This is a genomic window from Streptomyces sp. NPDC001868 (assembly GCF_040297125.1).
GTDB lineage: Bacteria > Actinomycetota > Actinomycetes > Streptomycetales > Streptomycetaceae > Streptomyces.
In genome coordinates, this window is sequence record NZ_JBEOYO010000008.1 from 1 (window position 1) to 55,715 (window position 55,715).

The 55,715-nt window shown below is 68.2% G+C and carries 54 protein-coding genes and 6 pseudogenes (1 of these 60 running past the window's edge); 31 read left to right on the plus strand and 29 right to left on the minus strand.

All coding sequences use genetic code 11. The annotated features are described in order from the left end of the window. Positions 1–144: 144 nt before the first annotated feature. Positions 145–507, minus strand: a complete 363-nt coding sequence (locus tag ABT147_RS11980; protein WP_351404642.1) for a DUF6479 family protein — start codon at positions 505–507, stop codon at positions 145–147. 179 nt (positions 508–686) lie between these two features. On the opposite strand from ABT147_RS11980, the gene ABT147_RS11985 reads away from it, so the two are divergent. Both ABT147_RS11985 and ABT147_RS11990 read left to right on the plus strand, forming a co-directional pair. Beyond that, positions 687–1,055, plus strand: a complete 369-nt coding sequence (locus ABT147_RS11985; RefSeq protein ID WP_351404645.1) for a four-helix bundle copper-binding protein — start codon at positions 687–689, stop codon at positions 1,053–1,055. Between the two features lie 104 nt (positions 1,056–1,159). Continuing rightward, complete coding sequence (locus ABT147_RS11990) at positions 1,160–2,350, plus strand: acyl-CoA dehydrogenase family protein (protein WP_351404647.1); 1,191 nt, start codon at positions 1,160–1,162, stop codon at positions 2,348–2,350. Positions 2,351–2,512: 162 nt separating this feature from the next. Here the strand turns inward: ABT147_RS11990 and ABT147_RS11995 are convergent, their stop codons facing one another. Beyond that, positions 2,513–2,902: a hypothetical protein gene (locus tag ABT147_RS11995; RefSeq protein WP_351404649.1), complete on the minus strand. Its 390-nt coding sequence runs from the start codon at positions 2,900–2,902 to the stop codon at positions 2,513–2,515. Positions 2,903–3,268: 366 nt separating this feature from the next. Here ABT147_RS11995 and ABT147_RS12000 point away from each other — a divergent pair. Next, positions 3,269–3,613 (plus strand): annotated as a pseudogene (locus tag ABT147_RS12000) (amidohydrolase family protein); the annotation flags it as partial. A gap of 348 nt (positions 3,614–3,961) precedes the next feature. On the opposite strand, the gene ABT147_RS12005 reads toward ABT147_RS12000, so the two are convergent. Beyond that, a complete protein-coding gene (locus ABT147_RS12005; protein WP_351404651.1) occupies positions 3,962–4,831 on the minus strand; it encodes an alpha/beta fold hydrolase in 870 nt (289 codons plus the stop codon). A 103-nt stretch (positions 4,832–4,934) separates the two neighbouring features. After that, positions 4,935–5,944 (minus strand): annotated as a pseudogene (locus ABT147_RS12010) (NADP-dependent oxidoreductase). 380 nt (positions 5,945–6,324) lie between these two features. Here ABT147_RS12010 and ABT147_RS12015 point away from each other — a divergent pair. Further along, positions 6,325–6,927: a TetR family transcriptional regulator gene (locus ABT147_RS12015; RefSeq protein WP_351404654.1), complete on the plus strand. Its 603-nt coding sequence runs from the start codon at positions 6,325–6,327 to the stop codon at positions 6,925–6,927. 275 nt (positions 6,928–7,202) lie between these two features. Here ABT147_RS12015 and ABT147_RS12020 read toward each other — a convergent pair whose 3' ends face one another. Beyond that, entirely contained in the window at positions 7,203–7,775 is a 573-nt protein-coding gene (locus ABT147_RS12020; protein WP_351404656.1) for a TetR/AcrR family transcriptional regulator, read from the minus strand. Between the two features lie 117 nt (positions 7,776–7,892). Next, positions 7,893–8,360 (minus strand): winged helix-turn-helix transcriptional regulator, encoded by a 468-nt coding sequence (locus ABT147_RS12025; protein WP_351404658.1) that lies wholly within the window; start codon positions 8,358–8,360, stop codon positions 7,893–7,895. Positions 8,361–8,452: 92 nt separating this feature from the next. Between ABT147_RS12025 and ABT147_RS12030 the strand changes: the two genes are divergently transcribed. Next, positions 8,453–8,953 (plus strand): PaaI family thioesterase, encoded by a 501-nt coding sequence (locus tag ABT147_RS12030; RefSeq protein ID WP_351404659.1) that lies wholly within the window; start codon positions 8,453–8,455, stop codon positions 8,951–8,953. 202 nt (positions 8,954–9,155) lie between these two features. On the opposite strand, the gene ABT147_RS12035 is transcribed toward ABT147_RS12030, so the two are convergent. From ABT147_RS12035 to ABT147_RS12055, 4 genes and pseudogenes are all read right to left on the minus strand, one after another. Further along, complete coding sequence (locus tag ABT147_RS12035) at positions 9,156–10,223, minus strand: alkene reductase (protein ID WP_351404661.1); 1,068 nt, start codon at positions 10,221–10,223, stop codon at positions 9,156–9,158. Positions 10,224–10,943: 720 nt separating this feature from the next. Then, complete coding sequence (locus tag ABT147_RS12045) at positions 10,944–11,363, minus strand: AMP-binding enzyme (RefSeq protein ID WP_351405177.1); 420 nt, start codon at positions 11,361–11,363, stop codon at positions 10,944–10,946. A 195-nt stretch (positions 11,364–11,558) separates the two neighbouring features. Further along, positions 11,559–12,961 (minus strand): annotated as a pseudogene (locus ABT147_RS12050) (AMP-binding protein); the annotation flags it as partial. A 54-nt stretch (positions 12,962–13,015) separates the two neighbouring features. Continuing rightward, positions 13,016–13,927 carry an alpha/beta hydrolase gene (locus ABT147_RS12055; RefSeq protein WP_031143621.1) on the minus strand — a complete coding sequence of 304 codons (912 nt, stop codon included), beginning with the start codon at positions 13,925–13,927 and terminating at the stop codon, positions 13,016–13,018. Between the two features lie 147 nt (positions 13,928–14,074). Between ABT147_RS12055 and ABT147_RS12060 the strand changes: the two genes are divergently transcribed. Beyond that, the gene (locus tag ABT147_RS12060; protein ID WP_351404664.1) at positions 14,075–14,410 is read left to right on the plus strand and encodes an enoyl-CoA hydratase/isomerase family protein; all 336 of its coding nucleotides are present in this window, start codon (positions 14,075–14,077) and stop codon (positions 14,408–14,410) included. Between the two features lie 220 nt (positions 14,411–14,630). Here the strand turns inward: ABT147_RS12060 and ABT147_RS12065 are convergent, their stop codons facing one another. Beyond that, positions 14,631–15,254: a TetR/AcrR family transcriptional regulator gene (locus ABT147_RS12065; protein ID WP_351404666.1), complete on the minus strand. Its 624-nt coding sequence runs from the start codon at positions 15,252–15,254 to the stop codon at positions 14,631–14,633. A 158-nt stretch (positions 15,255–15,412) separates the two neighbouring features. Here ABT147_RS12065 and ABT147_RS12070 point away from each other — a divergent pair, with 158 nt between their 5' ends. From ABT147_RS12070 to ABT147_RS12085, 4 genes are all read left to right on the plus strand, one after another. Then, complete coding sequence (locus ABT147_RS12070; RefSeq protein WP_351404668.1) at positions 15,413–16,408, plus strand: NADP-dependent oxidoreductase; 996 nt, start codon at positions 15,413–15,415, stop codon at positions 16,406–16,408. Positions 16,409–16,474: 66 nt separating this feature from the next. Further along, complete coding sequence (locus tag ABT147_RS12075) at positions 16,475–17,341, plus strand: alpha/beta fold hydrolase (protein ID WP_351404671.1); 867 nt, start codon at positions 16,475–16,477, stop codon at positions 17,339–17,341. A gap of 33 nt (positions 17,342–17,374) precedes the next feature. After that, complete coding sequence (locus tag ABT147_RS12080) at positions 17,375–18,181, plus strand: strictosidine synthase (protein ID WP_351404673.1); 807 nt, start codon at positions 17,375–17,377, stop codon at positions 18,179–18,181. 118 nt (positions 18,182–18,299) lie between these two features. Next, entirely contained in the window at positions 18,300–19,130 is an 831-nt protein-coding gene (locus tag ABT147_RS12085) for an enoyl-CoA hydratase/isomerase family protein (protein WP_351404675.1), read from the plus strand. A 555-nt stretch (positions 19,131–19,685) separates the two neighbouring features. Here ABT147_RS12085 and ABT147_RS12090 read toward each other — a convergent pair. Next, a complete protein-coding gene (locus tag ABT147_RS12090) occupies positions 19,686–20,399 on the minus strand; it encodes an SDR family oxidoreductase (RefSeq protein ID WP_351404677.1) in 714 nt (237 codons plus the stop codon). 167 nt (positions 20,400–20,566) lie between these two features. Between ABT147_RS12090 and ABT147_RS12095 the strand changes: the two genes are divergently transcribed. Then, positions 20,567–21,154 (plus strand): TetR/AcrR family transcriptional regulator, encoded by a 588-nt coding sequence (locus ABT147_RS12095; protein WP_351404680.1) that lies wholly within the window; start codon positions 20,567–20,569, stop codon positions 21,152–21,154. 304 nt (positions 21,155–21,458) lie between these two features. On the opposite strand, the gene ABT147_RS12100 is transcribed toward ABT147_RS12095, so the two are convergent. Beyond that, positions 21,459–22,067, minus strand: a complete 609-nt coding sequence (locus ABT147_RS12100) for a TetR/AcrR family transcriptional regulator (protein WP_351404682.1) — start codon at positions 22,065–22,067, stop codon at positions 21,459–21,461. 145 nt (positions 22,068–22,212) lie between these two features. On the opposite strand from ABT147_RS12100, the gene ABT147_RS12105 reads away from it, so the two are divergent. Continuing rightward, complete coding sequence (locus tag ABT147_RS12105; protein WP_351404684.1) at positions 22,213–23,052, plus strand: alpha/beta fold hydrolase; 840 nt, start codon at positions 22,213–22,215, stop codon at positions 23,050–23,052. A gap of 1,671 nt (positions 23,053–24,723) precedes the next feature. Here ABT147_RS12105 and ABT147_RS12110 read toward each other — a convergent pair. Beyond that, complete coding sequence (locus ABT147_RS12110; RefSeq protein ID WP_351404686.1) at positions 24,724–25,737, minus strand: NADP-dependent oxidoreductase; 1,014 nt, start codon at positions 25,735–25,737, stop codon at positions 24,724–24,726. Positions 25,738–25,877: 140 nt separating this feature from the next. Here ABT147_RS12110 and ABT147_RS12115 point away from each other — a divergent pair, with 140 nt between their 5' ends. Next, positions 25,878–26,351, plus strand: a complete 474-nt coding sequence (locus tag ABT147_RS12115) for a winged helix-turn-helix transcriptional regulator (RefSeq protein WP_351404688.1) — start codon at positions 25,878–25,880, stop codon at positions 26,349–26,351. A 34-nt stretch (positions 26,352–26,385) separates the two neighbouring features. On the opposite strand, the gene ABT147_RS12120 is transcribed toward ABT147_RS12115, so the two are convergent. Next, on the minus strand, positions 26,386–26,991 hold the full coding sequence (locus tag ABT147_RS12120) for a CGNR zinc finger domain-containing protein (protein WP_351404691.1): 606 nt from the start codon (positions 26,989–26,991) through the stop codon (positions 26,386–26,388). Between the two features lie 65 nt (positions 26,992–27,056). Here ABT147_RS12120 and ABT147_RS12125 point away from each other — a divergent pair, with 65 nt between their 5' ends. After that, positions 27,057–27,929, plus strand: coding sequence for an alpha/beta fold hydrolase (locus ABT147_RS12125; protein ID WP_351404693.1), 873 nt, complete (start codon positions 27,057–27,059; stop codon positions 27,927–27,929). Positions 27,930–28,153: 224 nt separating this feature from the next. Here the strand turns inward: ABT147_RS12125 and ABT147_RS12130 are convergent, their stop codons facing one another. The 3 genes from ABT147_RS12130 to ABT147_RS12140 are packed head-to-tail and all read right to left on the minus strand — an operon-like array spanning position 28,154 to position 31,558. Beyond that, on the minus strand, positions 28,154–29,620 hold the full coding sequence (locus ABT147_RS12130) for a class I adenylate-forming enzyme family protein (protein WP_351404695.1): 1,467 nt from the start codon (positions 29,618–29,620) through the stop codon (positions 28,154–28,156). Positions 29,621–29,655: 35 nt separating this feature from the next. Further along, on the minus strand, positions 29,656–30,576 hold the full coding sequence (locus tag ABT147_RS12135) for an alpha/beta hydrolase (protein WP_351404697.1): 921 nt from the start codon (positions 30,574–30,576) through the stop codon (positions 29,656–29,658). Between the two features lie 7 nt (positions 30,577–30,583). After that, on the minus strand, positions 30,584–31,558 hold the full coding sequence (locus tag ABT147_RS12140) for an enoyl-CoA hydratase/isomerase family protein (RefSeq protein ID WP_351404699.1): 975 nt from the start codon (positions 31,556–31,558) through the stop codon (positions 30,584–30,586). A 211-nt stretch (positions 31,559–31,769) separates the two neighbouring features. Here ABT147_RS12140 and ABT147_RS12145 point away from each other — a divergent pair, with 211 nt between their 5' ends. After that, positions 31,770–32,453, plus strand: coding sequence for a TetR/AcrR family transcriptional regulator (locus tag ABT147_RS12145; protein ID WP_351404702.1), 684 nt, complete (start codon positions 31,770–31,772; stop codon positions 32,451–32,453). Positions 32,454–32,501: 48 nt separating this feature from the next. Here the strand turns inward: ABT147_RS12145 and ABT147_RS12150 are convergent, their stop codons facing one another. Next, entirely contained in the window at positions 32,502–33,398 is an 897-nt protein-coding gene (locus ABT147_RS12150; protein WP_351404704.1) for an SDR family oxidoreductase, read from the minus strand. A 95-nt stretch (positions 33,399–33,493) separates the two neighbouring features. Between ABT147_RS12150 and ABT147_RS12155 the strand changes: the two genes are divergently transcribed. The 3 genes from ABT147_RS12155 to ABT147_RS12165 all read left to right on the plus strand — a co-directional run bounded on the left by ABT147_RS12155 (position 33,494) and on the right by ABT147_RS12165 (position 35,712). Continuing rightward, positions 33,494–34,003 carry a winged helix-turn-helix transcriptional regulator gene (locus tag ABT147_RS12155; RefSeq protein WP_351404706.1) on the plus strand — a complete coding sequence of 170 codons (510 nt, stop codon included), beginning with the start codon at positions 33,494–33,496 and terminating at the stop codon, positions 34,001–34,003. A gap of 114 nt (positions 34,004–34,117) precedes the next feature. Continuing rightward, positions 34,118–34,651 (plus strand): SRPBCC family protein, encoded by a 534-nt coding sequence (locus ABT147_RS12160; protein ID WP_351404708.1) that lies wholly within the window; start codon positions 34,118–34,120, stop codon positions 34,649–34,651. After that, entirely contained in the window at positions 34,651–35,712 is a 1,062-nt protein-coding gene (locus ABT147_RS12165) for an LLM class flavin-dependent oxidoreductase (protein ID WP_351404710.1), read from the plus strand. The genes ABT147_RS12160 and ABT147_RS12165 overlap by 1 nt, the downstream gene beginning before the upstream one ends. 50 nt (positions 35,713–35,762) lie before the next feature. On the opposite strand, the gene ABT147_RS12170 is transcribed toward ABT147_RS12165, so the two are convergent. After that, complete coding sequence (locus ABT147_RS12170; RefSeq protein ID WP_351404711.1) at positions 35,763–36,395, minus strand: TetR/AcrR family transcriptional regulator; 633 nt, start codon at positions 36,393–36,395, stop codon at positions 35,763–35,765. Positions 36,396–36,432: 37 nt separating this feature from the next. On the opposite strand from ABT147_RS12170, the gene ABT147_RS12175 reads away from it, so the two are divergent. Both ABT147_RS12175 and lpdA read left to right on the plus strand, forming a co-directional pair. Next, complete coding sequence (locus tag ABT147_RS12175; protein ID WP_351404713.1) at positions 36,433–37,665, plus strand: saccharopine dehydrogenase NADP-binding domain-containing protein; 1,233 nt, start codon at positions 36,433–36,435, stop codon at positions 37,663–37,665. A 131-nt stretch (positions 37,666–37,796) separates the two neighbouring features. Then, on the plus strand, positions 37,797–39,209 hold the full coding sequence (gene lpdA / locus ABT147_RS12180; RefSeq protein ID WP_351404716.1) for a dihydrolipoyl dehydrogenase: 1,413 nt from the start codon (positions 37,797–37,799) through the stop codon (positions 39,207–39,209). A gap of 454 nt (positions 39,210–39,663) precedes the next feature. Here lpdA and ABT147_RS12185 read toward each other — a convergent pair whose 3' ends face one another. Beyond that, positions 39,664–41,151, minus strand: coding sequence for an amidase (locus tag ABT147_RS12185; protein ID WP_351404718.1), 1,488 nt, complete (start codon positions 41,149–41,151; stop codon positions 39,664–39,666). Positions 41,152–41,454: 303 nt separating this feature from the next. Here ABT147_RS12185 and ABT147_RS12190 point away from each other — a divergent pair, with 303 nt between their 5' ends. Next, positions 41,455–41,622 (plus strand): hypothetical protein, encoded by a 168-nt coding sequence (locus tag ABT147_RS12190; protein WP_351404720.1) that lies wholly within the window; start codon positions 41,455–41,457, stop codon positions 41,620–41,622. Positions 41,623–41,633: 11 nt separating this feature from the next. On the opposite strand, the gene ABT147_RS12195 is transcribed toward ABT147_RS12190, so the two are convergent. Further along, positions 41,634–42,461, minus strand: coding sequence for an SDR family oxidoreductase (locus ABT147_RS12195; protein WP_351404722.1), 828 nt, complete (start codon positions 42,459–42,461; stop codon positions 41,634–41,636). A 63-nt stretch (positions 42,462–42,524) separates the two neighbouring features. Between ABT147_RS12195 and ABT147_RS12200 the strand changes: the two genes are divergently transcribed. The 3 genes from ABT147_RS12200 (at position 42,525) to ABT147_RS12210 (ending at position 45,021) form a co-directional block, all read left to right on the plus strand. After that, a complete protein-coding gene (locus ABT147_RS12200; RefSeq protein WP_351404725.1) occupies positions 42,525–43,751 on the plus strand; it encodes an acyl-CoA dehydrogenase family protein in 1,227 nt (408 codons plus the stop codon). 133 nt (positions 43,752–43,884) lie between these two features. Further along, the gene (locus tag ABT147_RS12205; protein ID WP_051185546.1) at positions 43,885–44,379 is read left to right on the plus strand and encodes a MarR family winged helix-turn-helix transcriptional regulator; all 495 of its coding nucleotides are present in this window, start codon (positions 43,885–43,887) and stop codon (positions 44,377–44,379) included. A gap of 411 nt (positions 44,380–44,790) precedes the next feature. Then, a complete protein-coding gene (locus ABT147_RS12210) occupies positions 44,791–45,021 on the plus strand; it encodes a hypothetical protein (protein WP_351404727.1) in 231 nt (76 codons plus the stop codon). 410 nt (positions 45,022–45,431) lie between these two features. On the opposite strand, the gene ABT147_RS12215 is transcribed toward ABT147_RS12210, so the two are convergent. Beyond that, positions 45,432–45,698, minus strand: coding sequence for an aldo/keto reductase (locus tag ABT147_RS12215; RefSeq protein WP_351404730.1), 267 nt, complete (start codon positions 45,696–45,698; stop codon positions 45,432–45,434). A 220-nt stretch (positions 45,699–45,918) separates the two neighbouring features. On the opposite strand from ABT147_RS12215, the gene ABT147_RS12220 reads away from it, so the two are divergent. Both ABT147_RS12220 and ABT147_RS12225 read left to right on the plus strand, forming a co-directional pair. After that, positions 45,919–46,146, plus strand: coding sequence for a TetR/AcrR family transcriptional regulator (locus ABT147_RS12220; protein WP_351404732.1), 228 nt, complete (start codon positions 45,919–45,921; stop codon positions 46,144–46,146). Beyond that, positions 46,080–46,457: a hypothetical protein gene (locus ABT147_RS12225; RefSeq protein WP_351404735.1), complete on the plus strand. Its 378-nt coding sequence runs from the start codon at positions 46,080–46,082 to the stop codon at positions 46,455–46,457. The genes ABT147_RS12220 and ABT147_RS12225 overlap by 67 nt, the downstream gene beginning before the upstream one ends. A gap of 163 nt (positions 46,458–46,620) precedes the next feature. On the opposite strand, the pseudogene ABT147_RS47305 reads toward ABT147_RS12225, so the two are convergent. The 6 genes and pseudogenes from ABT147_RS47305 to ABT147_RS12250 all read right to left on the minus strand — a co-directional run. Continuing rightward, positions 46,621–46,779: pseudogene (locus ABT147_RS47305) on the minus strand (ABC transporter permease subunit); the annotation flags it as partial. 93 nt (positions 46,780–46,872) lie between these two features. Then, positions 46,873–48,021 carry an N-methyl-L-tryptophan oxidase gene (gene solA / locus ABT147_RS12230; RefSeq protein ID WP_351404737.1) on the minus strand — a complete coding sequence of 383 codons (1,149 nt, stop codon included), beginning with the start codon at positions 48,019–48,021 and terminating at the stop codon, positions 46,873–46,875. 20 nt (positions 48,022–48,041) lie between these two features. Next, positions 48,042–49,445 (minus strand): NAD(P)/FAD-dependent oxidoreductase, encoded by a 1,404-nt coding sequence (locus tag ABT147_RS12235; RefSeq protein WP_351405178.1) that lies wholly within the window; start codon positions 49,443–49,445, stop codon positions 48,042–48,044. 96 nt (positions 49,446–49,541) lie between these two features. Further along, a pseudogene (locus tag ABT147_RS12240) lies at positions 49,542–49,697 on the minus strand (hypothetical protein); the annotation flags it as partial. A gap of 115 nt (positions 49,698–49,812) precedes the next feature. Continuing rightward, the gene (locus ABT147_RS12245) at positions 49,813–50,298 is read right to left on the minus strand and encodes a RidA family protein (protein WP_351404739.1); all 486 of its coding nucleotides are present in this window, start codon (positions 50,296–50,298) and stop codon (positions 49,813–49,815) included. A 73-nt stretch (positions 50,299–50,371) separates the two neighbouring features. Beyond that, the gene (locus ABT147_RS12250) at positions 50,372–51,052 is read right to left on the minus strand and encodes a haloacid dehalogenase type II (RefSeq protein ID WP_351404741.1); all 681 of its coding nucleotides are present in this window, start codon (positions 51,050–51,052) and stop codon (positions 50,372–50,374) included. Positions 51,053–51,307: 255 nt separating this feature from the next. Here ABT147_RS12250 and ABT147_RS12255 point away from each other — a divergent pair, with 255 nt between their 5' ends. The 5 genes and pseudogenes from ABT147_RS12255 to ABT147_RS12275 all read left to right on the plus strand — a co-directional run. After that, complete coding sequence (locus tag ABT147_RS12255; RefSeq protein WP_351404743.1) at positions 51,308–51,994, plus strand: GntR family transcriptional regulator; 687 nt, start codon at positions 51,308–51,310, stop codon at positions 51,992–51,994. A 743-nt stretch (positions 51,995–52,737) separates the two neighbouring features. Next, complete coding sequence (locus ABT147_RS12260) at positions 52,738–53,226, plus strand: RidA family protein (protein WP_351404745.1); 489 nt, start codon at positions 52,738–52,740, stop codon at positions 53,224–53,226. A 136-nt stretch (positions 53,227–53,362) separates the two neighbouring features. Then, positions 53,363–54,472 (plus strand): alanine racemase, encoded by a 1,110-nt coding sequence (locus ABT147_RS12265; RefSeq protein ID WP_351404747.1) that lies wholly within the window; start codon positions 53,363–53,365, stop codon positions 54,470–54,472. 77 nt (positions 54,473–54,549) lie between these two features. Beyond that, positions 54,550–55,284 (plus strand): SDR family NAD(P)-dependent oxidoreductase, encoded by a 735-nt coding sequence (locus ABT147_RS12270; protein WP_351404749.1) that lies wholly within the window; start codon positions 54,550–54,552, stop codon positions 55,282–55,284. Further along, positions 55,285–55,715 (plus strand): annotated as a pseudogene (locus ABT147_RS12275) (IS5 family transposase); its annotated part runs 265 nt beyond the window's last position; the annotation flags it as partial.

Genomic DNA, 55,715 nt, shown 5'->3' on the forward strand with positions numbered 1-55,715 from the left:
ACACCGAGCACCTCGGCAAGAACTACGTCGACCACCCCGACGACCTCGCCCCGGGTGAATTCCTCACCGGGGGCGAAGCATGGCTAGGCTCCGAACGGATCCGTTCGGAGCCTCACCCCTCGACGTACGTGCGGGTGGGTGGTGTCAGTGCGCGCCCAGCCCGCCGCTGCCGAAGCCGCCGCTGCTCTTCCCGCTCCAGCGCGGTCGCTTCTTCTCCGGACTCGGCCGGGTCCCCTGGTTGCCGTGCACCTCGTACGGTGTCAGCCGGTAGTCGCTCTTGGGGATCTCGTCCGGTTCGCGGCTCAGCTGCTCCTCACGGACAGGGCCGCCCTCGGGCATCTTGGGCTGCTCGTCGGGGCGCGGCCGGCGCGGCTCGCGGGCGCGTACGCGGGCGCCCAGCCAGAGGGCGCCGATCAACATGGCCACCACCACGAGGCCCGCCAGGAACGGTGCGATACCGCCCAGCACGCTGCGTTCTGCGGCTATATCAGTCCATTCCATGTTCATAAGGGATGAATACCCCCAAAAAGTCGAATGAACCGGTCCGCTTCGAACGGCTCGTGCACGGGTGCCCTGTGGGGCGCCCAGGAAACGGAACCCGGTGAACGGTGAACGGTGTGCGGGCGCGGATGCGGGCCCCCGTGTTTGGCGGGATCGCCTCCGGCTACCCGCCCGTGGTGACCCCGATGACGACATCCCAGCGGGAACTCATCCAGTTCCTCGAAGACCGCTTCGCCTGTGCGCAGGCATGCACCGAATGTGCGCGTGCCTGCGCGCTACGGGCGAGCCTCGCCGATCCGGACGGGCCCGAGAGCCAGGAACAGATGCGGCGCAAGGGCATCATGTGCGCGGAGGTGTGCGACGCCACCTGCAGGGTGCTGTCCGAGGAGGCCGGCCTCGACGAAGCCGGCATCCGCCTCCAGGTGGAATGGTGCCGAACCGTCGCCCTGGAATGCGCGCGCGCCTTCGACGAGACCCCCGGCGCCGAGGACGGCGCCAAGGCCTGCCGCGAGTGCGCCCGCGCCTGTACGGAATTCCTCACCACCCTCCGCTGAGCCCCGGGGTTCGGTGAAGGGGTCCGCTCCCGCCTGTTCCCAATTACTGGAACACGTTCTAGCGTGTGCGCCGTCAGGTCGGCCTTGGGGAGCCTGGAGGCGCCGTGCACCTCGAATACACGCCCGAGCAGCAGCGGTTGCGCACCGAACTACGCGCCTACTTCACCGCGTTGGTCCCGGCGGGCGCCAACACCCGCCATGCCGACCCGGCGGCGCAGAAGCGCTTCTACCGCGAGACCATCCGTCGTCTCGGCAGCGACGGCTGGCTCGGCGTGGGCTGGCCCAAGGAGTACGGCGGACGCGGCCTGACGGCCATCGAGCAGTTCATCTTCTTCGACGAGGCCGCCCAGGCGGGCGTCCCGCTGCCGCTGATGGCGCTCAACACCGTCGGCCCGACGATCATGCGGTATGGCACCGAGGAGCAGAGGTCGTACTTCCTGCCGCGCGTCCTCGCCGGTGAGATCGACTTCGCCATCGGCTACAGCGAACCCGACGCCGGCACGGACCTGGCCTCGCTGAAGACCCGCGCGGTGCGGGACGGCGACGAGGCCACCGGCCACTACACGGTCAACGGCCAGAAGATCTGGACCACCAACGGCGACACGGCCGACTGGGTCTGGCTCGCGGTCCGCACCGACCCCGACGCCCCACCCCACAAGGGCATCACCATGCTCCTCGTCCCGACCACGGACCCCGGCTACTCCTGCACCCTCATCAACACCCTCGCCTCGCACGACACCACCGCCAGCTACTACGAGAACATCCGCGTCCCCGTCTCCCGCCGCGTCGGCGAGGAGAACAAGGGCTGGCGGCTGATCACCAACCAGCTCAACCACGAACGCGTCACCCTCGCCGCCCACGGCACCATGGCCATCCGCTCGCTCCACAACGTCCAGCGCTGGGCCATGGAGACCAAGCTCGCCGACGGCCGCCGCGTCATCGACCTGCCCTGGGTACGCCGCCGCCTCGCCCAGACCCACACCAAACTCGACGCCCTCAAACTCCTCAACTGGCGCATGGTCAGCGCCGTCCAGGACGGCACCCTCACCCCGCAGGACGCCTCCGCCGTCAAGGTCTACGGCTCCGAGGCCCGCCGTGACGCCTACGCCTGGCTCATGGAGATCGTCGCCACCGCCGGCGCCCTCAAGGAGGGCTCCACGGGCGCGGTCCTGCACGGCGAACTCGAACGCGGTTACCGCTCGGCCGTCATCTTCACCTTCGGCGGCGGCAACAACGAGATCCAGCGCGAGATCATCTCGTGGATCGGCCTGGGGATGCCCCGGGTGCGGCGCTAGCGTGCTGTGACCACAGACCTTAGTTGTCACATACCGAGGATAGTTGGCACCGTGATTCTGTGGGATCAGGATGACGGCCGAGCCGTGATGCGGCAGTTGGCACTTCGCCGCGAGCACTGGAAGCGCCGTCGACTGCGACTTCGCGGCGATGGCGGCTCCAACTCAAGATCGAGAACTTACCGCCTGCCAGACTGAGAGTTCTCCGCTGGTGCCGCGTCCGAGGTTGCCCGTGGGCGTACACCATCGGCAGCCGCCGTTCTGGCGGGGATCTTGGAGATGCCGTTCGCGGACTCGAGGGCGGTGGATGACTGCGAGCAGGAATTGGGTCATGGCCTCGCCAGCGGCGAGTGTGTTCAAGGGCATCACGCTGGGCGCGGGCACACCGGGGATGTACCGGGCATGCTCGCGCTCGGTGTCGGGGTGCGTCTCGATGGCGAGTTCGGTCGGGTCGATGAGGCCGTTGCACCACATGCAGCCGATGCCCGGGGCGATCAAGCGTGTGGCGGTGTGGATCTGCCCGACGTCACCGTCTGGGGAGACGGGGATCTTCACGCCGACTTGAGTGGCGGGCGTGTATGCGGAGCCGACAGTTACGCAGGACCGACGAACAGGTGGCGGAGCAGTTCGACGTCAGCTTGCAATTCACGGCCTGGCGTATGAATGCTTCAGGCGCTCGGAGAATGGGCGGAGGCGACCGGCGGGGCGGTAGCTTCGTCCGTGAGGGGTGCGGGGGTATCGAGTTTCCTGTGCGAGGGCCTCGGGGGGCACGGCGACGACGGCGATGCCGTGGGCGCTTCCCGTGAACATGCCTCGCACGGACAACTCCTACCTGCTCCAGGCCCTCGGCAAGGCGCCGGGGCCCCCTCCGCGGCGTGGCCGTCATAGACCCCGGACGTCGGGGGGGGGGAAGAGCTCGACCGGCTCGTGGAGACGGGTGCGTGCGGGATCCGCCTCAACCTGATCAGCGGCCCGGTGCCCCCGCTGGAAGATCGGCTCTGGCAGCGACTGGTGCACGAACTCGCCGCCCCTGGACTCCACTTGGAAGTCCAGGCACAGCAACGCCAGTGGGAGGAGCTGGAACCCTGGCTGCTCGGCTGGCCCGGCGCGGTGGTTGTCGATCATCGGGGGCTGCCGGCGGCCTTGTCTCTGTCCTACCCCGGATCCGCTGCGCTCTCCCGCCTGCTGGCCGGACAGCACGTGTGGGCGAAGGCGGCCGTGCCTTGTCGTTGCCGCGGGCGGCCACTGCGAGGGTGCGGTGCGTAGCCTGCGGAGCGCCGGAGGCGATGAGCGGATGCTGTGAGGGAGCGACCGGTCGTGGACCCGGCATGAGCAAATGGCCGTGTCTACAGCACGACCCCGACCTGGCTCACGGCGGACCTCAGCCCCACCCAAGCCCTGCGGATACTGTGCGCCAACCCAGCGCGACTGTGTGCTTGGACGCCCTTTCGTCGCACGGGCCGACCGATGACGTACAGGGCCGCACTCGGGCACGGCTGAGCAGGGGTGGGGCCGCCTTCCATGGCCAGGGCCGGCGAACGGTGACGGCCGAGCTGACGTTTCCGAGGGCGTTGTGCGAGCGTGAAGGTGCGGGCAGCGCGGCTTGGCTCGGGCTCAGGACCCAAGGAACTCGAGTGCCCTTGCCACGAATTCATCGTGATACTGGAAGATCCCCCCGTGTCCGGCATCCGGGTAGAGGGGCACGAGTTCACTCCTGGGCAGGCGGGCGGCCAGGTCGAGTGTGTTGTGGCTGGGCACCATGCGGTCGTTCTCGCCGTTTGCCACGAGCACCGGTTGGCGAATCTCCGACAGGTCCGACGGCGCCTGACGGCCCCATTGTCTGATGGCCTTCAGCTGGGCTCGGAACGCCGGCAATGAGATGTCCTTGTCGCGGTGGTGCGTGCGCTCCTTCAGCCGTTCCAGCAAGGCCCGTCCCGCCCGCCGACCGCCCTCGGTTTCGGTGAAGAAGAGGGAGAGCTTGGGATCCTGGCGGGTCAGGGCGCCCTTGAGCGTGGCCTGGAGGGTGAGCGCCGGGACCTTGTCGATGCCGGGGCCACCGGCGGGGCCTGTGCCCGCCAGGATGACCTTGCGGATGAGGTGAGGTTCTTGTTCCGCGATGACCTGTGCGATGAAGCCGCCCATCGACAGGCCGAGCAGATCGACCTGGTCGAACCCGAGGGCTCGGATGAACAGCACCGCGTCGCGGGCCATCGCCTCGATCGTGTCCGGCGTGGAGCCGCTCGATCCGCCCACCCCGCGGTTGTCGAAGGCGATGACCCGGCGTCGTGCGGCGAGTCCGTCGACGACGCGCGGGTCCCAGTTGTCCAGGACCCCGGCCAGGTGAATCAGGAGGATCAGCGGTACGCCGTTCTCAGGGCCGAGTTCCCGGTAGGCGAAGTCCTCGCTGCGGACGGACACGGAGCGGGTCGGCGCGTTCTGGTACGACGACGGCGAGGAGGACGGTGAATTCCGCGGTGTGTTCATGTCCAGGTCCTTCTGTAGCGAGTTTCAGAGCACTTCTCGTTGCCGCGGGTGGTGCTGTGCCGGCGCCCGCGGAGCGCCTCGACCGGTCGGCACGACTGCTCCCTCACGTCATCTTGAGGACGACCTTGCCTGCCTTCGCGCGCCCTGTTTCGAGGTACTCCAGCGCTTCTGGGGCCGACTCGAACGAGAACACGGTGTCGACGACGGGCCGGATCCTGCCGGCCTCGATGAGCGGAATGAGCTCGCGCAGCTGGTCCCCGCTGGCCTTCATGAACAGGAACGAGTACGTGACGTTCCGCCGCCGGGCGCGTTGCCGGATCCGGGAACTCGGCGCGGACATCACCAGCCGGATCACCGGATTCGCTCCCGGTTCCCTGCCGAAAGCGGCATCAGGAGGGCCCGAGAAACTGATGACCTGTCCGCCGGGCTTGAGCACGTCCAGGGACTTCAGAAGCGTCTCGCCGCCGAGCGAGTCCAGGACGACGTCATAGTCGTCCAGCACCGTCTCGAACTCCTGCTTCTTGTAGTCGACGACAACGTCCGCGCCGAGCCGCTTCACCAGGTCGACGTCGGCCGTGCTCGTGGTCGTCGCCACGTGGGCACCCAAGTGCTTCGCCAGCTGGATGGCGATGGTGCTTAGGCCGCCGGAGCCCGCGTGGACGAGGACTCTCTGGCCCGGCTGGATGTTCGCCCGTTCGACCAGCGCCTGCCACGAGGTCAGGGCGACCAGGGGAAGGGATGCCGCCTCCTCCATGGTCAGCGTGGCCGGCTTGATCGCCACGTCGTCCTGGTGCACCGCGATGAGTTCGGCGAACGTGCCGATCCGGTCCTTGTCGGGCCGCGCGAAGACCTCGTCGCCCACCGCGAAGCGCGTGACGGCCGCGCCTACTTCGACCACGATTCCGGCGAGGTCGTTGCCCAGGACGACCGGGAGCCGGTACGGCAGGATCGCCTTCAGCTCCCCGTTTCGGATCATGCGGTCGAGCGGGTTGACGGTCGCGGAATGAATCCGGACCAGCGCGTCGTCCGCGCCGGACCCACCTCCGGGTCCGGCACCTCACCGGCCCGCACGCCGGCCTTGTCGCCGTAGCGCTCTACCGTGAGGGCCCTCATCGTGGTCGTCTCCGTATCTCGTCCGCAAGTGGACGGGGGTGATGTGCATCGCGGGATTCCTGGGCATCCCAGGTTTCCCTGGGGGGGGCGGACGCCGTAGCCCTTTACATTATGATCGTAATGTTAGGGGGCGGGCCGATGGTCCGCAAGGGGGGAGTTCTCTTCGCCGGCACCCGATGTGCTGCACCGGCACTGTCGATCAGTTCACGCGGTGCGGGTGCCGACCCATGGCGGCCGGCTCGTTCTGATCACCCCGGCATCCGCCTCGCCGAGCACCGAGGCGGCGCTGACCGAGGGTCATTGGAGTACGATCGAAATACAATATGGCGAGGGCGCCCGTCAAAAGCAAGCAGCCCCTCCGACGAGCAAAGGAGCGCGCGGTGCGCTACGGGAAAGAGCACAAGCAGGCAACCCGGCAGCGGATCATCGAGGCGGCCGGACGCCGGTTCAAGCGGGACGGCATCGACGGCTCGGGCATCTCAACCCTCATGACGGACGCGGGGCTGACCAACGGCGCCTTCTACACCCATTTCACGTCGAAAGACGACCTCGTGGCCACCGCGGTCGCCGACCAATTGCAGGCGCAGAACGCGAGCATCGTCGCGCAGGCGGCACCCGGTCGCGCAGGACTTGAGCAGATCGTGCGCTGGTACCTGTCCGCCCAGCATCGCGACAGCTCCGACGACGGCTGCCCCTCCGCCGCCCTGCTCGACGAAATCCGGCGCTGCACAGACCCGACCAAGCAGGCTTACACCGACGGCGTACTGATGGTCATCGACGGCATCGCCGCCCGCCTGGCACCCGACGATCCCCTCTCGGTCCGCACCAAGGCGCTCGGCGCCTACGCCATGATGGCCGGGACACTCCAGCTCTCCCGAGCCCTCACCGACCGGCAGCTTGCCGACGAACTGCTCGAACAGGGCATCCACAACGCCTTCGCCCTGCTGGGCGTGGAGCATGGGCACTCCAGCCCCGCGATGTGACACACCCGCACCCCCTTGGATACTTCCGACCCAGAACTCGGTCGACCTGGCGCGGCGAGTGCCGAACGGCGAGTTGGTCCTCTACCCCGACGCCGGCCATGGCGGCATCTTCCAGTTTCACGGGCAGTTCATGGAGACGGCTCTCAAGTTCCTCGAGCGGTAAAAGGTGTGCGGTGCGGTCGTAGTCTGGGCCGAGGGTGGCGCCTCAGGGTCGTGGCGCCCTTTGGGTGAGCGGCTCGAGGCACCCGTTCACTGACGCGACCTCGCCTTCCGCCTCACCCCATGAACGCGAGAGCGTTCTCGATCCCCAGCTCAAGGACCTCGTCGGCGCGCTTCTGGTCGGACAGGGCGCGGGACAGCTGCATCGTCCCCACCAGCATGGTGAACAGCCCGATGGCCTTGGCCTGAGCGGACCGAGGGTCCTCGGGTGTCAGGCGGGCGGAGATCTCCTCCAGGATGGCCCGCGCGCCGTCGCTGTAGGCCTGCCTGGTCCCGTCCTCGCAGCGGCCGATCTCGTCGAGAAGGGCGGCGGAGGGGCATCCGAGGCCGGGGTTGTCCCGGTGCTCGGGGGACAGGTACTCGCGAATGAGGTCCTCGAGTCCCGGGCGGCCGGGGCGCAGGGTGCCGTACCCCGCGACCTGCGTGTGCAGTTCCTCGGCCACGACATGGGCGACGAGGTCGTCCTTGGACGCGAAGTGGGCGTAGAAGGCTCCGTTGGTGAGCCCCGCGTCCGCCATCAGCGTGGAGATACCCGAGCCGTCGATGCCGTCCTGCTTGAACCGGTGGCCGGCCTTTTCGATGATGCGTCGCCGCGTCACCTGCTTGTGCTCCTTGGCGTAGCGCACCACGAGCTTTCTCCGTTCGCTCCGTAAGGCCATGCTTCGCACTCAAGGGTAATCCATGGCCTGACGCACGTAATACCATGACCGGCGTGCCCATGTCCGGCGACCGCATGACCGGCGTGCTCACGACCGGATGCGGGCACCGGGTCCGAGTCGGGCGGTGACTTCCGCTGCGGTAAGGGTGGAGTGCTCCGCGGAACACTCGACGACGACGCGGACCGGGGCGTCGCAGTCGGTGTGACGGACGTCCAGCACAGGCCCCTCGGGGCCGAGGGCGTACGCCTCGCCCCACTGGCTCAGCGCCATCAGGACAGGCCACAGATCCCAGCCCTTGCGGGTCAGGCGGTACTCGTTGCGGGAGCGGCTGCCCGGCTCCCGGTAGGGGACGGTCTTCAGGACGCCGGCCGCGATCAGCTTCCGGAGGCGGTCGCTGAGGACGGCTTCCGACAGGCCGATGTGGCGGTGGAAGTCGTCGAAGCGGCGGACTCCGTTGACGGCGTCCCGCAGGATCAGCAACGTCCACTTCTCTCCGACCACGTCGAGCGTGCGCTGGACGGGGCAGTTCTCCGTGCTCGCCTCAAGCCACTCCATCCCGCCATCGTAAGGCTCTGGCTTCTTCATTGACAGTCAGGTGAGCGGGAAGCTAGCTTCACTTCAAAAAGTTAGATGGAAGGTGCCTGGTCGTGGGACGAACGCGTACGTATCAATGGGAAGATCCCGCGATCCTGGCGGAAGCCGCCGGACGCATGGCCGGCATCGACTTCCTGCGTGAGTTGCAGGCGGGGCGGCTGCCGGGACCGCCCATCAACTACTCCCTGGACTTCACTCTGAGCGAGGTGGAGCCCGGCAGGGCGGTCTTCTCCCTGACACCGGGTGAGGAGCACTACAACCCGATCGGCAGCGTGCACGGCGGCATCTTCGCCACCCTGCTCGACTCGGCGGCTGGTTGCGCAGTCCAGTCGACCCTTCCGCAGGGCGTTGCGTACACCTCGCTCGACCTCACGGTGAAGTTCCTGCGACGGATCACCGTGGACACGGGCACGGTACGCGCCATTGGCACGGTGGTCAGCAAGGGCCGTCAAACCGCCCTAGCTCAGGCGCAGTTGGTCGACGCGAAAGACCGTCTGCTCGCCCACGCCACCAGCAGCTGCATGCTCTTCCCGGTGCCTCCCTCGCAGAGGTGAGCCTCGGCGGCGACCGGTATCGGTCTGGGCCGTGATGCCGGACTCCCTCGATCTCGGTGCAGAACGCCGGGGTGTGAGGTGAAACCGCTGCGGCGCACGTCGGTCGCGGCCCGTAACTGCTCGGGTCGCCGGCCTCCGTGCGCCGCAGCTGTGTCGAGGCGCCCGAAGGGGGTGGTTCCCTCGGGCACCGGGCTGCTCTTCGTCAGGCGGCGTGGGTGGGGTAGTCGGTGTAGCCGGCCGCGCCGCCGCCGTAGAAGGTGGCGGGGTCGGGGGTGTTCAGGGGGGCGCCGGAGCGTACGCGCTCGACGAGGTCGGGATTGGCGAGGGCCATGGTGCCGACGGTGACCACATCGGCCAGACCGTCTTCTACGTCCTTGGCGCGGGTGGAGAGATCGGCACCGCCCCGGTTGAGGATCAGCGTGGTCGACCACAGCTTCCGGAGGGCGTGCAGGAGTTCCTCGTCGCCGCCATGGCCGATGTGCAGGTAGGCGAGGTTGAGGGGGGCGAGGGCGCGCAGGAGGTGCGGGTAGAGCTCGTGGGGATCGCTCTCCGTGAGGTCGTTGATCTGGAAGGGGTTGCCGGGAGAGATCCGGATGCCGGTGCGGCCGGCGCCGATCTCGTCGGCCACGGCCGTGGCGACCTCCACCGCGAAACGGATGCGGTTGTCGAGGGAGCCCCCGTACTGGTCGGTGCGCTGGTTGGCGCTGGGGAAGAGGAACTGGTTGACCAGGTAGCCGTTGGCCCCGTGGATCTCGACGCCGTCGGCGCCGGCCGCGATGGCGGCCGCGGCGGCGCGCCGGAAGTCGTCGACCGTCGCGGCGACCTCCTCGGTGGACAGCTCGCGCGGCTCCGGCATCTCCTGAAGCCCGGACGGGGTGAACGTCTGGCCGGCCGGCTTGATCGCGGAGGGGGCCACCGGCTGCCGGTGGTGGGGGGTGTTGTCCGGGTGAGAGATGCGCCCGGCGTGCATCAGCTGGATGACGATGCGTCCGTCGGCCTTGTGTACGGCGTCGGTGACCTTGCGCCAGCCGGCGATGTGATCCTCGGTGTAGATACCTGGGGTCACCGGGTAGCCCTGGCCGTCGGCGGAGGGCTGGGTGCCCTCGGTGATGATCAGCGCGTGCGAGGCGCGCTGGGCGTAGTACTCGGCGTTCAGCTCGGTCGGCACGCCGTCCGGGGTGGCCCTGCTGCGGGTCAGGGGGGCCATGGCCAGCCGGTGCGGCAGGGCGATCTCTCCGACGACGGTCGGGTTCCACAGGGCGTTGAGCATGGGTGATTCCTCAGGTGATGGGTGGTGGTTCCAAAAGGGGCGGGGGCGGACACCGCGTGGACGTGGACACCGGGCTCTTCTGCCTCCGGGTCCGAAGACGCACCCGCCCTGCGCCCGCCGGCCGAGTCGGAGTCGGCATCGGCCTATCAAATTACGATCATAATACTATGTGGCTCGGGGGGCTGTGGCAAGTGGGTCCCGGCACGGGGCCACGAAGCCGTGCGGCGCAGCTCGCGCAAGAACCTCACGCCAGAGCGGATGGGAGTTCCGCAACGCGAGCTGGTATCACCTGCTCCGCCCAGACGGCACTTGCCCTCGCGGTTGTGCTGTGTGCCCCAGTGTTCGGTGGGGTGGGCGACGTGGAGCAGGCCGCGGCCGCCCTCGTCGAAGTCCCGGGCACGGCGCAGGTGCGGGGCGGTGCTGGTGGCGTCGGAGACTTCGCACGTCAGGGCGGACTGAAGGATCATCCGCAGTTTGATGGGGGTTCTTGCCGTAGCGGATGGCGGTCGTCACCAGTTCGCTGACCACGAGTTCGGCGGTGAAGGCCAGTTCTTCCAGCCCTCAGACGGTCAGTTGATCGGATGCCTGGACGCGGGCCGTGGAGACGACTGCCGGGTCGCTGGGGAGACCCAGGTCGCGACATGATCGGCGTCAAAGGCTCCGGTGGGGCAGTCCGCCGGGCGCGCCCGCCCACCGTCAGCCAGGGATGGCGACATTCGATCACGGGGTGTGACCGGCGCGGCGGAGAACAGGGCGCAGGACCTCGATGACACCGGGGTCGTCCACTGTGGAGGGGATGGGTTCGTCGTGCCCGTCGGCGATGCCGCGCATCGTCTTGCGGAGGATCTTTCCCGAGCGGGTCTTGGGCAGGGCGGCTACCACCGCGACGTCCTTGAGGGAGGCGACGGCGCCGATGCGCTCGCGCACGAGCTGGACGAGTTCGGCCTCGACCTCGCCCGGTTCGCGGTCGACGTCGGCTTTCAGGACGACGAAGCCGCGCGGTACCTGTCCCTTGAGGGCGTCGGCGACGCCGATGACGGCGCATTCGGCGACGTCTGGGTGGGCGGCCAGGGCCTCTTCCATGCTGCCGGTGGACAGACGGTGCCCGGCGACGTTGATGACGTCGTCGGTGCGGCCCATGACGAAGACGTAGCCGTCGTCGTCGAGGTGGCCGCTGTCGCCGGTGAGGTAGTAGCCGTCGTAGGCGGAGAGGTAGGAGGCGACGTACCGGTCGTCGTCCTTCCAGAGCGTGGGCAGCGCGCCGGGCGGCAGCGGGAGCCGCACGACGATCGCGCCGTCGACGCCTGCGGGCACCGGCTCGCCCGAAGCGTCGAGGACCCGGACGTCCCATCCCGGCAGCGGGCGGGTGGGAGACCCGGGCTTGAGGGGAGCGGTTTCGATGCCCACGGGGTTGGCGACGATGGGCCAGCCGGTCTCGGTCTGCCACCAGTGGTCGATCACCGGGACGCCCAGCAGATCGCTCGCCCAGTGGTAGGTCTCGGGATCGAGGCGCTCACCGGCGAGGAAGAGGTGGCGCAGGTGGGAAAGGTCGTAGCCCGCGGTGAGCGTTCCCTTCGGGTCCTCCTTCCTGATCGCCCGGAAGGCGGTGGGTGCCGTGAACATGGTCTTGACCCCGTACTCGGCGGCAACGCGCCAGAACTGGCCCGCGTCCGGGGTACCCACCGGCTTGCCCTCGTACAGCACCGTCGTCGCACCGACCAGCAATGGCGCGTAGACGATGTACGAGTGCCCGACGACCCAGCCGACATCGGAGCCGGTGAACATCGTCTCGCCCGGGCCCACGTCGTAGACGGCGCCCATGGACCAGTGGAGGGCGACCGCGTAGCCGCCGCAGTCACGCAGACTCCCTTGGGCTTTCCGGTGGTTCCGGAGGTGTAGAGGATGTAGAGGGGGTCGGTTGCGGGGACGGGAACACAGTCGGCCGGCGGCGCGGCAGCCACCAGGTCGGCCCAGTCGAGATCGTGAGGCCCCAACTCTGCTGTCTCCTGCGGGCGTTGCAGGATCACGTTCTTCTCCGGCTTGTGGACCGCGAGTTCGATCGCCTGGTCGAGCAGGGGCTTGTACGCGATGACGCGCTTGCCCTCGATGCCGCAGGAGGCGGACACGACCACCTTGGGGGCCGCGTCGTCGATGCGGAGGGCGAGTTCGCGTGGGGCGAACCCGCCGAAGACGACCGAGTGCACCGCGCCGATACGTGCGCAGGCCAGCATCGCGACTACGGCCTCGGGGACCATCGGCATGTAGACGACCACGCGATCACCGTGCCCCACCCCGAGTTGCACGAGTGCTCCGGCGAAGGCCGCCACCTCGTCCCTCAACTGCGTGTAGGTGTAGGTGCGCCGGGTGTCGGTCACGGGTGAGTCGTAGATGAGTGCAGCCTGTTCGCCGCGGCCGGCTTCGATGTGCCGGTCGACCGCGTTGAAACAGACGTTGAGCCGACCGTCGGGAAACCAGCGGTAGAAGGGGGCGCCCGAGGAGTCCAGGGCGCGTCGTGGGGCGACATCCCAGTCGATGCCCTCCGCCGCCTTCAGCCAGAAGTTCTCGGGATCCTCGATACTCGAGCGGAAGACATCCTCGTACGTTCCCATCGCGCACTCCTTTGTGGCATCAAGGGACGGTGGTGGGGCTGCTTGCGGAACGGTGTCGGACACAAGGACCGCATGCCGGCCTACATGGTCGAGCAGGATGCCGACGACCGGCGGACCGGTCACCGGCATCGCGGTGGTGCGGCGGTCCGGCCGAAAGACCGCTCCGCCCGGTGTGGCTTCAGCTCACGCGCCGAGGTGCTTGCGGAGCCACTGGCCCATCTGCTGGATCGCCTGGTCCACCTCGGGTACGCGCCCGGCGCCCAGGACGAACGAGTGCTGCCCTTCGGGCAGCGGGTGGACCTCGGAGGTGACCTTGAAGTCCGCGAGGCGGCGGCCGAGTTCGGCGCCGTCGTCGGCGAGGGTCTCGTACTCGCCGTAGTGGACGGTCGTGGGCGGCAGGCCGGTCAGATCGGCGTTCGCGATGCTGATCGCGGGGTCGGTGAAGTCCACGGCGGGGTCCTGCAGCCAGGCTCCTCGGAAGAGTTCGAGGGTGCTCCTGCTGAGCATCTTGTCGTTGTCCTCGTTCTCGTCCACCGACGCGTTCTGGATGGTGAGGTCGGTCCACGGTGAGACGCTGACGATCGCGCCCGGCGTCGCCTCGCCCTTCGCGAGCAGGCGCAGCGGGAGCATCACCGCGAGTGTGCCGCCGATCGAGTGGCCCGTGCTGCCGATGTTCCGCGGCTCGTAGCCCTGCGAGAGGAGCCAGCGGTAGGCGGTCTCGGCGTCGTCGAGCTGGGCGGGGTAGGGGTGTTCGGGTGCCAGGCGGAAGTCCACGACGAGGGAGCGGGCTCCGGCGGCCTTGGCGATGTGGCCGGCGGCCTTGCGGTCCGAGTGCATGGAGGCGGTGACGGATCCGCCGAAGTGGAAGTGGAGCAGTGCCTTGTCGGGGTCGGCGCCCTCGGGGATGGCCCACAGGGCGGGGACGCCGCCCGCGTCCACCTCGGCGTACGTGACGCCCTCCGGCTCTGTCGACGCCTTGTGGTTCGAGTCCACGATGTCGCGGACGATGGCCAGGTCGAGGCCCGGCGTCGAGGACTTCGCGCTCACGCTCGCGAGGAACTCCGCGAACTCGTGTGCCTCTTGGCTTACTCCCATGGTGCTGCTCCTTCGCAGGTTGCTGCCACGCCCACGTCCCGCGTGCAGCCAGGTTGATGTGCTGGTCCTGACGCTACTGGCTGAGTATAGAAAAGTAAACTCAGAAGGGATCGGGATCACCTCTGGTTGCGGGGGCGCGGCGGCGCTGTGCGGGCGACCCCCGACGCCGGCGTCGACGCGCTCTCCGCCTCGCCGCAGAGATTGGAGATCACTCACGCCCTGCTGGCCCGGGGCAGGCAGCAGACGTTGCGCGAGTGTCTTGACATCGAACTCACTCTCACGCGCACGACCATTCGCACGCCGGACTTCCTGGAGGGCGTCCGAGCGGCCTTGGTCGACAAGGACGCAGTCCCACCTGGGAACGCGAGGTGCGGGGTGGGCAGGCGCTGCCGGCCTGAGCATGTGCGCCGTGAGCAGGTTCTCGGAGCTGACCGGGGCGAGGTGGAGCTTGTCGAAATCAGCGCGTGGTTCGATCGGTTGTAACGCACTTGACCGGGTGTGCGGGGTTATGGACAGGGTTAGCGGCTGTCCGGTGTCCGGACTGCCGGACTGTCGCACTGCCGGACAGGATGTTCTTGCCGAGTTGCGCGGCGCGGATCGCGGTGACGTGCCCGCGGTTCCGGCGCCGATGGTGACGACGCCGTAGTGCGTGCTCACGAAGTGCCTCCGTTCCGGGGAGATGGTCGGCTCGTGGAGCGCGCGGTCATGCGGCGCGGTGGTGGGGCGCCAGGGTGGCGTGGATCTGGTCGCGGATGTCGGCGAGGACGGCTTCGTCGCTGCGGTGCAGGTACATGGTGGCTGTGGTGCTGATGTGGATGATCGCGGTGATCACCCGTGCCAGCGTCGCCGCGTCGGTGGCGCCGATGTGCTCGTCGCGGGTGAGCAGGCCGGTGACGCCGTCCTCAAGACGGCCGGCAAGGGCTAGGCCCGCTTGCCGGTAGGGCTCGGCCGGGTCGCCGAAGACGAGTTCGTGCAGGTATGTGCGGCCGTTCTCGATGTGCTCCCTCACGCACTGCACCACGGGGCGGATGAGAGCGACGACCCGCTCCAGCGCGCCCTGTCCGACGGCGGCGTTCGCGGCGGCGAGGCCATCGTCGATGGCGGCGGCGAACTTCTCGTTCTGCACCATGATCAGCAACTCGGCCTTGGTGGACGCGTACAGGTAGAGGGTGCCGATCGCGACATCGGCCCGGCGGGCGACCTGCTGCGTCGTGACCTTGTCGACGCCGTGTTCGACGAACAGCTCGCGGGCTGCGGTCATGATGCGCTCGCGCTTGACCTGTTTGGCCCTCTCGCGGCGCCCGATCGGCAGGTGACCGCTTCCCATGGGGACCTCCCTTGACAATATTTCTGAGTAGATTCATAGTTGAGTGTACTCGGATTGGCCGAGCGGGGCGAGGTTGCGAGGTCCTCGGGTGTCGCGCCGGGTTTGCCGATCTATTCCCATACCTGAATAAATGGGACAAATATTAGGAGTGACACCTCATGAGGGCGTTCGTCGTCAGCAAGTACAAGGAGCCGCTGCAGGAGGCGGACGTCCCCGAGCCCACCGTCGGGGAGCACGACGTGCTCGTCCGGGTGGAGGCCGCCGGGCTGAACCCGTTGGACGAGAAGATCCGCGCCGGTGAGTTCAAGCAGATCCTGCCCTACAAGCTGCCGCTGATCCTGGGCAACGACGTCGCGGGCACCGTCATCGGCGTCGGGACGGCGGTTCGCGGCTTCAAGCCCGGAGACGAGGTCTACGCCCGGCCCCACCAGGACCGCATCGGCACGTTCGCCGAGCGCATCGCCGTAGCGGAGGGCGACCTGGCGCTCAAGCCCGCTTCGATCAGCATGGAAGAGGCCGGCTCGCTGCCGCTGGCGGCGCTCACGGCGTGGCAGGCGCTGGTGGAGCGCGGGAAGGTGCGGCCCGGGCAGAAGGTTCTCATCCACGCCGGGGCCGGCGGGGTCGGTTCGATCGCGATCCAGCTCGCCGCGCACCTCGGTGCGCACGTCGCCACGACCGCCGGCGGCTCCAACGCGGACTTCGTGCGCGCGCTTGGCGCGGACACGGTGATCGATTACCGCACCCAGGACTTCGAGCAGCTCCTGACCGGCTACGACCTGGTGCTGGACAGCATCGGCGGGGAGACCCTCGAGAAGTCCCTGCGGGTGCTCAAGCCCGGCGGCAAGGCCATCGGGATCACCGGTCCCCCGGACCCCGCGTTCGCCCTCAAGGCCGGCCTGAACCCGCTGATGCGCCTGGCGGTCGCCGCCCTGAGCCGCAAGATCCGCAGGCAGGCGAAGAAGCTCGGCGTGACGTACGAGTTCCTGTTCATGCGCGCCAGCGGCGACCAGCTCCGCCAGATCACCACTCTCATCGACCAGGGCGTGGTGCGTCCGGTCGTGGGCAAGGTGGTCGGCTTCGACCAGACCCCGCAGGCGCTGCAGTCCCTGTCCCAGGGCGGCATCCGCGGCAAGGCCGTCATCGGCAACAGCTGACCCGCCGCAACCGCGACGGGCGACACGAAACACACAGCGACACAGAACACGCAAGGAGAATCCGTCATGAGCAGCACCGACACCCCGAACGAAGCCGTCATCACCTCCTACGCCAAGGCCCCGGCCCGCACCGTCAGCGCCGGCGGCGTCACCTACGCCTACCGCGAGCTGGGACCGAAGGGCGGCATCCCCGTCGTCTTCTTCGTCCACCTCGCCGCGACCCTGGACAACTGGGACCCCCGCATCATCGATCCCATCGCGAAGGGCCGTCACGTCATCGCCTTCGACAACCGCGGCGTCGGGGCATCCACAGGACAGGTGCCGGACAGTGTCGAGGCGATGGCCGACGACGCCTACACCTTCGTCAAGGCGCTCGGGTACGACAAGATCGACGTCTTCTCCTTCTCCCTCGGCGGCATGGTCGCTCAGGCCCTGGTGGTGAAGCACCCCGAGCTCGTCCGCAAGCTGGTCCTCACCGGCACCGGGCCCAAGGGTGGCAAGGACATGGACAAGGTCGCCAGAGTCACCTACTGGGACATCCTGCGTGCCACGTTGACCCGTTCGGACCCCAAGGAGTTCCTGTTCTTCAACCGCAATGCCACCGGCAAGCCCGCCGCACGCGCGTTCGTGAACCGGCTCAAGGAGCGCACCGTCGACCGCGACGTGGACATCAAGACCAAGGCGTTCCAGACGCAGCTGAAGGCGATCAAGAAGTGGGGGCGCTCCGCCCCCGACGACCTGTCGACGGTCACGCAGCCCACCCTGATCGCCAACGGCGACAACGACCGCATGGTGCCCTCGGTCCTGTCGGAGGACCTGCACCACCGCATCAAGGGCAGCGAGCTGATCATCTACCCCGACTCCGGGCACGGCGGCATCTTCCAGTACCACGACCGGTTCGCCCCCGTGGCGGTCAAGTTCCTCGCCCCGTGACAACGGTCTGACCAGGAAGAGAAGGGCAACACCATGAGTACGTCACCGGCCGTCGCGCCGCTGGCAGTGAAGAAGCCTCTCACCTCCTCGATCCTGCTGTGGGTGCGGACCGACCAGCCCCGCCAGACGGGCATGGACCACTGGAAGGGCCCGCACTCGGGGATCATCTCCGCCACCCCGGGCCTGGAGGAGTACCGGCAGATCCACCTCGCCGAGCACAACCCGGGCCGGTGGCCGGCCATCGACGGGGTCCAGACCGCGATCCCCGCGGACCGGAAGGTCGACGGCGTCGCGGAAGTCACCTTCCAGTCGGTGCTTGCACCCCTGAAAGGGCGCGAACAGACGAAGCTGGCCTACGCCGACGAGATCAACGTGTTCCGCCGCACCCTTCTCTACGCCGGCCCGCCGAACTCGTCCCGCTGGTACGACGTCGCAGGCCCCGGACAGATGGTCGGTGCCCGCACTCTGATCTACCTGCGCCGCAGAGACGGGGTCGGCGCCGGTGCCTTCCGGAAGTTCGTCAACGAGCAGCTCGCTCCCGCGCTCGCCGGCACCGGAGTGCTGAGGGAACTGCGCACGCAGACGTTCCTGCCCTGGATAGAAAAGCTCTGGGACACCCCGGACGTGGCCCACGACAACCCCCACGACCAGCACTTCCACGCCTCGGTCAGCCTCGGGTTCACCGACACCGCGGCACGGGACGCCTTCTTCACCGGCAATCTGGTCCAGGAGTTGTCCGACCGGCTGGCGTCGCAGGTCTCCGCGATCCACGCCTACGACGTCACCGCCGCCCTCACCTACGTCAAGAACGGCGAGATCCTCCCGCACTACAAGGAGTGAGCAGCGCGGGCGAGATGCGGACCGCCGGAGCTGCTCAGCAGTTCATCCGCCCCACGCTTCCCGGCCCTCCTCGCGCCCCCGTCGCCATCTGTTACCCACCACGCATCCGGAGCCAGCTATGAGCGAGCCCAGCACCATCCATTACGAGCGCACCTCACCGCAGATCGCGAAGATCACCTTCGCCAACCCGCCCGTCAACCTCATCGTCGGCGAGACCGTCCTGCGCCTCATCGAGATCGTCACCGAACTGGCCACCGACCCGGACATCCAGGTCGTGCTGTTCGACAGCGCCACCCCCGACTTCTTCTACAACCACTTCGACCTGGCCGCCGCCGCCGACTTCCCCGCCCCCGAGGACCCGGACGCGGTGCCGGCATGGACGAATCTTGTCCTGGAACTCTCCAAAGCGCCGTACATCACGATCGCGTCCATCCGGGGACGCACCCGCGGCGGCGGGAACGAGCTCGCCCTCGCCCTCGATCTGCGCTACGCCAGTCGTGAGAAGGCGATCTTCGGACAGCCCGAGGTCGGCAGCGGACTGCTGCCCGGCGGTGGCGGCGCCGAACGCCTCCCCCGGGCCATCGGACGCGACCGCGCCCTGGAAGCCATCCTCACCAGTGACGACTACGACGCCGACACCGCCGAGCGTTGGGGCTGGGTCACCCGCGCCCTCCCCGACGGCGAACTCGACGCCTTCGTCGACACGATCGTCGCCCGGCTCGCCTCCTTCGACCGCACCTCACTCGCCGCGGCCAAAGCCCAGATCAACCGGGCGTCCCTGCCCCCGGACGCGGACCTGGTCGCCGCGTACGGCGAGTTCAGCCACTCTCTCACCCTCCCCGGTTTCCTCACCCGGGCCGCAGGCACGCAGGCCGTCGTCGAACAGGCCGGCATCGACTTCGAATACCGTCTCGGGCACTACATCGGCATCGCCAACCAGCGACGCTGACACCCATCAGAAAACGAGGACGGACGCAGCCGATGCCGCGTCCGTCCTCGTTTGCCGCGGGGCCCACCTGATTTCCGACCTCTTCGGCACCGTGGTCGACCGGCGCACCAGCATCGCGGGCGAATTCGAACGCGTCGGCGCCCGCGTCGCGGCACAGGCCGATGGCCAGGACTCACCACCCAGTGGCGCAGCCTGTACCCGCCGACACTGCTGCGGGTGGCGTTCGGGGCAGTGTCCTGGCGGTCGCTGGACGAACTGCACCGGTTGATGCGCGGACGAGTGCGGGCCGAGCATGGCCTGACCGAGCTTCATCGACACAGACCGGGCCGACCTCGCGGTGCCTGGCACCGCCTGAGCCCGTGGCCCGACAGCCGCGATGGTCTGTCACCACGGTGGTGCCCCGCTTCTGACCGGGCTGCTGCCGGATCGACCGCCGATGTCATCCACCGCTCGACGGCCGCGACGGTGCACCACTTCTCGACACCGGCCGGCCAGGAACGCCATGGATCACAGGGTCCCGACATCAGGAGATCACATCGGGACCGAAGAACACGCTCAGGCGTTCGTGCCGCGCAGATCTGGGTAGAGCGCCTCGACCGGGCCGCTCAGGGCTGCCTTGACCCCCTGGGTCAACTCGTCGGCCAGGACTTCGTATTCTCCGGCCTCGACGGCGTCGTAGACCGTCGTCACCAGCTGCGTCGGCAGCATCTTGGGTCCGTCGGCGTGCGCGGCCATCCCGGTGTCGACGTAGCCCATGTGCACACCCGTCACGTGGACGCCCTTGGGTGCGAGCTCGATGCGCAGCGAGTTGGTGGCCGACCACAGTGCGGCCTTGGACGCGCTGTAGGCGCCGCCGAAGGCGTACCAGCTGGCAACGGAGTGCACGTCGATGAGGATCGACCCCTGCTTGGCGGCGAGGATCGGCGTGAAGGCGCGGGCAAGGAGGACCGGTCCGAAGAAGTTCGTCTCCATGTTCGCCCGGATGTCCGCCTCGGAGACGTCCAGCAGACTCGCGCTCGGCGGGGTGGCGCCCGCGTTGTTGACGAGCACGGTGACGTCCGCCGCGGCGGCGACGGCCCCGGCGATCGACGCGCGGTCGGTGACGTCAAGGGCCAGGGGGACGATGCGTTCGTCGTCCCAGGCGCGGGGGGTGCGGGCGGTGGCGTAGACCTTGGCGGCGCCGCGAGCCAGGGCCTCGTGGACGAAGTGGGTGCCGATACCGCCATTGGCGCCGGTGACGAGGACGACTGCTCCATCGAGAGAGGGCATGGGTTCCTACTTTCCGAGGGGGGTCTGAAGTACGTGGCTGCGCACGGATGGAGCAACGACACGTCGCCCCGCGGTGGGAGAATGAACGGAGCCACTTTCGAGCCCACATGATATTGAGTACAATCATAACTGATTACAGTCGGAATCTATTCCTGGAGGACGCGACCATGCCTGTCGGACGGCGCGAGCGGAACAAGCAGGAGAAGTTCGACCGCATCGTCGCTGCCGCCACTGAGCTGTTCGCCGAACACGGCGTCGATGAGGTCACGACCCAGCAGATCGCCGACAAGGCCGACATCGGCACCGGGACCCTCTTCCTCTATGCCAAGACCAAGGGCGAACTCCTCCTCCTTGTCCAGAACGCCAAGTACGTCGAAGCACTTGAGCAGGGCCGGGCGGACGCCGAGGCCGTCCCGGGCGTGCTGGACGCGGTGCTGGCGATCGTCCGGCCGATCGTGGAGTGCAACCGCATCCAGATCGACAACGGACGCACCTACCTGCGAGAGATGGTTTTCGGCGACCCCGAGGAGCCCCGGCACGGCGCGGCACTCGCCATCGTCGCGCAGACCGAGGAGGCCGTCGCCGCCGTGCTGCGCCGGGACGAGCGGGTCACGGAGGGCGACGCCGCCACGCTGGCACACATCGTGTCCGCCGTGATGTTCCTCAGCATGGCGGCGAGCGTGAACATCGCCTTGAGCGTCGAGGAGATCGTGCAGGACATCCGCAGGCAGGTCGAGGTCCTGCTGCCTCGCTGAAGCGTGGCCCAGGCGCAGGTGACCATTCGGGCAGTCCTCGGCTGCGGCATGGCCCGAATCCCCAAATGGCAGGTCATCCGGCCGTTGCTGCTCATGCCCGCATGACTGGACGGGTGGGGCGGCCGGCCGGAGGGCTACCGTCACCGCGTGCTGCTGGGATTCCGGACCCGCGCCTGGACCGCGCGTTGAAGAAGATCGCCCGAAAGGGCGGCGGGGTGTCCTGCCGGTGTTCGTACTGAGGCGACTGGGAGCCGGCGTCGTACTGCTCCTGGTACTGAGCTGGGCTTGCGTCGGTCGGCTGCGGTCAGGCTTCTTGGCTCCGTGCCGCCGACTGGTCGCTGGTGTCGTGTGCCAGTGACGCGAGAATTTCCTTGCGGCAGACATCGAGGATTTCGTCCGCCAGTGGAGAACCGTCCGGGCATGCCCGCGACAACATGATCGCGCCGACCGAATGGGCGAGCATGTCGATCACCATCATGCGGGCCGCGCGCTGGTCCGCATCCCCCGGCGTATCGCTTTGGGACTGAAGGGCCGTCAGCAGGTTCTCGATCCCGGCTGCGAACTCTGTTCTGATGTCCGCCGGCTGACGTGCGGCGTCGCCGCCGAGGGCCGCGATGGTGCAGCCGTCGCTGCGCCCGTCGCGATGCTCCCGCGAGACGTAGCGCTCGACGAACTCGGCGGCGTCCAGACCTTGTGCCCGTGCCACGGTCTGCGAGAGCCCGCTCGCAGACGCTTCGGCCATCAGGTCGGCCTTGGAGCGGAAGTGCTTGTAGAACCCGCCATGGGTGAACCCGGCGGCTGCCATCAGTTCTGCCACGCCGACACCGTCATAGCCGCGCTCACGGAACAGCCTGGAGGCTGTCGCGACGATGTGGGCACGGTTCTGCTCTGCCTGTGCCTTGGTGACCCGCATGTCCAGCCGTCCCTTCGTCGGTCGACGCTCGACGCTCGACGCTCGACGGTCCAGCATACATAGATGTCGATCGACATCAAAGAGCTTGACTTTTTAGATTACGATCGTCATCGTATTGCTCATCCCCTCCAGAAAGGCTCAGGCCATGAGTGACACACATGTGACCGCCCCGACTCAGTACATCGAGGTTGACGGCGACCGGTTCGCCTACCGGCGCTGGGGCAAGCCCTCGGGCGTCCCGATCTTCCTGGTCCAGCACTTCCGCGGAGGGATGGACAACTGGGACCCGCTGCTCACCGACGGCCTGGCGGAAGGCCGTGAGGTCATCCTGTTCAACGGCCGCGGCGTCGCCTCGTCATCGGGCACGCCGCGTAACCGGATCGAGGACATGGCCGACGACATCGCCGCGGTCATCCGGGCGCTGGGGCTGGAGCAGGTCGACCTGCTCGGCTTCTCGCTCGGCGGTTTCCAGGCGCAGGAGGTCACGCTGCGCCACCCCCAGCTGGTGCGCAAGCTCCTCCTGCTCGGCACCGGCCTCCGCGGCGGGGACCCGACCAGTGACCCCCAGGTGCCTCAGTACGCCCTGAACCCGGTCCCCACCCTGGAGGACTTCCTCTTCCTGTTCTTCGGCCGCTCGGAAGCCGCGAAGCAAGCGGGCAAGGCCTTCTGGGAGCGCCGCCACCAGCGGACCGACCAGGACCCGCCGAGCTCGCCCGCGGTCGCACAGGCGCAGTTCGAAGCGACTATGGCCTACGCGGAACCGCTGCCGGGCGAGAACCCCTACGCCCACCTGAACGCGATCACCCAGCCGACGCTGGTCCTCAACGGCGAGAACGACGTGATGATCGCCTCGATCAACTCGTGGCACCTCGCCCAGAACATCCCCAACGCGCAACTGCTGATCTACCCCGATGCCGGGCATGGAGCGCAGTTCCAGTATCCCGAGCGGTTCCTGAAGCACGCCATCCAGTTCCTCGACGAGTAACGCCTGCAGGGCTTCGGTGCAGTCGCTGACGCCTGGTCCGTGCGCGAGAATCCGGCAGGCCGGACCCCGGCCGCCGGAGCGGCCGGCTGAGGTAGGCGCATCCTGCGTGATCGAGGCGGGGTGCGCCGTCGCCCGGCTGCCCTGCCCGCTCCCACGGTGTCCACCGCCGCGACCCTCCGGCCGGGACGGCTGATACGTGCCGCACGGGCGTCGAAGACGTGGGCGCCGGCCGCGCCGTCGGTGAACACGACGAGCAGCGCCTGAGTTCCAGCCACTGGGCGGCGATCCGCTCGATCGTGGTATCCGGGCAGAGCCACTCGACGCCCTCGCTGCCGGCCTTGACGACGTGGGCGACGCCGCTCCTTCCAGCGTGCCCCGGGCCGGTCCGCTGGGCGAGTCGGCCCGGGGGCAGGGAGAGTCGCCGGATCAGTCCCTGAGGCTCCGCTCGCCGAGACGAAGGTAGTACAGGGCCCGACCGCCGGCGCCGAACCGCCCGAGCTCGGTCATCAGCACAACGCCGGTCCGGATCTCGTCCGCTGTCCAGCCGGTGACTCCTTGACCATCGGTGGTCGGCTACGCGCCATGCCACAGCGTCCTCTCGCACGCCAGGCGCCTGCGGGGGGTGCCGGATTCAGGAGGGCCCGGGCGGCGCGGGCCTGCTGCGGTTGGCAGTGGAAGAACGGTGCCGCCGCTGTGCAGTGCGCCGATTTCGAGAGCCGGCCGGCGGATGGCCTCCTCGTACTGAGCGAGAGTGCGGCGCAGGTCGGTGTTCTCCTTCCGTAGCCGGCTCAGGTTGGCTTCCGTACGTACGTCGGATCCGGAGGGTTCCGTCGGCGTCGCAGGCCGGGCCGGCGCCGGGATGCGGGGCCGGAAGCGCACGTCGACCAGGGCGGCGTAGTGCCGCGGCTGGCACTTGCCGCACCATCGTGCCGCCAGCCCCGTCCCGCCACGGCGACCACACCGAAGCCCGCGCGCTGACGGATGGGATCGGCCCTGACGACGTCCTGCCCACGCACAGGTAGAACTCGTTGACCGTGGACACCTCCCGGTCCCAACTCGCCTCTTCCGAACGAGGGCCACGCTCATCACGACGCCGCCACCACTCGAACGCCGCTCGGTCGTCCATGGACGCATCACGCCGGTCCCGCCTGCGTCGCGTGAACCACAGGAAGGCCACGTATGTGCGCAGGTCCCGGGCATGAGCGTGTCGGCGAACGTCTTGACCATCGCGCGCAGCAGATCGGGACTCGGCGCGGCGAGATTGTCCTCGGCGAGGGCGTGCGGGGGCACACTGGCAGGTGCGGTCATCGTGCTGATGTCCTTCGGGCTTCGACACCTCGAAGATCAGCCGATGGCCGTTCATCTATGCGGGCACCAACCCGATGCCGGAGCAAACCCCGGATCAGGTCGAACCCGTACACCACTTCCCTGGATGCAACCCAAGGCACGCGGGGCACGGGGCTCCGCAGACTGCCGCGGCCGCCGGCAGCCCTCGGATTCGGGGTCGGAGCAGAGGGCGCCGTTGGACAACTCCCGTGTCCGTCATGAGCGTCGAGACATGCGAGCCGTCGATGTTGTTCCGCCCGACGCGGCGAGCGTCTCTCGCCCCTGCCGTCGCGTCGTCGGCCCCGCGTGATCATGCCAGGAGGATGTCGTGTGGCCGGCCTGATCTCAGTTGCTGTCGGGCGTCATCGAGACCACGACCTTGCCGGCCTTGGTGCGACCTTGCTCGACGTACGCCATCGCCTCGAGCGTCTGGTCGAACGGGAAGGTGCTGTCGATGACCGGGCGGAGCTTCCCGCTGTCGTAGAGGGCGCCGAGCTTGCGCAACTGGGAGCCGTCAGCCTGCATGAAGAAGAACTGGTAGCGAACGCCCAGGGCCTTCGCCTGCTTGCGGATCTTGCGACTGAGCACGTTCATGACCAGCCCCAGGAAGGAGGGAGCGCCGAGCTGCCTGGCGAACCCGGCGTCCGGCGGGCCCACGACGCTGACAGCCAGGCCGCCGGGCTTCAGCACGGTCAGCGACTTCACCAGGTTCGCCCCGCCCACGGCGTCCAGCACCAGGTCGTAGCCGGACAGCACCTTGGAGAAGTCCTCCTTGGTGTAGTCGACGACGACGTCGGCACCGAGGCTTCGGACCAGCTTCTCGGAATCAGTGCTCGCGGTCGTCGCCACGGTGGCACCGAGGTGTTTGGCGAGCTGGATGACCGTCGATCCGAGACCGCCGGCACCGGCGTGGACGAGCACCTTCTGACCCGGCTTCACATGGGCCTCGTCCACGAGGATCTGCCAGGCGGCCAGGGCCACCAGCGGCACCGCGGCCGCCTCCTGCGGGGTGAGCGAGGCCGGCTTGGGCGCGACGTCGTCCATGTCGATCGCGATGTACTCCGCGAAGCCTCCGATCCGCAGGTCGCGCGGACGGGCGTAGACCTCGTCGCCGACTTCGAGGCCGCGTACGGCGGAACCGACCCGCGTCACGACGCCGGCAACGTCATGACCGAGCACGAACGGAGGCTTGTACTTCAACAGCTGTTTGAACTCCCCGTTACGGACCATCTTGTCCAGCGGGTTGATGCTCGCGGCGCTCACCCTGACCAGAACATCGCGGTCACCGACGCTGGGCTCGGGTACCTCGGCGGCGCGCACGCCGTCCTTGCCGTACTTCTCGACGACGAATGCCTTCATGCCGGCCGCCTTTCCATGTGAACTTCTCGGGTCGCCTGCGTGCTGGTCATGACGCTACTTGTTGAGTATGGAAAAGTAAACTCAGGTCGGGTTAGAATCACCCCATGGATGCGAGGACCGAAGCTCTTCAGGACGCCGGCATGAGCACCCGACTCGACCGGGACATGTCGAACTGCTCGATCGCCCGGACCCTCGAGGTCGTGGGTGAGAAGTGGACGATCCTGATCCTGCGCGAGGTCTGGTACGGCTCGTCCCGCTTCAGTGACTTCGAACGGGTCCTCGGCTGTCCCCGCAACCTTCTCGCTGCCCGGCTCCGGATGCTTGTCGAGGAAGGGATCCTGGCCACCGAGACCTACAAGGAGCCGGGTTCGCGGAGTCGGCCGAAGTACGTGATCACACCCAAGGGCGTGGACCTGGTCCCGGCAGTGATGGGGCTCCTGCAGTGGGGCGACCGCTACCGCGCCGACCCGGAGGGCCCGGCCGTACTGACGCGACACCGCGGATGCGGTGCGCACGTCGATGCCCAGATCCGCTGCGAACGCGGCCACGCCGTGCAGGCGGAGGACATCGAGAGTGTCCCCGGCCCCGCATTTCGTCTGAGGCCCGCGGAGTGAGCTGAGCGCGGTGGCGGCGGGAGTCCGGGTGGGCTCAGTCCGCCGGGGTGTGCTCACTCCGTCTGGCTCGGGCCTGGTGGAGGCGGACTTTGGTGCGGTTGCCGCAGCGGGACATCGAGCACCAGCGGCGGTTGTGGGCGGGGGAGCGGTCCAGGAAGCGTAGGGCGCACGTGTCCGCGCCGCACACGCGTACGCGCCGGATCTCGGTCGACAGGAGCAGGTCTACGGCGTCCTGCGCGATCAGTGCCAGCGCGGTCGCGGAATCAGGTGCCATGGTCGTGGTGCCGACGGGCTCCAAGTGGTCGCCTTCGATGGTGATTTGCGGCGCCGGCCGGGGTGCCTGTGCTGCCGATTCGTTGAGCAGCACGACGTCGCTGGAGGAGGGCAGTCGGCCGTCGGAGACCGCGAGTACGGCCCGGTCGACCGCCTCGCGCAGCCGTCGGCCCGATGCCAGGACGGCGGCATCCACGGGATCCGGGATGCCCGGTGTGAGTAGTCCGGCCCGCTGTAGCCAGAGGGTGAGATCGCCCGGGTTCCGGAGCGTCTCCCCCGGCGTGGGTCGCCACCGGTGGCGGAGGGTGTTGGTGAAGTCCAGACAGACCCGCCCGCCGTCCCAGATCCACGTGTCGTCCGTTGTCACGCCTTCATTCTGCACGTTAGGTTTAACCCCCTAAGAGGGTTAGATCATGCCGGGGAGGCGCATCCATGGGACAGCCCACTGTGACCACAGGCGTGACGCAGGTGGACGGGGTCCGCCTGCACTACCTCCGAGCGGGATCCGGTCCTCTGCTCGTCCTGCTCCACGGGTGGCCGCAGACCTCCGACTGCTGGCAGCGGGTGCTGGCGGATCTGGCCGCCGACCACACCGTTGTGGCACCCGACCTGCGTGGCTACGGCCTGAGCGACAAGCCCTCGACCGGATACGACAAGCGGCGGATGGCCGCCGACATGGCGGGCCTCGTCGAAGCACTCGGCTTCGAGACGACCGCCGTCGTGGGTCACGACCGGGGCGCCCGCGTGGGGCACCGCTGGGCGCTGGACCGCCCCGATCAGGTGGAACGGCTGGCTGTGCTCGACATCGTGCCGACCCGGGAGATGTTTCGCCGGCTGGACGCCTCGCTCGCCTCCGGGTACTGGCACTGGCTGTTCCAGATGCAGCCCGACCTTCCCGAGCGGCTCGTGGGGCACGACATCCGTGGGTATCTCGAGTACTTCTTCGAGCGGTGGACCTACAACCGGCACGGGCTGACACCCGAAGCGGTCGACGGATATGTCCGAGCCTTCTCCCGCCCGGGTGCCATGCGCGCGAGTTTTGACGACTACCGCGCCATGGAGCAGGACGTCGCCCTCGACGACCTCGACGCCGCCGAGGGCCGCCGCCTCACCATGCCGGTACTGGCGCTCTGGGGTTCCGCGGGACTGCCCTCCCGCCTGCCGACGCTGGAGATCTGGCGCGCCTACGCGGACGACGTCACCGGAGCGGAAATCCCGGAGTGCGGCCACTTCATCCCGGAAGAGCAACCGGAGGCGCTGCTGGGCCATTTGCGGTCGTTCCTGGCCGACGAGGCGAGTCGGTGACCCTGCCACCGTGACGAGAGCGGCGCTCCTGCGGGTCCACAGTCTCGCTGGCCGGGCGGGGCAAGTCGTCCGAGCAGCCTCCCGAACCGAGGAGTGGCCCAGTTGCTTCAGGTTGGGCCGCCCCTCAGTCAGATCCTGGCCCGGGACACCCGCCGAAGCGTCCCCCGCGGCCGCGCTGTCGGAAATGCGCTGCCTGGGCATCCAGGCTCGGCGCGCGGTGAATCTCAGGAAGCCGCGACGTGGGCAGCGCGCAAGGAGGTTTTGTCGATCTTCCCGACCGCGTTCTTCGCTATGGCCTCCACCACGAAGAACTCGGTCGGACGCTTGAAGCCGGTGAGGCTGCGCGCACAGAGCTCCCGCAGCGCCGTCAGATCGACGGTCACGCCTGGTCGCGGCTGTATGTAGGCCACGACCACCTCTCCCCACTTCTCGTCGGGTACGCCGATCACGGCGGCTTCGAGCACCGACGGGTCGCCTGTGAGGACGTCCTCGATCTCCTTGGGGTAGATGTTCTCCCCACCACGGATGATCATGTCCTTCGAGCGCCCGACCAGGGTCAGATAGCCCTCGGCGTCGAGGTGACCCACATCGCCCGTGTGCAACCAGCCGTCGACGATGACTCTGGCCGTTTCCTCGGGGCGGCCGAGATAGCCGCGCATGACGTTGGGGCCCTTCACGAGGACCTCACCGTCCGTGCCCGGCCCCACCTCGGTACCTTCGGCGTCGACGATCCGGATCTCCTGGCCGGGGAAGGGAAGTCCCACGGTGCCGGCACGTCGCGGGCCCGCGACGGGGTTGACGGTGGACCCGCAGGTTCCTTCGGACAGGCCGTACCCCTCGACAAGAGGGAACCCGTACCGGGCTTCGAACCGGTTCAGCAGCTCGGCGGAGGCAGGTGCGGCGCCACAGACTCCGAACCGCAGCGACGATGTGTCGGGCCGCACGTCGTCCGGGAGCGCAGCGAGCATGCCGTAGATCGTCGGCACGGCGCTGAAGAAGGTGGGGCGCTCCTGCTCGACGAGGTCGAAGAAGTTGTGTGGGTCGAACCGGCGGCCCGCGATGACGACGCTCGCCCCCGCGAGAAGAGGCGTGAGAATGCTGACCACGATGCCGTTGACGTGGAAGAGCGGCAGGATCAGCAGGCACCGGTCGGCGGGCCCGATGTCCAGGGACAGGCGGCCCATCTCCGTCATGGCGTCGATGTTGGCGTGGTCCAGCATCACGCCCTTGGGCGTCCCGGTGGTGCCGCTGGTGTATATGAGAAGAGCCAGCGCGGACGAGTCCACATGCGGTGCGTGATCCGACCTCACCCCTTCCTTGTGCAGGGCGCCGACGCCGAGTACGGCAGTACCGTCCGTGACGGGCGCCGCGTGGTCTTCGACCACCAGCAGACGCGCACCGGAGTCCTTGACCTGTCGGTCCACCTCGACGTCGGTCATGCTCGGGTTGACCGGCGTGATGGTGGCGCCGATCCGCCAGGCGGCGAACAACAGCAGCACGAACTCGATGCGGTTCGTCAGCTTGAGGGCCACGACATCGCCGGGACCGATGCCGAGGTCCTGGAGCTGACGCGCTGCCGCACGGACGCGGTCCAGCAACTGAGTGTTGGTGAGTGACTGGCGCCCGTCCGACACCGCTGCCCCATCGGGGTCGTGAGCGGCGCGACGGTCGGGCAGTGAAGCGAAGTTCATGGCGGGCGTACCTGTCTCGGTGTTGTGCGATCCGGTCAAGGAGTCGATGCCGGCGCGGGGTGCAACTGCCGGGTGAGGAACTCGATCTGGTCGCGGACCAGGGTCTCGAAGGTCTCGCCCGTGTAGAAGTCGAAGTGGCCGGCGTCGTACCTCTTGATCTCTCCCCGGGGTGCGGTGCGCGCGTACCGGAGGGTCTGGGCGGGAGGCGTGACGGAGTCGGTGTTGCTGACGCAGAAGAGGATCGGCATGGCGACCTTCTTCGCCGCACGCCCGGGCCGGTAGGCGGCGATGGTCGGAATGACCCGTGCCGCCACCTCGTTGCGGAACGTCGTCCCCGCCGGTTGCAGCGCCTGATATCCGGGCAGGGCGTCCGGAGCGTTCATGAGGGCCGGCGAACCGGGGGCGGAGGCGATGGGAACCATCGCGGGTGCCTTGCCGCGCACTCTGGCCGCCATGTCCCGAGCGAGCACGGGGGTCATCCTGAGCGAGGCGACCGGGCCGAGTGCGAGCGCGGAGGCGAGACCATCGGTGAACGGGCACTGGGACACGGCCGCGCGCAGTTCGGGATGCCGAGAGGCGACGGTGATGGCGTGGCCTCCGCCGAAGGAGCTGCCCCACACCGCGATGCGGGAGCGGTCGACGTCAGGGCGGGCCTTGACATAGGCGATGGCGGCGTCCCAGTCGGCGAGCTGACGCTTGATCGACAGGAGCTGGCGCGGGTGGCCGCCGCTGTCGCCGAAGTGCCGGTAGGTGAAGGCCACGGCGGCGATGCCGGCCTGCGCGAAACGCTCGGCGAAGGCGTCCAGGCGCATCTCGCGGGTGGCGCCGAGGCCGTGCCCGAGGATGACGACGGGCGGGGAGGTGACGCCGGTCGGGAGGTAGAGCCATCCGGCACAGGTGCTGTCGCCGGAGGGGAAGGTGATGTCGTGGCGGGTGGAGGAGTGCGCAGTGGTCATCGTCTGCTCACCGCCGCGTCGTCTTCGTCGAGCGGTGCCCGGGAACGCTGCCCGAGGCGAGCGCCTGGGCGTAGGTGTCCGGGTTGTAGAGCGGGAGCTCGCCGGTGGCGTCCGTCGTCTTTATGTAGTCGAGCATCAGTTCCTGACCGTCCTTCGACATGACTCGGGTGAAGAACTCGGCGCGTTCGACGTGGAGTCCGTCCTCCAGGGGCATCGAGCCGCCGAGGTACACCGACCTCTTGGCGGCCGCGACCGACCCCTTCGACCGCCGGCCGAAGTGCTCCGCGAGTTCGACCGCCTGCGCGACGACCTTGTCCTGGGGTACGACCTTGTCGACCGCCCCGTTGGCGAGCGCCTCCGCGGGCGTGAACGGCTTGCCTTCGAGGATCGCGGCCAGGGACCGGTGGGTGCCGATCAGGCGGGTCAGCCGCTGGGTGCCGCCGCCGCCCGGGATGATGCCGAGGAGGATTTCGGGCTGGCCGATGAAGAAGTCCCCGTCGGCCATGACCCGCAGATCGCACGCCCAGGCGAACTCGGCGCCGAGGCCGAGAGCCGAACCGTTGAGGGCGGCGACGAAGAGGACACCGCTGGCGTTCATCCGGAGGAAGGTCGAGTGCAGACGCTCCAGCTGGAGGGCCCCACGCATCGGGGTCCTGCGCATCACGGCCCCGAGGAGACGGGACCGGTCCACATGCTTGGCCATGCGTACGACGGCGGCGGCACCGCGTCGGCCGACCGTCGGACTCGCGGCGCCCTCTTCCTGCAGCCACCGGACCGCGGCATGGCTGACGAACCGCTCGGGATGTGCCCCGGTGAAGACGACGGCACGGATGCTCGGATCGCGGTCGGCCCCGGCCACCACCTTGTCCAGCTGATGGGCGATGTCGAGGCCGAATTCCTGGTGCGGGCCGCCGTCGACCCGGACGACAAGGACGGCTCCGCGGTCCTCGATCTCCAGATGACCCTTGTCTTTGTATGGCATGGATTCTGCTCCCGTGCTGGGTTCATGGGGGAGTGCAAAGCGAGTGAGGGAGGGGCTGCCGGCGCCAGGAATCTGGGACAGTGCGTGAAAGCCCGTCCGGGGAGGCTCGCCCGTGTCCGAAACGGCACGTCGCTCGAGATGTGTACTATTGCCGTGACGAGTTACATAACCAAGTTATTTCAAGAGTGTCAATGGTGGAGGCGCGAGAGGCATGGCAGGGCGGCCGAAGCTCGATGACGCACCGGAGCGGCTTGTGCGAGCCGCTGTCGGCCTACTGGCCGAACAGGGGCCGTCGGCCATCAAGGCGCGTACGGTGGCGTCCGCGAGCGGGCTGTCGACGATGGTCGTCTACGGCCACTTCGGTGGGATCCCCGAACTGATGCGCGCAGTCGCCGACCACGGCTTCAGGGAGCTCGGCGCGGCGTTCGCCCAGGTGCCGGTGACGGATGATCCGATCGCGGATCTCTTCGCCATGGCTTTGACCTGCCGCCGAGTGGCCCACGAGAACCCCCACCTGTACGACCTGATGTTCGGCCTGTCCACTCGTGCGACGTACCGGCCACTGTCGGACGCGGACCTTCGCTTGAGCGGACATTCGCCGGCCTTCCGGGATGCCCACGTCCATATCACCGCGGCATGCCGACGGCTCGTGGACTCGGGCAGGGCCGAGCGGCAGGAACCTGAAGTCATAGCCGCCCAGTTGTGGAGCCTGGTCCACGGGTACGTCACCCTTGAGCTGGCCGAGCACTTCGGCGAGTTCGAGGATCCCGTGATGCAGGTGCTGCTGCCGATGGGCGTGAACTTCTCTGTCGGTCTGGGCGACGAGCGGGAACGGGCCGAAGCCTCGCACGAGGCGGGCGCGCGCCTTTACGACTCGATCGTTCAAGGGCGGTGAAAGTCGGTAGGGCAGGACGCTGTCCCGCGCGGGACCACCCATGTGCGGCTAGGGCGACTTGGTCTCCGCGGCAGAGGTACCGGTGCCCGGGGTGAGCTGGTCATGCCTCCCCAGCGCCGCGACCTCCCGTTCGAGGGACGGAACGGCACGGGCCGCGAAGCGCCTCGCCCATGGCCAGGCCAGTGGCGAATTCAGCACTGCCTTGGCCCAGTTGGCCACGACGACCGCGCGCGGGACGTACACGCGGCTGCGGCGGCGCACGAGCCCGTCGACGATCGCGGCAGCCGCCCGGTCGGCACTCGTGGTGACATTGCCCGGGTAGGGAAGCCGGTTGCGCAGGCCCTGGAACGAGGGGAGGTCCACCTCGGCGCCCCGGACGAGATCCGTGTCGATCCAGGAGGGGTGCACCAGGCCGACCGTGACGCCGAGGTGCGCCACCTCCTGGCGGTACGTCAGGGCGAGCAGCTCGGCCGCGGCCTTGCTGGCGCCGTAGGAGGCCATCGCCGCCAGCGGCATGAAGGACAGCGCGGACGCCACGACCAGCACGTGTCCCCGGCTGCGCTCCAGATGGGGCGTCACGTACTTGAGGGTCCGGAAAACACCGTTCAGATTGATGTCCAGGACCCGCTCGAACGACGCCTCGTCCGTCTGCCGCACGGTCCCGTACGCCACGACGCCGGCATTGGCGACGACGAGATCGATGCCGCCCATGACCCCCGCAGCCTCGTCGATCGCTGACCGCAGGACGGTGCCGTCGCGCACATCGGCCTCACACCAGGAAGCGGCGGGGCCCAGCTCGCGGGCGAGGTCACGGAGCCGATCGGGCTCCAGTCCGATCAAGGTCACCTGAGCGCCTCGGGCGATGGCCAAGCGGGCCACCTTCTCGCCGATGCCGCGCGCCGCTCCGGTGACAACCAGCTTTCTGCCCAGCAAGTCACGTTTCATAGCGGCAACGTAACTTCGTTATTTAATGAGCGCAAGATGTCGCGTGTATGAACTGTCGTCGCTCCACCTGCTGGGTCTCACGACTGGACGAACCTATGCTGACGGTCATGAGGCGGACATCCTTTGCGCACTGGCCCTGTTCGATCGCGCGCACCATGGACTTGCTCGGGGACTGGTGGACGCCGTTGGTGCTGCGTGAGGCGTTCTACGGGATCCGACGGTTCGACGCGTTCCAGGTGTCACTGGGGATCGCGCGCAACACATTGACGGATCGGTTGCGCCGGCTGGTGGACGAAGGGCTGCTGGAGAAACGGCCGTACCAGACGGAGCCGGTGCGGTACGACTACGTGCTCACGGAGAAGGGGCGCGACTTCTACGGTGTGCTGCTGGTGATGAACCGGTGGGGGGACCGCTGGCTGTCCGGTGAAGAGGGCCCGCCGGTGGTCATGCGTCACGAGGTCTGCGGACAGGAAGCCCATGCCGAGGTGGTGTGTTCTTCCTGCGGCGAGCAGATGACCGCGGAGAACACCAGTCCTCGGATGGGCCCCGGCTATCCGCCGCATCTGGCCGAACGGCCGGATGTGCGGGAGCGTTTCGCCGGCTGACTCAGCGGCTCTGCCGGGGATGCGTTCTCCCTTGACATGTGAGTCTATCTACGCAACTTTACTGGTCACGTCGGGTCATGGGAGTTCTCGGATCGGCATGGAGGCTGCAGGAACATGGAGTGGACAGGCGCGCGCTATGCGGACAAGCCGACGGTGGAGGTCCGCACCTGGATCGCTGCTCCGCCCGAACAGGTGTGGACGCTCGTGTCCGACATCGAGTTGATGCCGCGTATGAGCTCCGAGCTGCAGTACGTCGAATGGCTGGACGGCAGGACCGCCCCTGCTCTGGGAGCCCGGTTCATCGGCCGGAGCAAGCACGAGGCACTCGGGGAGTGGACCACCACCTCCCACATCGTCGAGTACGAGCCGCCGAGGCTGCTTGCCTGGGGCGTCGAGAACCCGCAGAACCCAACGGCGGTCTGGCGGTTCACGTTGGAGCCGCAGGGCGGTGGCACTCTGCTGAGCGAATGGATGCAGATGGGGCCGGCCCGTTCGGGCCTCTCCTTCGCCATCGATCGCATGCCGGAGAAGGAGCAGAAGATCGTCTTCGTGCGCATGCGGGAGTTCGAGGCCAACATGACCATCACCCTCGAAGAGATCAAGAAGCTGGCCGAGAGGGCCCAGCCCGCGGGCGAGGCGAGGCTGTGATGCGTACCTCCACCACGATCGAAGCTTCCGGGAGCGACTGGCGGGAGATCGTCGCCTATGTCACCGAGGCGGAGAAGCTCGGTCTCGACATCTGCTGGGTGGCGGAGGCGTGGGGCTCCGAGGCTCCCTCGCCGTTGGGCTACCTCGCGGCGAAGACCGAGCGCATGCTCCTCGGATCCGGAATCATCCAACTCGGCACCCGCACGCCGATGGCCATCGCCCGCGCCGCGATCACACTGTCGCAGATCTCCCAGGGGCGCTTCCTTCTCGGACTGGGCCCCTCCGGGCCGCAGGTGATCGAGGGGCTGCACGGCGTGCCCTTCGCCCGGCCGCTGGTGCGGATGCGGGAGACCGTCGAGATCGTGCGGGAGGCCGCCGCGGGCGGCAAAGTCTCCTACTCAGGACAGGAGTTCCGGATTCCACTGCCGGGCGCGGAGGCGAAGCCCATGCGTCTGTCGATGCGTGCCGAGCATGACATTCCGGTCTACCTCGCCACCCTCTCGCCGAAGATGCTGCACCTGACCGGTGAGATCGCCGATGGGTGGCTGGGCACCAGTTTCGTGCCCGAGGGCGCCAAGGAGGCGTACTTCGACCACCTGGACCAGGGCCTGGCCACCGCCGGTCGCGCCCGTGCCGACCTCGACATCTGCCAAGGCGCCGAGGTCGCCTTCGCGGACGACGAGGACGCGCTGCGCGCGATGGTGGCCGGGCGCAAGAAGGAACTGGCCTTCAGCCTCGGCGGCATGGGTTCCGCGACCACGAACTTCTACAACAACGCCTACAGCCGCCAGGGTTGGGCCGAGGTGGCGGCCGAAGTCCGGACACGTTGGCAGGCCGGGGACCGGGACGGCGCGGCCGGCTTGGTCACCGACGAAATGGTCCTGGCGACCACTCTGATCGGAACCGAGGCCATGGTGCGCCAACGGCTGCGTGTGTGGCGCGACGCCGGTGTCGACACCGTACGTTTTTATCCGGCCGGAGAGACCCTCGACGCTCGGCTCACCACTCTCGGCCGGGCCATCGACCTGGTCCGTGACATCGAGGACGAGGCGGCACGGTAGCGGCAACGGCCGGGTGCAGTCGAGGAGTCTGTTGCAGGCGTTGGCCGACGTCAACCGTGCGCGCTGACGCCGTCCGCCGCCAGGCCCGACATCAGCAGGGTGATCGTGTGGAACGTCCTGGCCAGGGCGTCCTCCCGGTCCGCCGCGGCGGCGGCGATGATCTGGTTGCCCTCGCACAGGACGGCCAACAGCATCCGGGCGACGGTGGCGACCGGAACCTCCGGTTCCACGTCACCGCGTTCGGCCAGGGCAGTCAATAGCCGTTCGATCGGCGGCTGGGCCACCGTGTCGTTGATGTGCCGGTACTGCTCCACCAGCACCGAGGGCGCCTGGGCCATGAGCTCTCGATGTAGGGGATCGTCGATGGTCCGCCGCAAGAAGGCGTGCGTGAGGTTCGACACGGCGGTCAAGGCAGGCTCGCCCGGCGTCGCACGGATCGCCTCGGACGCCGCGTCGGCGAGCGCTCCGACCCGCTGGAGCAGCTCCGTGTAGAGCTCGGCGAACATCGCCTTCTTGTCCGGGAAGTGGTGGTAGAAGGTGCCCTTGCTCACTTGCGCCGCCGCGGTGATGGCCTCGACCGACGTGTCCGCGAACCCGTTGTCGACGAAGAGTTTGCGCGCGGCCGCCACCAGGTCCGCCCGGGTCTGCTCCGCATACAGCTGTCGTCGGTTTGGCCCTCTCATGTTGACCATCGTATATTCAATGACTTGAAGTCAGTGAATGACTCGTGGTCGGTCAGTGGTCGTCGACAGTGCCCTCCGGAAGGCAGACGTAGCCGTGGAAAAGCGCAGAATCTTGTTGCTGGGTGCGACGGGGTACACGGGGCGGCGAGTTCTCAGGGAACTGCTCGCACGAGGTGAGAAGCCGACCTTGGTCGGGCGAAGCCGAACGAAGATGCTGACCCTGGCCGACCGCTTCGAGGCGGAACTGCCGGTGGCGGAAGTGGACCTCACCTCTTCCGCCCACCTCACGCGCCTTCTGGGCCCCAGCGATGTGGTCGTCTCCACGGTCGGGCCGTTCATGCAGTTGGGCATGGCCACGGTCACGGCTGCCGCGCGGGCGGGAGCGCGCTACTTCGACTCCACGGGGGAGGGACCCTTCGCCCGCCGGGCCCTCCTTGAGCTGGACGCCGTCGCGGCCGCCCGGGGAGCGACTCTCGTGCCCGCGTTCGGCTACGACTACGTGCCCGGCAATCTCGCCGGCGCCCTGGCCCTGGAACAGGCGGGCGAGCGCGCACGCCATGTCGAGATCGGCTACTTCATCACCCGTTCGGGGCGCGGGAGTGAGCTGCGTTACCGGAGCACCCTGCGCGACTCCTGGGACCTGACCACGGGTGGCACGCGCCAGACGCTGGTCGCCGCGGCGGCCGAGGACGGGTTCGCCTACCGCTCTCCACGCCCTGGAGCCTCTTCCCGACTGGTCGACGAGCGGGCCGCCAAGCGTGTCCTCACCTTCCGCTACGCCGGTGTGCGACGCCCGGCCATAACCGTCCCGGGCACGGAGCATCTCGGCCTGCCCGAGGTCTTCCCTCGGTTGGAGAGCGTCGAGGTGGGGATGGGCTGGCTCGGGCGGTGGACGCGTCCGGTACAGATCGCCGCCATGCTCCAGGCGCCCTTGCTGAGGTCGGCGAAGGGGCGGGCTGCTCTGACGCGGTGGTCCGGGAGGCTCCCGGGAGCACATCGTGAGCCGGACACCGACGGTCGTTCCCTGGTGATCGCGGTCGCCCGCGACGGCCAGGGTCGTCCCCTGGTCACGACGGCTCTCACCGGACCCGATCCCTACGAGATGACGGGCTCCCTCCTGGCGTGGGGCGCAGTCCGTGCGGCGGCGCCGGATGCCGTCCTCAAGCCCGGTGTGCACGGTCCGGTCGCGGCCTTCGGGCTCGACACCCTCAGGCTCGGTGCCGCCGAGGCGGGAGTACACGAAGTCGACGGGGTGTTGGCCCGTCGGTGATCGCTGCGTGGGGATGGATCACGGCATCGGGGCGTTGAACCACTGCAACCGAGTTGATGAACAGGTTGTGTGATCGGGAGCGAGTCGGCCACTGACGTGGAGTCGACCGTCCCAGTGGAAAGGAAAGGTCCATGGACGAGCAGGGTGAGCACTTCGACGTCGTCGTACTCGGCGCGGGACCCGGCGGATACGTAGCCGCCATCCGGGCCGCCCAACTGGGCAAGCGCGTCGCGGTCGTCGAGGAGAAGTACTGGGGCGGCGTCTGCCTGAACGTGGGCTGCATCCCCACCAAGGCCCTGTTGCGCAATGCCGAACTCGCGCACATCTTCACGCGTGAGGCGAAGCCCTTCGGTATCAAGGTCGACGGTGAGGTCTCCTTCGACTACGGGGAGGCTTTCCGCCGTAGTCGGAAGGTCGCGGACGGCCGGGTCAAGGGCGTCCACTACCTGATGAAGAAGAACAAGATCACGGAGATCAGCGGCCGCGGTACGTTCCTCGACCCGCACACGCTTCTGGTCGCCGACCACGACGGCAACTCCCGCACCATAGGCTTCGACCACTGCATCATCGCCACGGGCGCCACCCCGAAGCTGCTCCCCGGCACCAAGCGCAGTGCGCGCGTGGTGACGTACGAGGAGCAGATCCTCGCGGAGGACCTCCCGCAGTCGATCGTCATCGCGGGTGCCGGCGCCATCGGCATCGAGTTCGCGTACGTCCTGCACAACTACGGTGTGCAGGTCACGATCGTGGAGTTCCTGGACCGAGTCGCTCCCCTCGAGGACGCCGAGGTTTCCGCCGTACTCGCCAAGCAGTACCGAAAGTTGGGCATCGACGTACTCACCTCGACCCGTGTCGAGTCGATCGACGATTCCGGGCAGCAGGTCCGCGTCACGGTCACCGGAAAGGACGGTACCCGCCAGGTCCTGGAGGCGGACAAGGTCCTCCAAGCGATCGGCTTCGCCCCGAACGTGACCGGGTACGGCCTGGAGAACACCGGCGTCAAGGTCACGGAGCGCGGCGCCATCGATGTGGACGAGCGCTGCCGTACGTCCGTTCCGCACATCTACGCCATCGGTGACGTCACCGCGAAGCTCATGCTCGCGCACGCCGCCGAGGCGATGGGAGTGGTCGCCGCCGAGACGCTCTCAGGCGCGGAGACCATGGAGCTGGACTACGTCATGATCCCGCGCACCACCTTCTGCCAGCCGCAGATCGCCAGCTTCGGCTACACCGAGGAACAGGCGAGGGAGCAGGGTTTCGACGTCCAGGTGGCCCAGTTCCCATTCACCGCGAACGCCAAGGCTCATGGACTGGGTGATGCGACCGGCTTCGTGAAGCTCATCAGTGACGCCAAGTACGGCGAGCTCATAGGCGCTCACCTCATCGGCCCGGACGTCACCGAGCTGCTCCCCGAACTGACGCTGGCCCAGCAGTGGGACCTCACCGTCCATGAGGTCGCCCGCAACGTCCACGCCCACCCCACCCTCGGCGAGGCGGTCAAGGAAGCCGTCCACGGCCTCGCGGGCCACATGATCAACATGTAGCAGGGCGCTGCCCCCTCGAAACGAACAGGCCCTTGGGGTGGCCGGTGGTGCCGGACGTGCAGAGGACCACCGCTGTGTCGTCTTCGTCGCGTTCGGCCGTCCGGAACGTCACGGGCTGCTCGGCTACGACCGAGGTGTAGGCCTCCGGCGTCTCGTGCCCGGACCACGGCGCGCCGCCGCTCTCGATCAGGAAGGACTTGGTGCAGCCCGTGCTCTCCCGGAGATGCTGGAGAATCGGGGCAGGACAGCGCGACCTTGTCCCCGGGCTGGATCCCGCGCGAGACGAGCAGGTTCGCCCCCGGTTGGCCGCGGCGTCGAGGGGCTCGTACGTGATGCGGTCGTCGCCGAAGACGATCGCGATGCGTTCCGGGTAGCGGGACGCGGAATCCGTCAGCAGCCGTGACGTTGCGGCTCAAGCTGTGCATCGTCGTTCTTCGGGGTTTCGGGCGGGTGGTCAGGGTCCACTGGTGGGGGTCTGGACGAAGGCCGGAGGCGGCACGAAGCCGTCCACTTCCCGGCCCAGCAGGGCGGCGAACTCGATGGTGGTGAGATCGCCCCCGCTCGGGCCCATGGCCTGCAGACCGATGGGCAGTCCGCTCCTGCCTCGGCGCACCGGGATGGTCGTCGCCGGCCCCCCGGAGACGTTGGCGACGGCGCTCCACTTGACCTGGTCCCAGTAAGGGCGTCGCACACCTTCGACTTCGAATGGCCGCCCGAACCAGTCGATCAGCTTGTTGTGGTGGGCGGGGGCGGCCGTCGGGGTGACCGGCATGAGCACGATGTCGAAGTCCTGGAAGAACTCGAACCATCGCTGCCGGATCTCATTGCGCACCATGTGGGCCTTCAGCCAGTGATAGTGGGACTGGAAGGTTCCGAGCAGGGCGGGACCGGCGTCACCCCGCGGGTGCTGGACGAACCGGGCCAGCACTGCGGCGCTGGAGGCAGGAGCGAGGCCGGTGCGGTCGCCCGCGCCGAAGAGCAGGGGCTGGAAGGCCTTCCCGTGATTCGTCGCGATGTCGACAGGGAGGCCGGCGGGCTGGACCGTGATCTTCGCGCCGGCCGCCCGCAGCACAGTGACTGCATCGTCCACGGCTGCCGCGACGTCGCTGTCGACCGGACACGCGGGATCCTCACCCCAGACGGCGACCCGGAAGTCGGCGAGCTTGGTCGCGCGCGGCGGTGCGAGTGTGTAGCTGAAACCGCCGTCGTAGTCGGCGGGCCCGACCGTTGCCCGCAGGATCGGGACGAGGTCACGGGCGTCGCGGACCTGCGCGCCGCCGCAGCCCATGTCGGCCTCGGTCCATCGTCCCGGGCCCGGGCCGTAGGGCACATGCCCGATGAGGGGTATCGACCGCCAGGTCGACTTGTGCCCGTACAGGCCGTTGAAGTGGGACGGGATCCTGGTCGATCCGCCGATTTCCGAGCCGAAGTCGAACGTCGTGAGGCCTGCGGCGGTGGCGACGGCGCCGCCCCCGGCGGATCCGCCCGAGGTACGGGTCGTGTCCCACGGGTTCGACGAAGGACCGAACACCCGGTTGTCGGCCTGGACGTCCTGGTTGCCCGGAGGCATGTTGCTCTTCCCCATGATCACGGCACCGGCCGAACGCAGCCGCTTGACCGCCTCGGCGTCCTGGTCGGGCACGTAGTCCTTGAGGTCTGTTCGCCCGCAGGCGGTGCGCATCCCGGCTGTCTCGAAGCTGTCCTTGACCGTGATCGGTACACCGTGCAGAGGACCGAGGTCTCGCCCGGCCGCCCGCGCGGCGTCCGCTTCCCCGGCCTCGCGACGGGCCCGCTCGGGGTCAAGGGTCACCACCGCGTTCAACGCGGTGTTATGGGTGGCGATCCGGTCAAGATAGAGCTCGACGAGTTCCCGGCTCGAGATCTCACCCGCGGCCAGCGCGCGTGACTGCTCCACTGCGGGCTGGAAGGGGACGTCACTCACGGCATGCCTCATCTCTGACTCTGACGGCGCCATCCAATGTGAGTCATAGCATTACATTCGACAGACCATAGGCTCGGGATGACGTGCAAGGCAATGGCCCTGCGGAATGAACGGAGGATCCTGTGGCGTCAGAGGATCCTGTGGCATCAAGGGACGACCTCGTCGCCAACGTCGTCGTGGAGGAGCTACGCATGCAGGCGGCGCGGTACGGCACTCTGTGGCCCGGCTGCTCGGCTGCCCGGGACTCGAGGATCTCGTTCGCGGCTGTCTGTCGCCCGAGCACCGGGACCAGCGCGGCGTCGGATGTCCCTCCGCAGCCCTGCTCGACTGGATCGGCCGCTGCGAAGGCCTGGGTCGCTGCAGCTGTCCCGCGCCGCCTTCGACTCGAAGCTCGCCGATGAGGTCCTCGAGAAGGTCCTCGAGAAGGTCCTCGAGAAGGGCATCGAGAACGCCCTCGCGTTCATCGACTGAGCGGTGTGGGATCAGGCCGGATCGACGAATATGTCGAGCGCGAGATCACCTTCGAAGTCGGCAGGGCTGTAGACGGACAGGTCGGTGACGCCCTCGTCCGACAGGACCTCGTCGTCGATGAACAGGTTGGCGGTGCACTTCCGCGCGTCACGCGTGAGGATGGCGTACGCGGCGTCAGCCATGATCCGCGGACTACGGGCCTGGCCGGCGCCGCCGACCACGTTGCGTACGGCGGCTGTGTCGATCAGGGTCCGTGGCCACAACGAGTTGGCGGCGATGCCGTCGGCGGCGAGCTCCTCGGCGAGCCCGATGGTGCACAGACTCATGCCGTACTTCGACAGCGTGTAACCGAGATGCTTCCCCACCCAGTGCGGCGCGAGGTTCAACGGCGGGGAGAGCGTGAGGATGTGCGGGTTGGCCGCCTTGCGCAGGTGCGGGACAGCGGCCTTGCTCAGCAGGAACGTGCCACGCGTGTTGATGTCCTGCATCAGGTCGTACCGCTTCATCTCCAGCTGCTCCGACGGGGACAGGTCGATCGCGCTGGCGTTGTTCACCACGATGTCGATGCCACCGAAGGCGCTGACCGCCGCGTCGACAGCGGTGCGCACATTGTCCTCGTCGCGGACGTCGCCGACGACGGCCAGCCCCTTGCCGCCCGCGCGCTCGATCTCGTCAACGGCGGTGTGGACCGTGCCTTCGAGCTTCGGATGCGGCACGGCGGTCTTGGCGAGCATCACCACGTTCGCACCGTCGCGGGCCGCGCGCAGAGCGATGGCGAGTCCGATGCCGCGGCTGCCTCCCGACATCAGGATGGTCTTGTCGGCCAGCGTCTGTGTCATGGTCGAACCTCCAAAATAGATTGTCGAACTAATGGTACGTGGTGCTAATGGTATCTTCCCCGTATGACTTCCACTCCCACACGCCAGATCGACCGGCTCTACCACGAGCTCCTCGCCCCCAAAGAGACACAGTCCGTTCGCGCTGCCGTGCGCCGGATCGCAGAGCACGAAGTGGCTCCGCACGCCGTGGCGATCGCGGGGGGCGACGAGCGCACGGACGGCTTTCCCCGGCATGTGTTTGACGGGCTCGCGTCGGCGGGCGTCTTCCGGATCCCCTTCCCCAGCGAGGTCGGCGGCGACGGTCTGACCCACCCGGCGAGCGCCACCGCCGCGGCCATCGAGGAACTGGCCTACTACTCCAGCAGCGTCGCGGCCGTCTTCGACGTGCACTGCATCCTGGCGGGCAACGCCCTGCGGCAGGGCACCGAGGAGCAGCAGCAGCGATGGCTGCGAAAGGTCGCGGAGGGCTCAGTGGTCGGCGCGTTCGCCACCACCGAGCCGAACGCCTCAAGTGACCTGTCCCCGCAGGCGGTTCAGACCGAGGCGATACGCACCGAGGCCGGCTGGGTGCTGAACGGCCACAAGCGGTGGATCTCCAACTCGCCCGTCGCCGGGTTCGTGGTGGTTCTCGCCCGCACCGGCACCCGGCTGAGCATGTTCATCGTCGACACGGCACTTCCCGGAGTGGAAGTCGGCCTTGCCGACCGCAAGATGGGCAACCGCGGCCAGCTCACCGCGGACATCCGCTTCACGGAGGTGCGCCTGACCGACGACGACCTTCTCGGTGGCGCCGAGGGACACGGACTGCGCCATGCGCTGTCCACTCTCACCTACGGCCGGATCGGCATCGCGGCTGCCGGGGTCGGCATGGCGCAGGCCGCCTTCGACCACACCGTGGCCCACCTGTCGACGCGACACGCCTTCGGCAAGCCGGTGGCCGCCAACCAGCACTGGCAGTTCCTGCTCGCCGAACGGGCCACCGAGATCGAGAACGCCCGAACTCTCTACACCAAGGCCGCCCTGCGCCTGGACGCGGGCAACCCGTCCCCGGAGCCCGAGGCCGCGATGGCGAAGTACTACGCCACCAAGCTGTCGGTGGACATGGCGCGCGACGCCGTCCAGGCCTTCGGAGGCCTCGGCTTCGCGCGCGAACTGGGTGCCGACGGCAGCCCCGGCCCCGTCGAGGCGATCTACCGGGACAGCAAGATCGGCGAGATCTATGAGGGCACCAACGAGATCCAGAAGTGGGTCATAGCCCGGCAGATCTTCGGTCGGGCCATCGTGGGCTGACCACCCCGGACGCACCGGCCGTAAGCCGGCGGAAGGTGGGGAATCCCGCCGGCCTGCGGCGATCCTGGCGCCTCGGGCCTTCTCGTACGATGGACAGGACCATACGTACGACTAACCATGGGCGGGATAAACAATGTCCGAGGCTCCGCTGGTACCGGGGACAGTGGCCGAACACACCATCTGCCTGCTGGTCAAACTCGGGCAGGTGGCGTTCAGGATCGCCGAGGACGGCATCGGTGGGACCGGCCTGCGAGTGCGGCATTACAGCGTCCTGCAGGCTTTGGCGGACAACGGTGCCATGCCGCAACTGGCACTTGGCTCGTTCCTGCGCATCGACCCCGCCACGATGGTGACGAGTCTCGACGACCTGGAGCGCGCCGGATACGCGGAGCGGACACGAGATCCGCAGGATCGTCGCCGCTACGCCGTGGACATCACCGCCGAAGGGCGCAAGGTCCTGGCCCGCCTCAACCGCACCCTCGTCGATCTCGACGGCGAAATCCTCGCAGACCTGGGCACCACGGAACGACAGTCGCTTCACGTCCTGCTGGACAGTCTCGCGGGAAGTCCCGCTCTGACCTCCCTGTTCGACACCGTCCGGGAGCAGAACGGTGGGAAACGGGCTTAACGGCTCTAGGGGATCGCCCCGGGGCATAGCGCTATGCCCCGGTTCTGGCGAAGTCGGGTTGCCGGGCCGTACGCCCTCCGGCGGTCTTCGGCGGCCTCATTGTGGTGGGCAGGGGGCGCCCTGTTCGTAGGCCATGCGTCAATTGGGTCGAGCATGGTGCAACACCCGAGTCGCTGACCGTGATCGAGGTGCTCGTTCCCGGCAGGTTCGTCACCGCGTTCGCCGAGCGGTTTGTGTGGTGGTGCTCGGAGGGTTGGGCGACCGGGCTCCACGAAAAGTGCGCCGGTAGGCAGACTGAGTCTTGAGGGGCACGCGCTCGACTCCGTTGGGGGCGTCTACAACGGCGTGCACCTCTCGCTCGCGGAATCCGATGGTGGTGGCCGCGACGCGTGGCGAAGGGCTCTCCGTCAGGTGAAGGCGCTCGGAGTGGAGTTCATGGTGGTCGGCCGCCAAGTCCCGGCTCGCCCGGACGATGTGGCCCACATCGGCCGCACGAGGCGCTACCTCGACGCCGTGGACCGGCAACTGAAGAGCTCCACCACAACGATGGAGTTCTTCGAGGGGATGGCGAGTCTCCACCCCGAGTGCATCAACCCGGGCGTGCTGTGGTCCGAAGCCCTCACGCTTTTGTCCGGCGACTAGGTTCAGCAGTGCTGATACCCCAGTCCCTCACCTACTCGGCCAACCGTTCCTGCCCAGGAGGTCGAAGACGCGCGTTGTCCCTCTGCTTCGCCAACGATCGACACGATGGGGCTGTGACGGCTGGGTGGGATCTGCCACGGACCGCCACACGGCAAACCGTCGCGCACCATGCACACGATGCGGGACGGAGAATGGCGTCGACGGCAGGGGCCGCCGGCGGCAGGATCCGCGGCTCAGGCCACAGGCACTGCGGGCTGGATGACGAGGGAGGCGTCACCATCCTGTACGACGTTTCGGATGCCGGCGGAGGCCTCGTGGGGCACTCCGAGCGGGAGGGCGCTGACGTCGGACAGGTGTGCGAACTGCTTCGAGATGAGTTGGACGTCCAGCGCACCCAGGTAGTCGTCGAGTTATGCGAGATTGCGCGGGCCGATGATCGGGACGAACGAGGTGGACGCCTGGGCAGCACGCTCACGGACCCAGGCAACCGAGACCCGGGCGGGCGTGGCGCCGGTCTCTTCGGCGATGGCCAGGACGGTGTCGATGACGGCGGTCTTCTGTTCGGTGCTCTCGGTGTGGATGACCGCCTTGAGATCGGTCAGCCGGCCCTCGTTACTGCGGCGGTACTTGCCGGTGAGCAGTCCGCCGCCGAGCGGGGACCACAGAGCGGGGACCACAGAGCGGGGACCACAGAGCGGCACCGAGTCCCAGGCTCTCGGCCATCGGCAGCAGCTCGCGGTCGGCGGTGCGCTCGGCGAGGCTGTACTCGATTTGGATGCCCGTGACCGGCGCCCGGTTCTTCAGGTCGTACATCGGCGTCGTGGGCGTGGTGCCCGGGAACGGATCCTCAAGGCGGCGACCGAGCTGTTCACGGCGCAGGGGATCAACGCGACCGGGATGGACCAGCTGTCGACGGTCGCCGAGGTGTCGAAACGCACTCTCTACACGAGATTCCCCAGTAAGGACGAGCTGGTCGGGGCATACCTGCGGTCCCTGGGCGACGACCTCCTCCCCGCCCCCCGCCGTCCGCCCCACCGACCTCGAGCCCGCGTGAGCAATTGCTCGCCGTCTTCGACTGGAAGCCGCAGGAAATCACAGCTCCGTTCCGGGGGTGCCCGTTCCTGAACGTCAGCGTTGAAGTACCCGACCCTGGGCATTCCGCCCACCAACTGGCCGCGGCGTACAAGGGCGAGTTCGCCCGCCGCCTCTCGGACATCGCACGGCAGGCCGGGGCCGCGGATCCGGAAACCCTCGGTGAGCAACTGGCACTGCTCTTCGACGGCGCGGCCGCACGCGGCACCGCCCTCAACAGCAGCCACACCGCCGCGTGCGCGCGATCCATCGCAGAGTCGTTGATCGACGCAGCCCTCGCCGACTCGGCAACCTCCCTGGAAATGCCGACGCAACCAGGTAGGGGTGTAGAGCTGGTCCCGTAGGTGACGCCGTTCCGGCAGTCAGCCAGTCACCGTCGCTGCCCTCAGCGAGCCATGGCCGCTCTCTTGCGGTGGACCGCATCTCGCGGCATTGGCGGAGTGTCGACTGCGGGCTGCCTCGGGCTGCAGCGGTCGAGGTACGGAGGAAGTCGCCCGAGGGGGGATGGTCCGTGTGCGCTGCGGGGTGGGCCGACGCCCGCCGCCTCGGCCGCGGGATGCGTACTCCACCGGCCGCCGTGACCGCGAGCGCCCCGAGCAGGGCCCAGGACGGCGGCCGGGGCGAGGACGGCCCAGAGGCGCGTTCGGCATACGGCTGGTTCTCGGCACCGTTGCGGGACATCAAGAGTTGAGTCCTGCAACGACCGTCAGCCGGATGGCGATACCGAGGCCACTGCGCCGAGGCGGCAGGAGTGGGCGGTTACCTGGTCTTGAACCGGTCCGGACGCACGAAGTCCAGGCCTTCGACGGTCTGCTTGCCGAGCGCCTCGTGTGCGGCGATGTGGCCATAGCCGGTCGCCATTTTGAAGCCCTTTCCGGAGAACCCGGTGGCACAGTAGATCCTGCTGTTCTCGTCCAGCCAGCCGACGAGGGGATGCCTGTCCTCGGTGAACAGGTCGGGGAAGGCGTCCGAGCGCGCGATGGTGGGGATCAGGCCGGGGAAGAATTCGGTGACGATCTCGGTGACCTTTTCGACTTCTTCCCGGGTGAGTTCCCTGGGCACGGCGTCCGGGTCGGGGGTCGCCCTTGCGCGGCCGGCCAGCGGTCCGTCCACCGATGCCTTGACCGTCACGCCGTCGACGGCGGGTGCGCCGTACAGGGAGCGATCCTCGTACCACCGGCTGAAGGCAGGGAAGTTCTCCGGCGAGAACTGCGCACCGTCCTGGGCGATGAACCAGGTCAGGACGATCCGATGGGATTCCGTGACGGCCTTGAGGTGGTCGGGCATGAGCCTTCGGGACCAGCCTCCCGAGGCGACGATGACCTTCTCGAACGTCCAGGTTCTGTCGCCCGAGGTGACGACCACGCCGTGGTCGGTTTCGGTGATGCTGTCCACGGGTGTGTTCTGCAGGACGGTGGCGCCGTTGGCCTGGGCCGCCGCGACGGCAGCGCTGACGGCGCGGTCGGTGCGCAGAACGCCGCCGTGGGGGTCATAGACGGCGCAGTCGTCGGGGCGGAGATTGTGCTGCGGGTAGCGTTCGGCCAACTCCTCCCGGCTGAGGACGTAGTGCTCGGCTCCGGTGATGCGCGTTGCTTCGAGGAGGCTGTTGATGTAGCTGCCGTTCGCTGTCCCGATGGACAGGCCCCCGGTAGGCGTGAGGATGTCCTGCTGCCCGGTTTCGGCTTCGAGCTCGGCCCAGAGGCTGCGGGAGCGTTCGATGATGGGGTAGTACTCGGGCCTCCCGAGGTAGATCATGCGGAACAGGCGGGTGTCTCCGCCCACGGCACTGCGGCCGTGGGCAGGGGTGGCCGCCTCGAAGCCCACCACCGAGCCGGACAGCCGGGAGGCCTGCCACAGGGCCATGCTCCCGATGCTGCCCAGGCCGATGACTGCGAGTTTTGCGTCCATGAGAGCAGGTTCCCTTTCGTCTACTCGTGAAGTCCGGCGAGGCGGCTGCCGAATCGGGCCAGGAGTGAGGTCTTGCCGGAGCCCCTGCGCTCTTCCCACTGGTCCGCGATACCGAAGAGCCGGTACATGGCATGAACACCCAGCCAGCGGATGGGCTCCGGTTCCCACTTCGGCGCCCGGTAGCCCACCCAGGGAAGCGTGGTCCGTTCGGTTTCCTTCTCGAAGGCGAGCTCCACGAGAGTCCTGCCGCCGACATAGGCCGCCGTGACACCGTGTCCCGCGTAGCCGGTGGACGATCCGATCCCGGATGCCGGGTCCCAGTGCACGCCGCCGTTCCAGTCCCGCGTGACGCCCAGGACTCCCGACCAGGCGTGATCCACCTCGAAGGGGATGCCCGGGAAGAAGGTACTGAGCTTGTGCGAGATCAGGTCGATGGTGGACTGGGCGGTCGCACCGGCTCCCCCCGTGCCGGACCCGAAGCGGTAGGGGACACCACGGCCCCCCATGGCGATACGGCCGTCCGACGTCCGCTGGGAGTAGATGAACGTGTGAGCGGAGTCGTTGAGGCACTGGGGCCCGTCCCAGCCGATCCGCTGCCACGCCTCCTCCGGCAGGGGCTTGGTCACGATCATCGAGGAATTGACCGGGATCAGGCTCCGGCGGCCCAGCAGCTGTCCCGAATAGCCTTCGGTGCAGATGAACGTCTTCGCCGCGGTGACACGCCCGTCGGCCAGTGTGAGGGTCTTGCCCTCGACACGGTCCACGCGGCTGCTCTCGTAGATCCTGACGCCCATGGAGGTCAGGGTGTCGGCGAGGCCGTAGACGAGTTTCGCGGGGTGGATCCGCGCGCAGTGCTGGTAGAAGAGTCCGCCGTGGACGGTGGAGATGTTGATCCGGGACTGGAACGCGTCCCGGTCGAGCAGGTGGACTTCGTCGTCGGTCAGCCCGTACTTCAGTTCGGCATCACGCCGGGTGACAAGCCGGCCCAGCCCCGCCCGCGTGTGGGCGGCGACGAGCGCTCCGCCCTTGTGTTGATCGGCATCGATCCCCTCGGCCTCAAGGATGTCCAGGACCGCGTCGACGCCGGCGACGAACTCCTGCTGCAGCGCCCGGCTCGCCTCCAGCCCTCCGTCGGCGCGGGCGAAGGTGGCACGGTTTCCCGGCGGCATGGCCGAGAGCCAGCCACCATTGCGCCCCGACGCGCCGTAGCCCACCTGCTCGGCCTCGAAGACGGCGACGGAGAGCGACGGTTCGAGCTTCTTGGCGAAGTAGGCCGCCCACAGTCCGGTGTAGCCGCCGCCGACAATGGCCACGTCGACGGAGTCCTGGCCGGTGAAACGGGGGAACGAGGGCTTCTTGTCGGCCAGTTGGGCCACCCAGAAGCCGAGCTCTCCGTTTCGGGGTGGTGCCGCAAGCGCGTTCATGTCGTGTCCTTCTTCTGTGTCTGGGAACCGTGCGGGCCGGTGCTGGAAGGCGGTGTGGCCGCCGTCGACGGGGCGGGTTGCCCCGGTGATGTACGAGGACTCGGACGACGCGAGGAAGAGGACGGCGGCGGCGATCGTCTCGGGGGAGTGGCGAGGTGCCTGAGCGGGTGCCGGCGCCGGCCCCGAGGCCCCCCACGCCCGCGGATGGGGGCCTGGGGGCCGCTGACCTGCGCTGGAGGGAGGCCTTGTCATGTGCGTTGTGACGTATGGCCTGGAGTCGAGGCTGTGCTCGGCGCCGAAGTCCTGCACACGGCCGATGGTTCCCGCATCACGTCGACCGGCACCGTCGGCGCTTCGGTACGCGCCGCTACACCGCGGTGCAGATCATCTGGATCTCGACCGGGGTGTTGAGCGGCAGCCCGGCGACACCGATCGCGGTACGGGCGTGCCGTCCGTTCTCGCCCAGTACCTCGATGAGCAGTTCACTGGCCGCGTTGGCGACCTGCGACTGCTCACCGAAGTCCGGCGTACTGGCCACGAAGACCAGCATCTGCACGATCCGGACCCGGTCCAGATCACCCACCGCCTGCACGGCGGCCGCAAGGCAGTTCAGCACGGCATGGCGCGCGAGCTCCTTCGCGGTCTCCAGCTCCACGTCCCGGCCGACAACGCCCTGCCCCAGCAACTCACCGTCCTTGTAAGGGAGTTGGCCGGAGATATGGATGCTGGAGTCCACCGCCCGGTGGTGCACGAAGTATGCGCTGCCGGGAAGGTCGGGCAGCTCCAGTCCGATGTTCTGGAGCCTTTCCGAGGCCGAGTCGCCCTTGACGGTCTGAGGCAGGGGCAGGCTCATGCCGCCACCGCCTTGCTGTGGACCATTTCCTCGGTTCTCCTGTTCTCGGGTTCTCCAGTTCTCCGCTCGGACGTCAGGGGCGCGGCAGGCCGAAGAGGACCGGGAGGTCGGCGATGTCGGTGATCCGCTCGTAGCCGAGCCAGTGCTCGTCGTGCTCGAAGCCGCGGTCGACGTACACCTTGTTCTCGATGCCCATGATGGCCGCGGGTCGGTGGTCATACATGGGGCTCGCGGAGACGTGGGCGATCTCGTCGGGTGTCACGCCGAGCTTGTCAAGCATGTACTCGAACGCGCTGAGTCGCGGCTTGTAGACGCCCATCTCCTCGGCGCTGATGATGACCTCGAACGGGGCCTTCAGATTCTCCGCGAGGCGCACGGCGTGCGCGGTGTCGCTGTTGGTGATGATGACCAGCGGGACCGCCTCGGCCAGGCGGTTCAGTGCCTCGGTGACACCGGGGTACGGGCCCCAGGTGGGGACGCGCTCGTACACCGCCCGCGCCTCGTCCTCGCGGTACTCCAGACCGACCTTGCGCGAGGCACGTTCCATGGAACGCGCGACGATCTGGTGGAACGGCTGGTACGCGCCCGTGCACTCGTCGATCCGGTACGCCTTGCAGATCCGCAGGTACTCATCGGCGACCTCGGCCGGCAGTCGGTCGCCCAGGATCTCGCGCATCGTGTCGTTGATGCTGAACTTGATCAGCGTTCCGTTCATGTCGAACGTCGCGAACTTGGGCTTGATGTCGAATGCCACTGGTCCTCCTGCATGTTTAAGTGGAGCAGTCTGCGCCGTGGTCGATTGTCGACCATCCATTTGGTCGATTGTCGACCAAACATATCTGAGCTGTCAACGGCGCCAGAGGAGCGCCTTGGGCAGGACGGCGCCGACCCCCTTCTGTGCGCATGAGGTGATCCACCGGCGCAGCCCACTCGATGACGTTGACGCAACCGGCGGAGGTATAGTCGACAAACGACCAAGTGGTCGGCAATCACTGAGGGAGGGCCACGGGTGGACCACAAGTTCGAGTGGCAGGAGCAGCGGACGACGACGCCTGAAGGCGTCTACCGCACACTGCGAGCCGCCATCCTCGACGGGTCCGTACCTCCTGGTGGCCAGCTGCGCGAGGCGCACATCGCCGCGGATCTCGGCATCAGCCGGTCCCCGCTGCGCGAGGCGCTGACCAAGCTGGAGGAGGAAGGCCTCGTCGTGAAGATCCCCTACCGTGGGGCGTTCGTCGTGGAGGTGAGCGCTCGGGAGGTCGCCGAGATCGACTCGGTCCGGCTGCGTGTCGAGCCGTACGCCGCCGAGCTCTCGGCCGAAGCGCTGCGCGGTCCTGAGCGGCCCCAGTTGCTGCAAACCGTCGAGGATCTCCGCCGGGCCATGGAGAAGGACGACATCCCGGCCAGCATCGACGCGCACCTCCGATTCCACAGGCTCTTCTACGATCTCTCGGGCCACGGCGTCCTGCAGAGTCTCTGGAGCGGCTGGGAGACCAAGCTGCGCCTCCACCTCAGCGTCGACCACCGCACCTACAGCGACGACCCGCAGCAACTGGTCGTCGAGCACGAGAGGTTGGCCGCCGTTGCCCTGGGCGGCGACACCGACGCGTTCCGCCGGGAACTGGCTGCCCATTTCCCCATGGGGCTGGGGGCCAAGGCGGAAGATCCGGGGGAGCCCGCGTCCCGGCATGTCTGAGTCCATGCCGCCTGCGTGAAACAGCCAAGCCCGCTCGCCACGCGGCGTCGACTCCGCTGCGTTCGGTGATCGAGGTGTGCGACCACGGGCAGGGCATCGATGAAGGGTCCGCCGGCGGGCGTATGCCGGATCGAGCGGCTGCGCCCAGTCCTGGGTGCCTCCTGTCGTGGCCGCGATCGGTCGGCTTCCGTCCGGCAACTGCCGCCCGCACGGTGACGGACCCGCCCGCGCACCGCGACCAGGAAATGCGCCGATGTCGCCGAATCCGTTCGGGGTGCGGCAGCCGTGGCCGGTCGCGGCTGGTGAGGCGCATGCGTAACCGTTGATCGGCATGCATTCCGTCCGCCGTCCGCGCCGTGCCGAGGTTGCCGACGTATCTGCGGGCGACTCCCCCTGGAGCGCGGTGTCGCGACGCTCGGGGACGCGGGCCGCGTTCGCTGTGCCGTTGAACGGCAAGTGCACCGCATCATCGGTCGCCGAACGCGCGCTGCCCGTCCGGGCGCCCCGTTCTTGGCCTGCCCGGATGCCGTCCCTGCACGGTGATGTGGTCGGCGTTCCTCCCGGCCCCAGCGCCGCCACATCGCACTTTCGAACTGATTCCGCGGCCGCGTTCGAGGTTCAAGTTCGTATTGACAGTGCTCGACGGACACTCATATGGTCGACAAACGACAATAGGTTGGCGATTTTAAGCCACCATAGGGGGTTTTGTCGCCGCCGTTGCTCGAGAGGAGAGCCGAGTACAGATGATCAAGAATCATGAGACTTCGGCAGCGAACACCGACTCGGCTTCCGATCGGCTTCAGGCCCTGGGGCTGGCCCTTCCCGAGCTCCGGGAGAACCCGTACTACGTGCACCACCGGACGGTGGGCTCCTGCATCTACATTTCGGGCCAACTCCCTTACCGGGACGGTGAGTTGCTGGGGCAGGGCGTTGTCGGCCGGGACGTGGAGCTGGAGACCGCGAAGGAGCTCGCGCGCCATGCCGTGCTGAACTGCCTTGCGGCCGCCGTGCAGGCGGTGGGTGATCTGGACCGGGTCCGGATCGTGCAGATGCTGGTCTTCGTGGCCAGTACGCCGGACTTCGGTGAGCAGTCGAAGGTCGCCAACGCGGCCAGTGAACTGCTCATCGAGGTAGTGGGCGAGAACGGACGGCACGCCCGTACCGCGATCGGTGTCGCCGGGCTGCCGCTCAACAGTCCGGTCGAGATCCAGATGGTCATCGCCGCTGCGTAGGGCGGCCCCGACGGCGGTGTACCCGAGTGCGCGCGATATCGCGGGGCACGCGCGTTCGGCATCGAGGGGAGTCAGCACCCGCGCCCCTCGGTCATTTCCCCTCGATCGTTCCAGGCAGAACCACAAGGAGGGCAGCGTGCATCAGCTGCAACGAGCACTCGACGCTCTGGTCGAGCGGATCGACACCCCCGCGCCGATCGTGCTGGTTGACGTCATGCAGGGCAACATCGACCGCATGCAGAGCTTCGCCGACCAGCACAACATCAAGGTCAGGCCGCACGTCAAGACACACAAGTGCGTGGAGATCGGTCGGCGCCAGATCGAGGCCGGCGCGGTCGGGATCACTGCGGGAAACGTCGGTGAGGCAGAGGTCTTCGCCGCAGCCGGCTTCGACGACATCTTCCTCGCCTACCCGATCTGGGCCGCGGGATCGAAGAAGCCCCGGATCCGCCGGCTCGCCGAGTCCGCCCGGCTGCGGGTCGGCGTCGACAACGTCGCGGCGATCGAGGCCCTCGCCGACGCGATGGGAGACGAACCGGACCGCCTGCAGGTCGTGATCGAGGTCGACTGCGGCGCCCGTCGTTCCGGGGCGCCGCCAGAGCTCGCGGGCGACCTCGCGCTCGCCGCCCGCAAGCGTGGTCTGGTGCCGGCGGGCGTCTTCACCTATCCCGGTCACGGCTGCCTCGGTCGCGACGCTCGCCGGCGTGCCGCGCAGGATCAGGAAGCCGCGCTCACCACCGCGGTACGCAGCCTCGAAGGTGTCGGGGTCACCGCGGAGGTGGTCAGCGCCGGCTCCACGCCCACCGTCGAGTTCTCCACCAGCAGCAGCGTGATCACCGAGATCCGTCCCGGCGAGTACGTCTTCGGCGATTTGAACAACGCCCGGCTGGGTGCTTGCGCGGAGGATCAGATCGCGCTGTTCGTCGCCGGCACCGTGGTCAGCGACTGGGTCCCCGACCAGGTCATCGTCGATGTGGGCAACAAGGCCCTCAGCAAAGAAGGCAGCCCAGAGATCGGCTACGGCGGCATCGCCGGTACGAAGGCGGTCCTGTCCAAGGTCAACGAGTACCACGGGTTTCTCCCGCTGCCGGACGGCGACTTCCGCCCCAGCGTCGGAAGCGTCGTACCGGTGGTGCCCAACCATGTATGCCCCGTCGTCCTCGGTTTCGAGGAACTGATCGTCACCGACAGCACGGGCACGTCGCTCGAGCGGTGGCCGGTCGACGCCCGCGGGTTCCTCAACTGACCGGCACGGGAGGAGACCCCCGTCCTCCCCAAGCCCCCACCCCCGACCGACCTCCCCCGTAATGAGGAGTGCCTGACATGAGACTCAAGAACGTCACGGCCCTGGTGACAGGCGCCAGCAGTGGCATAGGGCAGGCGGTGAGTTCCCACTTCCGCCGTGAGGGCGGGCGGCTCCTGCTCACCGGCCGCAGGGAGCGGCTCGACAGCGCTGAGCCCGACGATCTGTACGTTCCCGGAGACCTCAACGACGAGACGTTCGTCGAGCACCTGGCCAAGCAGGCCGCGGAGACCTTCGGCACCGTCGACGTCGTCGTCCTCAACCACGGCCTGCAGGCCGACGGTCCGCTCACCGAGATGGCCTGCGACGACGCGAGGAACGTGCTCGAGAGCAACCTGCTCAGCGCGTTCCTGGTGATGAAGCACTTCGCCCCGCTGATGCCCGAGACCGGCGGCTCGTTCGTCTGCGTCAGCTCACGGCTGGGCATGGTCGGCATGGCCGGGCAGGTCCTGTACTCCGCCGCCAAGGGGGGCCTCATCATGCTCGCCAAGGGCGCGGCGATCGAGTGGGCCCCGCGCAACATCCGGGTCAACGTCGTCGCTCCGGGTCTGACCGCCACACCGATCATCGAAGCGGCGTTCCAGCGCAGGCCTGACCCCGAGGGCTACCGCCGTCAGCGAGAGAGCACGATCCCGCTCCAACGCCTCGCCACCCCTGAAGAGGTCGCTGACGCGGTGCTCTTCTTCGCCTCGCGGGAGTCGTCGTACGTGACCGGATCGGTCCTGACCGTCGACGGCGGGTACACCGCTGGTTGAATCCACACCGGCATCCAGTGGGAGTTCCTGCCGCAGGAGTTGGGGTTCGGTTCGGGTCCCACCTGCTGGCGGCGTCCGGCCGAGTGGCAGCGGGCCGGAGTGTGGAGGAACTCCAGCGCGTGCTGCTGGACCGGCTTCGGGCAGCGGACCGCCTCGACTTCTCCCGCGCCACGATCGATGCCTCGCACGTGCAAGCCAAGCGGGGGCGAGGCAGCCCAAAAGTCGGCCCAGCCCGGTTGACCGCGCACGGCCGGGTTCGAAACACCACGTGCTGACCGACGCCTGCGGCACCCCGTTGCGCGTGTCCCTGACCGGCGGTCACCGCAACGACATCACCCAGCTCCTGCCCCTGGCCGACGGCCTGCCGCTGGTACGTGGCAAACGAGGCAGGCCCCGGCGCAAGCCACATACGCCGACCGCGGCTACGACCA

Bases quoted from the DNA above. Each gene is read 5' to 3' on its own strand.
- ABT147_RS11980 (WP_351404642.1), bottom strand. From the start codon at position 507: ATGAACATGGAATGGACTGATATAGCCGCAGAACGCAGCGTGCTGGGC.
- ABT147_RS11985 (WP_351404645.1), top strand. From the start codon at position 687: ATGACGACATCCCAGCGGGAACTCATCCAGTTCCTCGAAGACCGCTTC.
- ABT147_RS12005 (WP_351404651.1), bottom strand. From the start codon at position 4,831: ATGAACACACCGCGGAATTCACCGTCCTCCTCGCCGTCGTCGTACCAG.
- ABT147_RS12025 (WP_351404658.1), bottom strand. From the start codon at position 8,360: ATGGAGTGGCTTGAGGCGAGCACGGAGAACTGCCCCGTCCAGCGCACG.
- ABT147_RS12035 (WP_351404661.1), bottom strand. From the start codon at position 10,223: ATGCTCAACGCCCTGTGGAACCCGACCGTCGTCGGAGAGATCGCCCTG.
- ABT147_RS12045 (WP_351405177.1), bottom strand. From the start codon at position 11,363: ATGGGCCGCACCGACGACGTCATCAACGTCGCCGGGCACCGTCTGTCC.
- ABT147_RS12055 (WP_031143621.1), bottom strand. From the start codon at position 13,927: ATGGGAGTAAGCCAAGAGGCACACGAGTTCGCGGAGTTCCTCGCGAGC.
- ABT147_RS12065 (WP_351404666.1), bottom strand. From the start codon at position 15,254: ATGGGAAGCGGTCACCTGCCGATCGGGCGCCGCGAGAGGGCCAAACAG.
- ABT147_RS12070 (WP_351404668.1), top strand. From the start codon at position 15,413: ATGAGGGCGTTCGTCGTCAGCAAGTACAAGGAGCCGCTGCAGGAGGCG.
- ABT147_RS12075 (WP_351404671.1), top strand. From the start codon at position 16,475: ATGAGCAGCACCGACACCCCGAACGAAGCCGTCATCACCTCCTACGCC.
- ABT147_RS12080 (WP_351404673.1), top strand. From the start codon at position 17,375: ATGAGTACGTCACCGGCCGTCGCGCCGCTGGCAGTGAAGAAGCCTCTC.
- ABT147_RS12085 (WP_351404675.1), top strand. From the start codon at position 18,300: ATGAGCGAGCCCAGCACCATCCATTACGAGCGCACCTCACCGCAGATC.
- ABT147_RS12090 (WP_351404677.1), bottom strand. From the start codon at position 20,399: ATGCCCTCTCTCGATGGAGCAGTCGTCCTCGTCACCGGCGCCAATGGC.
- ABT147_RS12095 (WP_351404680.1), top strand. From the start codon at position 20,567: ATGCCTGTCGGACGGCGCGAGCGGAACAAGCAGGAGAAGTTCGACCGC.
- ABT147_RS12100 (WP_351404682.1), bottom strand. From the start codon at position 22,067: ATGCGGGTCACCAAGGCACAGGCAGAGCAGAACCGTGCCCACATCGTC.
- ABT147_RS12105 (WP_351404684.1), top strand. From the start codon at position 22,213: ATGAGTGACACACATGTGACCGCCCCGACTCAGTACATCGAGGTTGAC.
- ABT147_RS12110 (WP_351404686.1), bottom strand. From the start codon at position 25,737: ATGAAGGCATTCGTCGTCGAGAAGTACGGCAAGGACGGCGTGCGCGCC.
- ABT147_RS12115 (WP_351404688.1), top strand. From the start codon at position 25,878: ATGAGCACCCGACTCGACCGGGACATGTCGAACTGCTCGATCGCCCGG.
- ABT147_RS12125 (WP_351404693.1), top strand. From the start codon at position 27,057: ATGGGACAGCCCACTGTGACCACAGGCGTGACGCAGGTGGACGGGGTC.
- ABT147_RS12130 (WP_351404695.1), bottom strand. From the start codon at position 29,620: ATGAACTTCGCTTCACTGCCCGACCGTCGCGCCGCTCACGACCCCGAT.
- ABT147_RS12135 (WP_351404697.1), bottom strand. From the start codon at position 30,576: ATGACCACTGCGCACTCCTCCACCCGCCACGACATCACCTTCCCCTCC.
- ABT147_RS12140 (WP_351404699.1), bottom strand. From the start codon at position 31,558: ATGCCATACAAAGACAAGGGTCATCTGGAGATCGAGGACCGCGGAGCC.
- ABT147_RS12145 (WP_351404702.1), top strand. From the start codon at position 31,770: ATGGCAGGGCGGCCGAAGCTCGATGACGCACCGGAGCGGCTTGTGCGA.
- ABT147_RS12150 (WP_351404704.1), bottom strand. From the start codon at position 33,398: ATGAAACGTGACTTGCTGGGCAGAAAGCTGGTTGTCACCGGAGCGGCG.
- ABT147_RS12155 (WP_351404706.1), top strand. From the start codon at position 33,494: ATGCTGACGGTCATGAGGCGGACATCCTTTGCGCACTGGCCCTGTTCG.
- ABT147_RS12160 (WP_351404708.1), top strand. From the start codon at position 34,118: ATGGAGTGGACAGGCGCGCGCTATGCGGACAAGCCGACGGTGGAGGTC.
- ABT147_RS12165 (WP_351404710.1), top strand. From the start codon at position 34,651: ATGCGTACCTCCACCACGATCGAAGCTTCCGGGAGCGACTGGCGGGAG.
- ABT147_RS12170 (WP_351404711.1), bottom strand. From the start codon at position 36,395: ATGAGAGGGCCAAACCGACGACAGCTGTATGCGGAGCAGACCCGGGCG.
- ABT147_RS12175 (WP_351404713.1), top strand. From the start codon at position 36,433: ATGACTCGTGGTCGGTCAGTGGTCGTCGACAGTGCCCTCCGGAAGGCA.
- lpdA (WP_351404716.1), top strand. From the start codon at position 37,797: ATGGACGAGCAGGGTGAGCACTTCGACGTCGTCGTACTCGGCGCGGGA.
- ABT147_RS12190 (WP_351404720.1), top strand. From the start codon at position 41,455: ATGTCCCTCCGCAGCCCTGCTCGACTGGATCGGCCGCTGCGAAGGCCT.
- ABT147_RS12195 (WP_351404722.1), bottom strand. From the start codon at position 42,461: ATGACACAGACGCTGGCCGACAAGACCATCCTGATGTCGGGAGGCAGC.
- ABT147_RS12200 (WP_351404725.1), top strand. From the start codon at position 42,525: ATGACTTCCACTCCCACACGCCAGATCGACCGGCTCTACCACGAGCTC.
- ABT147_RS12205 (WP_051185546.1), top strand. From the start codon at position 43,885: ATGTCCGAGGCTCCGCTGGTACCGGGGACAGTGGCCGAACACACCATC.
- ABT147_RS12220 (WP_351404732.1), top strand. From the start codon at position 45,919: ATGGACCAGCTGTCGACGGTCGCCGAGGTGTCGAAACGCACTCTCTAC.
- solA (WP_351404737.1), bottom strand. From the start codon at position 48,021: ATGGACGCAAAACTCGCAGTCATCGGCCTGGGCAGCATCGGGAGCATG.
- ABT147_RS12235 (WP_351405178.1), bottom strand. From the start codon at position 49,445: ATGAACGCGCTTGCGGCACCACCCCGAAACGGAGAGCTCGGCTTCTGG.
- ABT147_RS12245 (WP_351404739.1), bottom strand. From the start codon at position 50,298: ATGAGCCTGCCCCTGCCTCAGACCGTCAAGGGCGACTCGGCCTCGGAA.
- ABT147_RS12260 (WP_351404745.1), top strand. From the start codon at position 52,738: ATGATCAAGAATCATGAGACTTCGGCAGCGAACACCGACTCGGCTTCC.
- ABT147_RS12270 (WP_351404749.1), top strand. From the start codon at position 54,550: ATGAGACTCAAGAACGTCACGGCCCTGGTGACAGGCGCCAGCAGTGGC.